The organism is Streptomyces sp. NPDC087270 (assembly GCF_044744625.1).
Taxonomy (GTDB): domain Bacteria; phylum Actinomycetota; class Actinomycetes; order Streptomycetales; family Streptomycetaceae; genus Actinacidiphila.
On sequence record NZ_JBIUYR010000029.1, the window covers coordinates 57,672 to 100,269 of the forward strand.

At 72.2% G+C, this 42,598-nt stretch carries 36 protein-coding genes and 3 pseudogenes (1 of these 39 running past the window's edge); 22 read left to right on the top strand and 17 right to left on the bottom strand.

The window, feature by feature from the left end:
* The 4 genes in view from ACIPAE_RS37390 to ACIPAE_RS37405 are tightly spaced (at most 59 nt apart) and all read right to left on the bottom strand, a layout consistent with a single transcriptional unit that may run on beyond the window.
* Positions 1-928, bottom strand: partial view of a cytochrome P450 gene (locus tag ACIPAE_RS37390; protein WP_329361114.1) — the 5' portion only. 260 nt of this gene lie to the left of the window's left edge; only the first 928 of its 1,188 coding nucleotides appear in the window; the start codon lies at positions 926-928; the stop codon falls past the left edge of the window.
* Between the two features lie 59 nt (positions 929-987).
* Positions 988-1,722: a class I SAM-dependent DNA methyltransferase gene (locus ACIPAE_RS37395; RefSeq protein WP_402451601.1), complete on the bottom strand. Its 735-nt coding sequence runs from the start codon at positions 1,720-1,722 to the stop codon at positions 988-990.
* A gap of 7 nt (positions 1,723-1,729) precedes the next feature.
* Positions 1,730-2,842, bottom strand: coding sequence for a YcaO-like family protein (locus ACIPAE_RS37400; RefSeq protein WP_402451604.1), 1,113 nt, complete (start codon positions 2,840-2,842; stop codon positions 1,730-1,732).
* Complete coding sequence (locus ACIPAE_RS37405) at positions 2,839-3,786, bottom strand: aKG-HExxH-type peptide beta-hydroxylase (protein ID WP_402451607.1); 948 nt, start codon at positions 3,784-3,786, stop codon at positions 2,839-2,841. Before ACIPAE_RS37405 ends, ACIPAE_RS37400 begins: the two co-directional genes overlap by 4 nt.
* Positions 3,787-4,484: 698 nt before the next feature.
* Here ACIPAE_RS37405 and ACIPAE_RS37410 point away from each other — a divergent pair.
* The 5 genes from ACIPAE_RS37410 to ACIPAE_RS37430 all read left to right on the top strand — a co-directional run bounded on the left by ACIPAE_RS37410 (position 4,485) and on the right by ACIPAE_RS37430 (position 9,112).
* Entirely contained in the window at positions 4,485-4,727 is a 243-nt protein-coding gene (locus ACIPAE_RS37410; protein ID WP_329361122.1) for a ferredoxin, read from the top strand.
* 659 nt (positions 4,728-5,386) lie between these two features.
* Positions 5,387-5,530, top strand: coding sequence for a putative leader peptide (locus ACIPAE_RS37415; protein WP_402451611.1), 144 nt, complete (start codon positions 5,387-5,389; stop codon positions 5,528-5,530).
* A gap of 241 nt (positions 5,531-5,771) precedes the next feature.
* Entirely contained in the window at positions 5,772-6,644 is an 873-nt protein-coding gene (locus ACIPAE_RS37420; protein ID WP_329361126.1) for a DUF1684 domain-containing protein, read from the top strand.
* Positions 6,628-7,752 carry an LLM class flavin-dependent oxidoreductase gene (locus ACIPAE_RS37425; RefSeq protein WP_402451613.1) on the top strand — a complete coding sequence of 375 codons (1,125 nt, stop codon included), beginning with the start codon at positions 6,628-6,630 and terminating at the stop codon, positions 7,750-7,752. The genes ACIPAE_RS37420 and ACIPAE_RS37425 overlap by 17 nt, the downstream gene beginning before the upstream one ends.
* Before the next feature lie 10 nt (positions 7,753-7,762).
* Positions 7,763-9,112, top strand: coding sequence for an NtaA/DmoA family FMN-dependent monooxygenase (locus ACIPAE_RS37430; RefSeq protein ID WP_366414619.1), 1,350 nt, complete (start codon positions 7,763-7,765; stop codon positions 9,110-9,112).
* 503 nt (positions 9,113-9,615) lie between these two features.
* Here the strand turns inward: ACIPAE_RS37430 and ACIPAE_RS37435 are convergent.
* Positions 9,616-10,104, bottom strand: coding sequence for a TetR/AcrR family transcriptional regulator (locus tag ACIPAE_RS37435; RefSeq protein ID WP_402451674.1), 489 nt, complete (start codon positions 10,102-10,104; stop codon positions 9,616-9,618).
* 183 nt (positions 10,105-10,287) lie between these two features.
* Between ACIPAE_RS37435 and ACIPAE_RS37440 the strand changes: the two genes are divergently transcribed.
* From ACIPAE_RS37440 to ACIPAE_RS37450, 3 genes and pseudogenes are all read left to right on the top strand, one after another.
* Positions 10,288-11,730 carry an aldehyde dehydrogenase gene (locus ACIPAE_RS37440; protein WP_402451617.1) on the top strand — a complete coding sequence of 481 codons (1,443 nt, stop codon included), beginning with the start codon at positions 10,288-10,290 and terminating at the stop codon, positions 11,728-11,730.
* 131 nt (positions 11,731-11,861) lie between these two features.
* A complete protein-coding gene (locus tag ACIPAE_RS37445; RefSeq protein ID WP_402451619.1) occupies positions 11,862-13,349 on the top strand; it encodes an MDR family MFS transporter in 1,488 nt (495 codons plus the stop codon).
* Between the two features lie 104 nt (positions 13,350-13,453).
* Positions 13,454-14,092: pseudogene (locus ACIPAE_RS37450) on the top strand (RNA polymerase sigma factor); the annotation flags it as partial.
* A gap of 495 nt (positions 14,093-14,587) precedes the next feature.
* On the opposite strand, the gene ACIPAE_RS37455 reads toward ACIPAE_RS37450, so the two are convergent.
* Complete coding sequence (locus tag ACIPAE_RS37455; protein ID WP_402451622.1) at positions 14,588-15,868, bottom strand: alpha/beta hydrolase; 1,281 nt, start codon at positions 15,866-15,868, stop codon at positions 14,588-14,590.
* A gap of 400 nt (positions 15,869-16,268) precedes the next feature.
* On the opposite strand from ACIPAE_RS37455, the gene ACIPAE_RS37460 reads away from it, so the two are divergent.
* The 3 genes from ACIPAE_RS37460 (at position 16,269) to ACIPAE_RS37470 (ending at position 18,575) form a co-directional block, all read left to right on the top strand.
* Positions 16,269-16,874, top strand: a complete 606-nt coding sequence (locus ACIPAE_RS37460; protein ID WP_402451624.1) for a SigE family RNA polymerase sigma factor — start codon at positions 16,269-16,271, stop codon at positions 16,872-16,874.
* Entirely contained in the window at positions 16,871-17,179 is a 309-nt protein-coding gene (locus tag ACIPAE_RS37465) for a hypothetical protein (RefSeq protein WP_402451625.1), read from the top strand. Before ACIPAE_RS37460 ends, ACIPAE_RS37465 begins: the two co-directional genes overlap by 4 nt.
* 307 nt (positions 17,180-17,486) lie before the next feature.
* Positions 17,487-18,575 (top strand): alpha/beta fold hydrolase, encoded by a 1,089-nt coding sequence (locus tag ACIPAE_RS37470; RefSeq protein ID WP_402451627.1) that lies wholly within the window; start codon positions 17,487-17,489, stop codon positions 18,573-18,575.
* A gap of 175 nt (positions 18,576-18,750) precedes the next feature.
* On the opposite strand, the gene ACIPAE_RS37475 is transcribed toward ACIPAE_RS37470, so the two are convergent.
* Positions 18,751-19,395 carry a peptide deformylase gene (locus tag ACIPAE_RS37475; protein WP_366412632.1) on the bottom strand — a complete coding sequence of 215 codons (645 nt, stop codon included), beginning with the start codon at positions 19,393-19,395 and terminating at the stop codon, positions 18,751-18,753.
* A 375-nt stretch (positions 19,396-19,770) separates the two neighbouring features.
* Here ACIPAE_RS37475 and ACIPAE_RS37480 point away from each other — a divergent pair, with 375 nt between their 5' ends.
* Entirely contained in the window at positions 19,771-20,577 is an 807-nt protein-coding gene (locus ACIPAE_RS37480; RefSeq protein WP_402451631.1) for an alpha/beta hydrolase, read from the top strand.
* Between the two features lie 82 nt (positions 20,578-20,659).
* On the opposite strand, the gene ACIPAE_RS37485 is transcribed toward ACIPAE_RS37480, so the two are convergent.
* Positions 20,660-23,404 (bottom strand): AAA family ATPase, encoded by a 2,745-nt coding sequence (locus ACIPAE_RS37485; protein ID WP_402451677.1) that lies wholly within the window; start codon positions 23,402-23,404, stop codon positions 20,660-20,662.
* A gap of 524 nt (positions 23,405-23,928) precedes the next feature.
* Between ACIPAE_RS37485 and ACIPAE_RS37490 the strand changes: the two genes are divergently transcribed.
* Positions 23,929-24,894 (top strand): RNA polymerase sigma factor, encoded by a 966-nt coding sequence (locus tag ACIPAE_RS37490; protein ID WP_402451633.1) that lies wholly within the window; start codon positions 23,929-23,931, stop codon positions 24,892-24,894.
* A 122-nt stretch (positions 24,895-25,016) separates the two neighbouring features.
* A complete protein-coding gene (locus tag ACIPAE_RS37495; RefSeq protein WP_366412635.1) occupies positions 25,017-25,961 on the top strand; it encodes an alpha/beta hydrolase in 945 nt (314 codons plus the stop codon).
* Between the two features lie 554 nt (positions 25,962-26,515).
* Here the strand turns inward: ACIPAE_RS37495 and ACIPAE_RS37500 are convergent.
* Together ACIPAE_RS37500 and ACIPAE_RS37505 are read right to left on the bottom strand one after the other, a co-directional pair.
* The gene (locus ACIPAE_RS37500) at positions 26,516-27,106 is read right to left on the bottom strand and encodes a DUF308 domain-containing protein (RefSeq protein WP_402451635.1); all 591 of its coding nucleotides are present in this window, start codon (positions 27,104-27,106) and stop codon (positions 26,516-26,518) included.
* 44 nt (positions 27,107-27,150) lie between these two features.
* Positions 27,151-28,782: a tannase/feruloyl esterase family alpha/beta hydrolase gene (locus ACIPAE_RS37505; protein WP_402451638.1), complete on the bottom strand. Its 1,632-nt coding sequence runs from the start codon at positions 28,780-28,782 to the stop codon at positions 27,151-27,153.
* A 785-nt stretch (positions 28,783-29,567) separates the two neighbouring features.
* On the opposite strand from ACIPAE_RS37505, the gene ACIPAE_RS37510 reads away from it, so the two are divergent.
* The gene (locus ACIPAE_RS37510) at positions 29,568-30,488 is read left to right on the top strand and encodes a class I SAM-dependent methyltransferase (RefSeq protein ID WP_402451641.1); all 921 of its coding nucleotides are present in this window, start codon (positions 29,568-29,570) and stop codon (positions 30,486-30,488) included.
* Positions 30,489-30,692: 204 nt separating this feature from the next.
* Positions 30,693-30,800 (top strand): annotated as a pseudogene (locus ACIPAE_RS37515) (hypothetical protein); the annotation flags it as partial.
* 7 nt (positions 30,801-30,807) lie between these two features.
* On the opposite strand, the gene ACIPAE_RS37520 reads toward ACIPAE_RS37515, so the two are convergent.
* Positions 30,808-31,137 (bottom strand): GMC oxidoreductase, encoded by a 330-nt coding sequence (locus tag ACIPAE_RS37520; protein ID WP_402451644.1) that lies wholly within the window; start codon positions 31,135-31,137, stop codon positions 30,808-30,810.
* A 266-nt stretch (positions 31,138-31,403) separates the two neighbouring features.
* Here ACIPAE_RS37520 and ACIPAE_RS37525 point away from each other — a divergent pair, with 266 nt between their 5' ends.
* Positions 31,404-31,979, top strand: a complete 576-nt coding sequence (locus ACIPAE_RS37525) for a hypothetical protein (protein WP_366412640.1) — start codon at positions 31,404-31,406, stop codon at positions 31,977-31,979.
* A gap of 1,081 nt (positions 31,980-33,060) precedes the next feature.
* On the opposite strand, the gene ACIPAE_RS37530 is transcribed toward ACIPAE_RS37525, so the two are convergent.
* Together ACIPAE_RS37530 and ACIPAE_RS37535 are read right to left on the bottom strand one after the other, a co-directional pair.
* Positions 33,061-33,486 (bottom strand): Ohr family peroxiredoxin, encoded by a 426-nt coding sequence (locus ACIPAE_RS37530; RefSeq protein WP_402451647.1) that lies wholly within the window; start codon positions 33,484-33,486, stop codon positions 33,061-33,063.
* Between the two features lie 1,384 nt (positions 33,487-34,870).
* On the bottom strand, positions 34,871-35,431 hold the full coding sequence (locus ACIPAE_RS37535) for a CGNR zinc finger domain-containing protein (RefSeq protein ID WP_402451650.1): 561 nt from the start codon (positions 35,429-35,431) through the stop codon (positions 34,871-34,873).
* A 126-nt stretch (positions 35,432-35,557) separates the two neighbouring features.
* Here ACIPAE_RS37535 and ACIPAE_RS37540 point away from each other — a divergent pair, with 126 nt between their 5' ends.
* Entirely contained in the window at positions 35,558-36,025 is a 468-nt protein-coding gene (locus ACIPAE_RS37540; RefSeq protein WP_402451652.1) for a hypothetical protein, read from the top strand.
* A 28-nt stretch (positions 36,026-36,053) separates the two neighbouring features.
* On the opposite strand, the pseudogene ACIPAE_RS37545 reads toward ACIPAE_RS37540, so the two are convergent.
* A pseudogene (locus ACIPAE_RS37545) lies at positions 36,054-36,422 on the bottom strand (hypothetical protein); the annotation flags it as partial.
* A gap of 175 nt (positions 36,423-36,597) precedes the next feature.
* On the opposite strand from ACIPAE_RS37545, the gene ACIPAE_RS37550 reads away from it, so the two are divergent.
* Complete coding sequence (locus ACIPAE_RS37550; protein ID WP_402451654.1) at positions 36,598-36,867, top strand: hypothetical protein; 270 nt, start codon at positions 36,598-36,600, stop codon at positions 36,865-36,867.
* 522 nt (positions 36,868-37,389) lie between these two features.
* On the opposite strand, the gene ACIPAE_RS37555 is transcribed toward ACIPAE_RS37550, so the two are convergent.
* Positions 37,390-38,148, bottom strand: coding sequence for a hypothetical protein (locus ACIPAE_RS37555; RefSeq protein WP_402451657.1), 759 nt, complete (start codon positions 38,146-38,148; stop codon positions 37,390-37,392).
* A 368-nt stretch (positions 38,149-38,516) separates the two neighbouring features.
* Positions 38,517-39,581 carry a 5-methyltetrahydropteroyltriglutamate--homocysteine methyltransferase gene (locus ACIPAE_RS37560; protein WP_402451659.1) on the bottom strand — a complete coding sequence of 355 codons (1,065 nt, stop codon included), beginning with the start codon at positions 39,579-39,581 and terminating at the stop codon, positions 38,517-38,519.
* Positions 39,582-40,192: 611 nt separating this feature from the next.
* Between ACIPAE_RS37560 and ACIPAE_RS37565 the strand changes: the two genes are divergently transcribed.
* The 3 genes from ACIPAE_RS37565 (at position 40,193) to ACIPAE_RS37575 (ending at position 42,106) form a co-directional block, all read left to right on the top strand.
* Positions 40,193-40,528, top strand: coding sequence for a hypothetical protein (locus ACIPAE_RS37565; RefSeq protein WP_402451662.1), 336 nt, complete (start codon positions 40,193-40,195; stop codon positions 40,526-40,528).
* A gap of 358 nt (positions 40,529-40,886) precedes the next feature.
* Entirely contained in the window at positions 40,887-41,420 is a 534-nt protein-coding gene (locus ACIPAE_RS37570) for a GNAT family N-acetyltransferase (protein WP_329361153.1), read from the top strand.
* A gap of 8 nt (positions 41,421-41,428) precedes the next feature.
* Positions 41,429-42,106 carry an amidohydrolase family protein gene (locus ACIPAE_RS37575; RefSeq protein ID WP_402451665.1) on the top strand — a complete coding sequence of 226 codons (678 nt, stop codon included), beginning with the start codon at positions 41,429-41,431 and terminating at the stop codon, positions 42,104-42,106.
* Between the two features lie 138 nt (positions 42,107-42,244).
* Here the strand turns inward: ACIPAE_RS37575 and ACIPAE_RS37580 are convergent.
* A partial coding sequence (locus ACIPAE_RS37580; RefSeq protein ID WP_402451667.1) for an acyl-CoA dehydrogenase family protein occupies positions 42,245-42,598 on the bottom strand: 354 nt, incomplete at its 5' end.

Genomic DNA, 42,598 nt, shown 5'->3' on the forward strand with positions numbered 1-42,598 from the left:
CGATCACCGCTTCGCCCGCCGGGATCTCCACCCCGCTCAGCGACACGGCCTTGGTGGTCACCCGCAGGTTCGCCCCGACGGTGGCCTGTGCGTACCGCAGGAGCTCCTCGACGGCGTCGGCGACCCGGTGCGGTTCGCGGACGAGCAGGTCGTAGCGCTCCGGCCGGTCGAGCAGCAGGTGGATCAGGCCGGCGAGGCGGTCGGCGGTGGTGCCGTAGCCGCCGGCGAGCAGGACCACGCAGAACGAGATCAGCTCGCCCTGGCTCAGCCGGTCGCCCGCGTCCCGGGCGGCGATCAGCGCGCTGAGCAGGTCGTCGCCGGGGTGGGCGCGTTTGGCGGTGACGAGCCGGGCCAGGTAGCCGGTCATGTCGTCGACCGCCGCCGTGACCTCGGCGTCCGGCATCGCGGTGAGGCTACGCAGCGCGTCGTTCCACGCGTCGAGCCGGTCGCCGTCGACACGGGGCGTCCCCAGCAGGTCGCAGATCACGGTCAGCGGCAGCGGCCGGGTGAAGCCCGCGACGGCGTCGGCGGGACACGGCCGTCGTTCCAGGTCCGCCAGCAGTTCCTGGGCCAGCAGCGCGATGGCGCCGCGCATCGCCTCCGCCCGGCGTCCGCCGAGGGCGGGTGCGACGAGCCGGCGCAGCCGGGAGTGGTCGGGCGGGTCGGCGGCAAGGATCGAGTCGGGCAGGGTGGTCGTGCGGGCGTACCGCGGTCCCGTGCCCCGGGTCGCCCGTGCCCGGCTGAAGCACGGCTCGGCCAGCACCCGGCGCACGTCCGCGTGCCGGGTCACCAGCCACGCGGTGTCCCCGCTGGGCATCCGGACCCGGACGACCGGGGCGCTGTGGCGCAGTTCGGCGAACTCGGGCACGGGGTCGAGGCCGTCCCGGTGCGGGAAGGGGAACTCCCTGAGCTGTTCCGGCTGGTCCATCGGGGCCTCCGTCGACGCGTCACAGGGTGGCCGTCCTGGTCGGCGCGCTGGTCGTGGGGTCAGGGGCGTTCGTAGACGGACACGTGGTACGTGCTGTCTGCCGTGAAGGGCACCCGGGTCCAGCCGCCCCAGCGCTCCTTGAGCCGAAGTCCCGCCTGAGCGGCCATCAGGTCCAGCTCCCCGTGTCCCGCGTAGCGGAACGCGACGCGCAACTGCCGGGTGCGTCCGCCTTCGTGGATGACGTAGTACGAGTGGTAGCGCTGCGCCGCGGTGTCGAGCCTGCGGTGGCACAGCACCAGGAGGTCCTCCCCCTCGGCGACGATCTCCGTTCCGGCCGCCGCCAGCGCCTCGGGCACGTGGGCGTCGAGCACGAACAGGCCGCCCGGTGCCAGACGTGCCGCCGCGTTCCGGAAACAGCAGACCTGGGCGGCCTGGTCGGGCAGTTCCGCGAAGGTGCCGCCGGCCAGATAGACCAGGCTGAAGTTGCCGTCGACGGGTACCTCGGCGAAATCGCCGACGGTCACCGGGACACCCTCGCCGCCGGGTTTGGCGCGCAGCCGGCGCAGCATCGCCTCGGACCCTTCGACGCCGTGCACCGCGAGACCGCGTGCCCGCAGCGGCAGGGCGACTCGGCCGGTACCGACGCCGAGTTCGAGGACCGGCCCGCGACCGGCGAGGGCGGCGAGCGCGTCGACGGTCGCCCCGGTGATCCCCGGTTTGCCGAACCAGCGGTCGTAGTCGTCGGGGATGTCGGCGGCGTAGCCGGGGCTCGGCCGCGCGGGGTCGGGGGGCATGGGGCTCCTAGCCGAAGGGGTGGGGGTGCCCGGGGCCTGTGCCGGACGGCAGCGCGCTGGTTCCGGGGGCCAGCACGCGGACCACCCTGACCCCGGCGTCACGGGCGGTCGCCGAGGTGCTGTCGACCAGGGCGACGTCCTGGCCGGTGTGGGCGGCGAGCACATCGAGCGGGTCCGGTGTCCCACCGTGCGCGGGCGGGGCCACGGCGGACAACGGGCCCACGTTCCACAGCCCCAGGCTGTCCTGGCGGTGGAAGGCCCACAGCGCGTGCTGGACGGCGGTCGCCGGCGGTGTCGTCCCGTGCCAGCGTGCCCAGGTCGTGCGGGCCACGGGGGTCCGTATGCTCCAACGGACCATCAGCGCCTCGTAGGCCGCTTTCTCGGCGAGCGACGCGACGGTGTCCGCCGGTCCGCAGCGTGCCCCGAACGCCTGGCCGGTGCCGTCCGGCCGGTGCAGGCACACCACGACGCAGGCCGTGGCGGGCGGAGCGGGGAGAGCGAAGGCCGTCGTGGTCAGTGCCCGGTCCTGGAGGTGGGCGGTGAGTGCCGGCGGGGGGTCGAACGGTATCCGGTGCGGTGGCCGGTCCGTGAGCCGGTACCAGCTGCGCCGCACGAGATCCCGTTCGAGTACCTCCCATGCCGCGTGGCGTATCGCGGCCCGCCGGTCGGGGTGGGCCGCGATACCGGTGGAGCCGGCCGTCCGGGCCGCGTCGCAGCCGGCCGGGGGCCGGTGCTGGAGGAAGGCCGCGCCCGCCGGGACGCACACCTGCGCGCCGTCCGCGGTCCGGCCGCGCACCCACAGCCGACGGGTGTCCGCGCCCGGGTACGGTTCGAGGACGGGTATCCCCTTGCGGCGCAGTTCCGCAACGCTGCCCACCAGTTCGGCGGCGGCCTCGGCCGCGCGCCCGGCCATCACGTTGCCGAGCCGCTCCAGCAGCTCACCTCGCGCGCTGACGGCGACCTGGTCGCGCTCGTGGCCCGCGGCGCTGCCGACGAGGACCGGCGCACCTCCTGCGGCGCTGGTGCTGTCGAACGCGGCGGAGCGGGCCGCCACCCGCGCGAACAGCAGGTCGGGCCGGCGCGGGTAGGGCGCGAACACCTGGGGGGTCCAGGGCGTCACCTGTCCGCTCCGATGAGCGCGCCGCACTCGGCGAGCAGCCGTTTCCCGTCGTCCGTGAGCTGGTCGGCGTGCGCGTTCAGGGTGTCCACGGCCTGGTGGGCTCCGCGCAGGAGCGTTGCGCGCCGGGAGTCGACGGCTGGGTCAGCGCCGGTGAGCCGCAGGTAGAACTCCACGCTGCGGGCCAGCACCACCGTCTGCTGGAACAGGCCGGTGAGCGGGCGGGGGTCGGCCCGCAACGGGGTCTCGACGAGCAGCTCGCCGGCGCGGCCGGTGCCGTCGGCGCCGCGCGGCTGGTCGCCCGGCTCCAGGAACGGGGTTGTCAGGGCGGCGGCGTTGCACCGGGTGTGGGTGCCCTCGTGTACCAGTGCCTCGGCGAACCGCACGTGGCCGGGCAGTCCGGCGGCGCTGTCCGTCAGCCGGGCCCGGTGGATCAGGACGGCGCCGTGGACGGTGAAGTCGGTGAACCCGTTGATCGCCTCGCCGTCGAGCAGCGCGATCTCGGTGACTGTCTCCCGTACCTCGGCGGCGGCTTCCGGCCAGACCCGGGCGAGCAGACCGAGTGCCCGCGCCAGCGAGGCGCGCTCGCGTTCGTCCCACACGGTGAGGACGGCGGTGACCGGCTGTCCGTCGGCGCCCTGCCGCGCCGGGATGGCGCGCAGCGCCCGGGTCACGCTCCGGTCCAGATGGTCCTGCGGGTCGGCAGGGCCGAAGGCGGCAGGCGGCACCCGCTCCAGCCGCGCGGCCAGACGGCTGTGCTGCTCCGGCCTCAACGGGCCCGACCGCAGCGCGTGTTGAGCGAGGTGGGCGACCTCGGCCGCCGCCGGATGGCGCAACGCTTCCGGCGCCGGCGGCGTCAGCTCCGCCCGTTCCAGTACGCGCCGCAGGCGCCGCAGCACCTGGGTCCGCTCGTGGACGGCCTCCTGGGCATCCGGTTCGACGCGCATGCACCCTCTTCCAGGTCCTCGGCAGCGATGTGCGGCGGGCCCGGGAAGGCCCGCCGCGGAGACGCGATGTGCGGACGTACCGTCAGGACTCGTCGCCCGAGGGAATGTCGACCAACAGCGCAAGCTCGGGCAGGTCTTCGTCCGTGAGCTGCTCGATTTCCTCGTTCATGGAGGATTCCTTTCACCTCACCGGCCCTACCGTGCTCGGTCGGGTTCACCGGCCGGATCATCATCAGGGGCGAAACCGGCAATGCCAACAGCCGAGGGGGAAATGCGGCGGATATCAGGACACCGGCGCACCGTCCCGAACGCGCTCGTCGGCGCCGTCGCGGATCGTGTCGAGCGGCCGGTCCACCGGCGGCCCCGGACGGGCCCCGCTCCGGCCACATATTCCGCCTGTGCAGGGGCAAAGAGGACGCGGGAGAGGGGCAGACGCGTCCGGCATCAGCCGCACGAAGCGCCCAGCGGCGGACCGGTCCCGGCCACGAAGCCAGTTCTGACGCAGGCTGAAGATGGCTGATTGCGACGGCCTTTCGCCCGGGAATTATGCCGGGTAGTTTGAGGCGGCGCCCCCTCGCACCGCACCGGCACCATTCCGCCTGCGCGCGCAGAAAATTGCATATGCCTTCGGAAAGAGAATTTCCGGAGGCTCGGGAGGAGCGGCGGGGCAACAGCGCGTGCGGACAGAGAGGAAACGCATGGCGGACGACTGGACGGTCGAGGTCGACAGCCGTCGCTGCATCGGTTCGGGCGTGTGCGCGAGCACCGCTCCCGGCCGGTTCGCACTCGGCAGCACCGGCAGATCACAACCGACCGCCACCAGCGTCGCTCCCGAAGAGCGCGTGCTGGACGCCGCGTTCACCTGCCCGGTGGAGGCCATCTCGGTCATCGACCGGAGTACGGGGCAGAGCCTCTTCCCCGAGGAGCGGAGGATGCCGTGAACCCGGCGCATGCGTGATCCCGGTGTGCGTACGGCTGCCAGGACACGGCCGGCGGGTCGTCCCCGGGCCCGGGTGGCGCAACTCACGGAGATCGACCCGGACTGGAACTGCCCCTGGCCACTGCACTGGCAACGCCATTACCGCGTCCTCGCCGGCCCCGCTGCCGGGCGGCAAGTGCTCGGCGCGGCGCCGGACGTCGGCGGCGACAGCGCGGGGCGCAGGCGGTCGGCTGGAGCGCGATCTGTCGCGCTCCGCCAGCGTGTCCGGGCCGGTCCACGCCAGAACCGCCGGAACGGAACAGCGAACGGGACATCCCGTCCCCGCCCTCACACTCGCCTACCGGCCGTGTTTCTCGCCGACGCGGGAGGAGAGAGCCCCTCTTCCTGAGAACCTCCGGAAAAGGGGGCGGTCGGGGCCGCCAGCGATCGCGAACGGGTCGACATCGCGCCCGCCGATCGGCCTCCCCACCTCCGGGGACGGAGGTGGGTGGGGATTGTGTTCGACCGTACGGCGGAGTTACGGTGCTCGCAGGTCATGAGCGTCAGCAGTGGGAACCCGGCCGGGCTGTCCGGCAACGGCTCCCCACCGTACGGCTTGTGAGGGAGCGTCAGGGGCGCGTGTCCGGCAGGCGCGCGCCGAGAGGACGGGGAGGCGGAGCGGTGCGGGAAACCAGTGCGCGCTCGGTCGCCACGTACTCCCGGCGGCACATCGACCTCCAACGCGTCGCCGGCGCCATGTGTCCGGGCGCACCCGAGGCCATGGCGGGCCCGTATGCCGCCTCCCTGCCCCGCACGGTCGGCTAGCTCCACTCGACCCCGGCCCGCCGCCACCACGGTGAGGACCGGCCAGGAACACGCCCCCGTGCTGTCCGCCGCCCGCAGCGGCCACTGATCCGCCGATCCGTACCGGCACGCCGACACCGAGAGCGCTGTCGCACGCGCAGCACCGACACCTGCCCCGGCACCGCGCCCGGCCACAGCCCGGAACCCGCGAGCACCCCGCACCTCCACCCCGGATGACACACGCCCGGCCCAAGGAGCCGAAATGACCGCACAAGCCGAAGAGACCGACCGCGCGAGCTTCGCCCGGGAGTGGGAGGAGTGGCACGCCGCACACGAGCGGGTGCTCGCCGACCCGCACGGCTTCCTCGCCATCACCAGCCTGCGCTGGCTGGACGCGACCCCCACCCGCTTCCCGGACGCGCCCGGCGCATGGTCGAGCACCCATGACGGCGTGGTGGTGGAACTGGACGACGGCGAGGAACTGACCCTCGACGGCCAAGTGCTGCGCGGCCGCCACGACTTCGGGGTGATCGCCGAGCGCGGCGGCCTGTTCCCCGCCGCCGGGGACGCGGTGATCGAGGTCGCCAAGCGCGGCGGCCACGACATCCTGCGCCCCCGCCACCCCGACAACGCCCTGCTGACCGCCTTCACCGGCACCCCCGCCTACGCCCCCGACCCACGCTGGGCCCGCACCGGCCGCTACCTGCCGTTCGACACCCCGCGCCCGACGACCGTCGGCGCCGTCGTCGAGGGCCTCCAGCACGTCTACGACGCCCCGGGCGAAGTCGAGTTCGCACTGGACGGCACCACCCACCGGCTGACCGCCTTCAACGGCCGGACCCCCGGCAGCCTGCTCGTCCTGTTCACCGACGCCACCTCGGGGGTGACCACGTACGCGGCGAACCGCTCGCTGTCGCTGGCCGCGCCCGACGCCGACGGCACCGTGCTGGTCGACTTCAACCGGGCCGCCAACCTGCCCTGCGCCTACACCGACCTGGCCACCTGCCCGCTGCCGCCGGCCGAGAACCGGCTACCGGTGGCGATCGAGGCCGGCGAGAAGACCCCGACCACCCCGAAGACCACGAACCGGTCCGTCCCGGCTCAGGAGGCCGCACACCGTGACCACCAGCACTGACCCCGCGCACCGCAGCCTGCACCTGGCTCTGGAGACCGACGGCGCCGGCGCCCACCCCGCCGCCGGGCACGAGCTGTCCGACACCTCCCACCCGACCGACCCGCCGGACCGTGGGGTCGGCCCGCGCGGGCTGCGCCGCACCGTCACCGCCGCCGAGACCGCCGGCTTCACGCTCGTCACCTTCGCCGACGAGCCACTGCCACCGGACCGCGGCGGATGGCGCCTGGAGGCCGGCACCCGGGCCGCGTTCGTCGCCACCCTCACCGACCGTATCGGCCTGGCCCCGACGCTGCACACCACCGTCACCGAGCCGTTCCACCTGGCCACCCAGCTCGCCGCCCTGGACCACGCCAGCCGCGGCCGGGCCGCCTGGGTGGTCGGCGCGGCGAACGGGCCCGACGCCCAGGCCACGGTCGGGGCGGTCCCGCTGGACGACCAGGCGCTGCGCCGCGAGATCGCCGACGTCATCGACACCGCCCGGGCGCTGTGGGACTCCTGGGAGGACGACGCCGTCATCAAGGACGTGCCCACCGGCCGCTTCCTGGACTGGCGCAAGGTCCATCACGTCGACTTCGAGGGTGCCCGCTTCACCGTCAAGGGCCCGCTGATCACGCCCCGGCCGCCGCAGGGCCAGGTCGTCGTGCTCGCACCCGCCGGCTCGGGAGCTGACAGCCGGGCGGACATCGCGCTGGTCACGGCACCGGACGCCGAGGGTGTCGCGGCGTCCGCGGCGGCGGCCCGGCAGGCCGGCGCACCCCTGGTGTTCGCCGAGCTGGAGGTGGCACTCGACGCCGCCGTGCCGGCCGCGGAACGGCTCGCCCGGCTGGCGGAGGAGGCGCCCTGGCCACCGGCCGGGCGGCTGCGCCACGTCGGCTCGCCGACCGGACTGACCGGCCTGCTCGGCGAACTGGCCGCCAGCGTCGACGGGGTACGGCTGCATCCCGCGGTGCTCGGCACCGACCTGCCCGTGATCACCGCGCAGGTGCTGCCGGCCCTGGCCGCGGGCGGGCTGCACCGGCCGCCGCGCCCCGGCGCCACCCTGCGCGACACCCTGGGCCTGCCGCGCCCGGCCAACCGGTTCGCCGCCACGGCGACCACGACCTCCTGAGGTGACCCTCGTGCCGGAACCCGAACCCGCCACCGCCACCCCCGACCACGACCCGAACGCGCAGGTACACCTCGGTGTCTTCTTCACCGGCGTGGGCCCGCAACTCATCTGGACCGACCCGGACTCCCCCTCGCACACCGCCATCGAGACATTCGTCGAGGTGGCCAAGCTGCTCGAACGCGGCCTGTTCGACGCCTTCTTCCTCGGCGAGGGACTACGCGTCCGGGAAAACCAGGGCCGGATCTTCGACCTCGACATCGCCGGACGCCCGGACGCCATCACCCAGTTGTCCGCGCTGGCCGGCGCGACCAGCCGGATCGGCCTGGTCGCCACCCAGAACACCACCTACAACTACCCGGCCGACCTCGCCCGGCGGCTGGCCAGCCTCGACCTGCTGTCCGGCGGCCGGGCCGGCTGGAACATCGTCACCACCGACAACGCCTGGACCGGCGCGAACTTCCGGCACGGCGGCTGGCTGGACCACGAGCGCCGCTACGAGCGGGCCACCGGCTTCGTCGAGGCCGCGAAAGCACTGTGGTCCGCGGCGGACAGCGGCCCGGACGAGTCCGGTACGGGCCGGCCCGTGGTCCGGGACACCGACCTGGTCAGGCTCCGGGCACACGCGACCGTGCCGGCCAGTCCGCAGGGCCGGCCGGTGCTCTTCCAGGCCGGTGACTCCGACGGCGGCCGCGAACTGGCCGCCGCCCACGCCGACGTGGTGTTCTCCGCCAACATCGCGTACGAGAAAGCGGTGGCCTACGCCGCCGACCTGCGTGCCCGGCTGCTCCGGCACGGCCGGCCGGCCGACGCGGTGCGCATCCTGCCCGGCGCGCAGGTGGTGGTCGGCGACACCCCGCAGGAGGCGGAGGACAAAGCCCGCTGGCTGCGGGAGGAGCAGGTGTCGCCGCCGCGGGCCATCGCCTTCCTGGAGCAGTACTGGGGCACCGACCTGTCGGCCTGGGACCCGCACGGGCCGCTGCCGGACATCGAGCCCAGCGCGGCGGAACTCGACCCGTCCCGGGGCACCATCGCGATCGAGGCCCGCACCGGGAAACTGGCCCAGATCCAGAAGTGGCGGGACCTGGCGGCCGAACGCGGCCTGTCGATCGTCCAGTTGGTACGGGAGGTATCGGCCCGCCGACCGCCCTTCGTCGGCACCGCCTCGCAGATCGCCGACGAGTGGACACACTACGTGCGCACCCGGGCGGCGGACGGCTTCAACATCGTGCCGCACCTCCTGCCGTCCTCACTGACCGACATCGTGGACAAGGTCGTGCCCGAACTGCAGGAGCGGGGCGCCTACCGCACCGCATACGAAGGCACGACACTGCGCGAGCACCTGGCACTGCCCCCGCTGTAGCGCCACGCCTTCGAAACCCGCGACAGCACACCGGTGAACGGCCCGCGGACACCCCCGGGCCGTTCACCGGCCCGACACAACGGCACGGCGACACAACGGCAGACGCCAGGCCCCGCCAGCACCGGACCCCCCCGCCCCCGCAGCCGGCCGCCCTGCGTTCCTCACCACCCGGACTCCCCCTCGGTCATCCACGCGACCACCCGCCGGACCCGGTTGGCCTGGGCGGCGGCCGGAGTGCCTCACCAGGTCACCGCTCTTGTGGACGCGCTCGTTGCCGCTGTCGGCACCGTCGCGGACGGGGTTGGTGACGAACGGTTCGGCGGTCGGGACGGGCTGGTTCAGGTATCCGGGCGGCGCCCACCCGATGTGCGGTTCCGCCGCACTGGTGCCGGTGCTCGTGCTGGAACCCGGCGCCCGTCATCGGCGGGGCTCCCCGGCGTGGCACCGCAGGGCGCGGGCACGCGGGCGGTTGACGGCCCGGGGCCCGGGCGGGGCCGCTCGTCTCACACCGCGCCGAACCCGTGCACGAGCGTGTCGACCACCGTGTCGGCGGCCTGAGCGGCGCTCAGCTCCGGCAGCCGTTCCGCGGCGAGCAGCATCAGCTGCGGCAGTACCAGACTCGCCCAGCCGCCCGGCAGATCGGAACGCAGCAACCCCTCGTCGACGGCGCGTGCGAGAAACGTGTCGACCTCCTGGACCGACCGGTCGCGCCGACGGCTGACCGCGTCCTCGGCCAGCATCCGGCTGAGGTCGACCGGCCACTTGCGGTTCACGCCGATGATGCCCTCGACGTAGCGGTGCAGCGCCACCGCGACGGGGGCCTCGCGCAGCCTGGCCGCCTCGATCGCCTGCTCGATGGCCTCCAGCCGGGATTCGTAGATCGCCGCGAGCAGTTCCTCGCGGGAGGTGAACCGCCGGTACACGGTACGCCGGTCGACCCCGGCCTCTGCCGCGATCGCGGCGATGCTCGCACCTGGATCGGTGGCGAGCATGCGCGCTCCGGTGGTCAGGACGGCTTCCAGATTGCGTACTGCGTCGGCTCTCACACGGCTCACCTTACGCCCCAACGAGGAATCTGATCCAACTAACGCCTCACTCTTGCGAACCAACAAGATGCAAGTGCTACAGTCGAGTGACAGATAACGAGGGATGCCTTCACCGACTGGAGTACCCCCATGATCATTTACGACCGCCTCTTCATCGCCGGCTCCTGGACCGAGCCGAGCGACCCGGAGCTGCTCGACATCCTGTCCCCGCACGACCGGGCGGTCCTGGGCCGCGCCGCGCAGGCCCAGCCGGCCGACGAGGACCGCGCGGTGGCCGCTGCCCGTACCGCCTTCGACGAGGGCTCCTGGCCCCGGAAGTCGCCGGTCGAGCGCATCGCGATCCTGCGCCGGCTCAACGCGCTGCGCGAGGAGAACGCCGAGAAGATCGCCACTCTGATGTCCGCCGAGAACGGCTCGGCCCGATGGTTCACGCGGGCCGGTCAGGCCGGGCTCACCCGGCAGGCCGACTCGTACCTCAAGGCCGCCGAGGAACTGGGCTGGGAGGAGATCGTGGCGCCCACCGACCCCGCCTCCACCGTGCGCAGCGTGGTGCGCCGCGAGCCGATCGGCGTGGTGGCCGCCGTCATCCCGTGGAACTCGCCGTTCTCCTCGGCGATGGCCAAGATCATCCCCGCGCTGCTGGCCGGCAACACGGTCGTTCTCAAGGTCTCTCCGGAGAACTCGCTGAGCATGGGCTTCCTTGCCGAGCTGCTACAGCAGGCCAAGGTGCCCGAGGGCGTGATCAGCGTGCTGCCGGCCGACCGGGAGACCAGCGAGTACCTGGTCTCGCACCGGGACGTGGACAAGATCGCGTTCACCGGCTCGACCGGGGCCGGCCGCCGGATCGCCTCGATCGCCGGACAGCAGCTCAAGCGGGTCAGCCTGGAGCTGGGCGGCAAGTCCGCCGCCGTCATCCTGCCCGACGCCGACGTGCACAAGGCAGTGCAGGGGCTGAAGTTCGCCTCCCTGCTCAACAACGGCGAGGCGTGCATCGCGCAGACCCGCGTCCTCGCGCCGCGCAGCCGGTACGAGGAGGTCGTCACCGCGCTCAAGGAACTCGTGGAATCGCTCAAGGTCGGCGACCCCGACGACCCCGACACGTTCATCGGCCCGATGGTCCGCCGCGACCAGCAGCAGCGCGTGCGGGACTACATCGAGCTCGGTATCAAGGAAGGCGCCCGCCTGGTCACCGGCGGTCCGCAGATACCGGCCGGCCTGGAGAACGGCTACTACGTGACGCCGACCGTGTTCGCCGACGTCGACAACTCGATGCGGATCGCGCAGGAGGAGATCTTCGGCCCGGTGCTGGTCGTCATCGGCTACGACGACGAGGACGACGCGGTGCGCATCGCCAACGACTCCGAGTTCGGCCTGTCCGGCGGCGTGTGGTCCGCGGACGAGGGGCACGCCCTCACCGTCGCCCGCCGCATCCGCACCGGCACGGTCACCGTCAACGGCGCCTCGATCGGCTACGACGGGCCCTTCGGCGGCTTCAAGGCCAGCGGGATCGGCCGCGAGTACGGCGTCGTCGGCCTGAACCAGTACATCGAGTACAAGACCGTCACCCTGTGACCGCCTCGTGAGGCCGGCCGACCCGGTCCCGCGCCCCCCTGAACTCCCCCACCCGAACCGCCCGGAAGGCACTTCCCATGCCTGGCACAGGACCACGGGAACCACCCCGTGGACCCGGCGTCACCGCCGCCATGAGCGCACTGATCCTGGCCGTGTTCCTCGCCTCCCTCGACTCCACCATCGTCTCCACCGCGCTGCCCCACATCGCCGAGGACCTGCGAGGGTTCGACAACATCGCGTGGGTCAGCGCCGCCTACCTGCTGGCCACCACCGCGGTCACCCCGCTGTGGGGCAAGCTCGGCGACATGTTCGGGCGCAAGCGCCTGTATCTCGCGTCGACCAGCCTGTTCCTCATCGCCTCCGTGGGCTGCGGCCTGGCCCAGGACCTGCCGCAGCTCATCGGTGCCCGGGCACTGCAGGGAGTCGGCGGCGGCGGCATGATCGTGCTGACCTTCGCGCTGGTCGGCGACATCGTCAGTCCCGGTGAACGGGGCCGCTACCAGGGCATGTTCGGGTCGGTGTACGGCGTCGCCGGCATCGTCGGCCCGCTGCTGGGCGGGGTCTTCACCGACCAGCTCTCCTGGCGGTGGGCGTTCCTGATCAATCTGCCGATCGGTGTGGTGACGCTCGCGATCGCCGGCCGGGTGCTGCCGGCCGCGACCAGGAAGACGGCGGCCCGCATCGACTGCCTCGGCGCGCTGCTGATGGCGGCGATCGCCACCGGGGTCGTGCTCGTCACCTCCTTCGGCCGGCGCTGGGGCTGGGGTTCGCCGTCGATCGTCGGCCTGATCCTCGCGACGGTCGTGCTCGCCTCGCTGGTAGTCCCGGTGGAGCGCCGCGCCGCCGCGCCCATCCTGCCGGTGCCGATGCTCACCTCCCGCACCGTGGTCCTCTCCTCGCTGATCGGTTTCGCCGCGAACGCCGCGATGTTCAGCGTCCTGCTCTACCTGCCGACCTACCTGCAGATCGTGCACGGGGTGTCGGCCACCTTGTCCGGCGTGCACATGCTGCCGCTGGTTCTGGGCCTGGTCGTCAGCCAGTCGCTGGCCGGACGCTGGTCCGCGCGGGTCGAACGGCTGCGGCTGATCCTGATCACCGGCATGGCCCTCAATGTCGCCGGGCTGCTCCTGCTGGGCACGCTGGGAACGGGAACCGGCACCGTGGTGCTCAGCCTGTACTTCGTGGTGACCGGTGTCGGCATGGGCATGGTGCCGATGGTGGTGCTGACCGCGGTGCAGAACAACGTGTCCCCGCAGGACATCGGAGCGGCGAGCGCCGTGGTCACCTTCGCCCGGTCGATCGGCGCCGCGTTCGGCGTCTCGATCTTCGGCAGCCTGCTGACAAGCGACTTCGCGCACCGGCTGCACGGCCTGCCGGTGACCGGCGGCCTCGACCCGGCCCGGCCGGACACGATCGCCGTGCTGCCGTCCGGCGTACGGCACGCCGCCCTGGAAGCGTTCGCCCGCGCCACCGGCACCGCCTTCCTGTGGCTGCTGCCGCTGGTCGCCGCCGGCACCCTGCTCACGTTCTTCCTCGCGTCCCACCGGGACACCGAGGACGGCGTGCCCGTAACCGGCGAAACCCTCCAGAGCGGTACGGACGAGGCACCGGTGGCCTGAACGGACGCCGACGGGCCGCACCGCTCACGGCTCCGCCTCCCTGAGCTGTTCCGCGACCGCACCGACCGGGTGCGGGCCCTGGCCATGGTGAAAGGGGAACGACCATGACGAAGAGGCAGCGCTCCCACGATGCGACGGGGGATGCCGGGCGGGCGTGGGACGCGGCGCTGACACGGGCCGCGCAGGGCGGCGACACCGCGGCCCTGGGAGTGCTGCTGGAGCGCCACCGCGCGGGTATGCGGGCGGTGGCGCTCAGCCTGCTGGGCCCCGGACCCGATGCTGACGACGTGATGCAGGACGCGGCTTTGGTCGCCCTGCGCCGGATCGTCGACGTCCAGGACCCCGAGGCCGTGGGCCCCTGGCTGCGGATGGTGGTGCGCAACGGCTGCCGGTCGCTGCTGCGCGCCTCGCGGCGCACTCTGCCGGTCGAGCAGGTGCTGCTGCCGTCCGACGACGCCACGCCCGACCAGGTTCTGGAGCGGCAGGCGCTGTGCGACTGGCTCCGGGATGCCGTCGAGCAGTTGCCGCCCGTGCTGCGGATGCCGGTCGTGCTGCGCTACTTCACCACCGGCGCCACCTCCTACCAGCAGATCGCCGACGCTTGCGCGATACCTGTCGGCACCGTCCGCAGCCGGCTGAGCCGCGCTCGGGCCGAACTCGCGCGGACCCTGGCAGCGACCGCGGCGTCGGCCCACGACGACTCCGCCCGGCGCACCGAGGCCGGTCGGCAGCAGGCGCACGAGGCTCTGGCCGCCACCGAGCGCGGTGACTTCCCGGCGCGGTGGTCGCCGACCGGTGGTCGCCCGAACTGGTGCTGCTGAGCGGTGGAGAGCGCCCCGGCGGGCGCTCGCTCGTGCCGGCGGGCCTCGACTCGACCTGCCCGCGGACGTCCGGCGGCGGCCGCCCGCCCCCCGGAAGCCGGCGCCGCGGCCGGCCGGCCCGATGCCTCGAAAGCCAGGACTGAGGCACGGTCATCATTCAGGCGAGGGGTCCAGCGATGGTTCTGAACAAGCCGGCCGGCGAGCCGGGCAGCGGAACCGGGGCGTGCCGCGGCGACGACGTGCCCGTGGTGGGCGCCGGCCCGGTCGGTCGGATCTCCGCTGCCACACAGATCCGAACGACCGACCCTGGTTCCCGCGATGCGCACGGCCGATCGCGCCCGGGCGCTCACCGAGGTGTTCCCGGCGTTCCCGGGGTTCTCGCGTTGTCGGCACCGCGGTGTGAGGGGCCCGCGGCGGTCAGGAGGGGCCGGCGGTGGTGACGTCCACCTCCGTGATGGCCGCGTCGGGGTGCCGCGCCCCCGTCAGGACCTGGTCCTGACGGGTGTCGCCGAGGAGGTAGCGGTCGAAGAAGGCGCCGAGGTACGTGACGGCGACGCGGCGCTGCTGCGCCTCGGTCAGCTCCCTGGCCGGCGCGGCATCCTCACGGTCGGTGCACTGCCCGGGGTGTCCCTCCACCGGCGTCGCGTCGTCGGAGGCGGCCACCTGACCGCTCTGCGGCGACCACTGCGTGTTGAAGTAGTTGTGGTTCGCCCCGTGGATCGCGAATCGGTAGAAGCCGCCCCGGTCTTCCTTGGCCGCGTCGGCCGCGAACGCGAACGCCTCGCCGCCGACCTGTCCGTCGCAGGTCCCCCGGAGGACGGCGAAGGGGGTCTTGGTGATCGTGTAGGCGGACATGTCCTCCGTCATCACGTTGTAGGCGGGCGCCACCGCCGCCACCGCCCTGACGTCGACGCCCTTGGGCCACTGCCCCCGGTGGCTGTCGGCCGCCAGCCAGGTGACCCCTGCCCCGGCCCGGGAATGCCCCATGATCCCCACGTCGCCCATGTCCACGTGGTGGGCGAAGCCGACGTCCCGCTGCGCTCCGGTGGCCGGGTCGACGAACGCGCCCGCGAGCGCACCCCCGCCCTTGGAGCTGAGCTCCTGCCACAGGCGCAGGTGCTGGTTGACGAGATCCGAACGCGCGGCGGCATTGTCATCGCCCCACACGGAGGAGGCGTTGACGCCGTTGGCGCCGATCGACACCACGACGAACCCCTGGGCGGCCAGGCTGCGGCCCAGGTAGTCGTATCCGGCATCGCTGGGCAGGGCGGGTGTGCCCGCCGCACACGGCCAGGCGAACAGCTTGGCGCTGGCGGCCTCGTACGCGGCGTCGTCCCCACTGCTCTCGGCGGCGGTGCGCGCGGCGTCCGCCGCCCGGTCGGCGCAGGTCTCGTGCCAGCCGTGCAGCATCACGATCAGCGGGTGCTGCCCCCTGCCCAGGTCGGCGGGGTAGTGCACCACCCCGGCCAGCTCGACCGGTTCACCGGTCTGTGGCAGGTGCCAGGCCTCGTTGCCCAGGTCGTAGCGGACCGTCCTGACGGCGCCGGACACATGCGCCGCGCTCAGCCCCGTCGCGTCGTGCGGTGCCGCGGCGCCGGCCGCGGGCGCGTACGTGAAGGCTGCCGCCGCGGCGGACAGCACCGCCGCCGACAGGCCCAGCGCGCGAGCCGAAGTCCGCCTGCGTTGGTGTCGTTTCATCGTTTCTCCCTCAGGTCCGCAGCGGGGTGGAACCTCCCGCTACTCCCTGACAGACGTGCGGGCCCGGCCGAGGTTGCGGGTCACGACGATCGAAGTCCCGCAGGCGGGAGCCGGGCGGGGTGCGCCGCGGCGTCACGCACGCACGCATGCACGGACGCGCGTAAGGATCGCGCGCGGGACTGCAACCTGCCGGTGCCCCAGACGTCCTTCCCAGTGGAGGGCACTCCCTGGAAGCCCTGAACCGCCCGATACGCTACAGATTGACGCCCATGACAGAAATGACCCGCGGGGAAACCGTCCACGCCAGTACTCCGACGTCCCCACGGCGCCGCCGACCGGACGGCAGCCGGCGCCCACGGCGCCAGGACGTCGCCATCCCGCCCGCGGGAACAGGGTGTTGATGGCTGCCGTCCCCGCCTGGGAAGGTGCTTTCCGCCGTACCCCGTGGCGATGGCTGCTGGCCCGGCTCTCCCAGGACCGCGACACGTCGGACCTCAGGAGCCGGCCGTCCGGCACGGCGGCGGAGGAGATCGACGCGCTGTACCGTCACCGCAGGCTCGAACTCGTGCGCCTGGCCGTCCTCCTGGTCGACGACATCCCCACGGCCGAGGACGTCGTCCAGGAAGCCTTCGCGGCCGTGTACCGACGTCACGGCGACACGCTCGACGACCTCGCCGACCCCGAGGCCTACATACGGCGCAGCGTGGTCAACACCTCCCGGGACGTGCTGCGCAGGAGGCGCACCGTGCGCGCCTACATCCCCCCGCGCGTCATGCCCGCACCGCCGCCGGAGGAGGAGGTGCTCCTCAGGGAGGAGCACCAGGAGGTGCTGCGGGCGCTGAGGTTGCTCACCGTGCGCCAGCGGGAGGTCCTCGTCCTCAGGTACTGGTCGAACCTGTCCGAAGCGGATATCGCGGCGACCCTGGGCCTGTCCCAGGGCGCGGTGAAGTCCACGGCGAGCCGAGCGCTCACGGCTCTGGCCGGAAGACTCAAGGAGATGTCGTGACCGCCGTCGAGGACCGCCTTCGCGCCGCACTGCACGCCCGGGCCGACCAGGTCACCGCGCTCCGCCCGACCTTCCGGCCATCGACCCGCACACGGACGGTCGCCCACCCCGGGCTGCGCAAGGCCGCGGTGGTCCTCCTGGCCGCGGCGGTGACGGCCGTCCTCCTCGTGCTGCCACGGCTCCTCTCGCACGGCGCCCCGTCGGCTCCCGCCGACACATCCCCACCGGCCGGCCCGAGCAGCAGCGCGCCGCCTTCACCCGCGTGGCCTCCGCCGGACGAGGCGCCCCGACCTGTCGCACCGTAGAGCAGCCCAAGTCGCAGCCGGGCCCGAGGGTCGCGGGCCCCGTTCGGGCGCCCCGGCCTCGGGCCCGCCCCGTGCGGGCCCGAGGCCCGGCTGCCGCGGACGGTGTCCGCTCCGGCTCGCTCCCGCCGCGCGCGACTCACCGTCAACTGACTGATGTGGGCGGCCGCGCCAGAGGCGACAGTGATGAACCGTCGGCCTCGCGGCGCGGCGGTCGGAGCAGACGGCCGGGCGGAGGCGGACGCTTTGCACAAGGTCGCCTGCTGGGCGGGCCGGCCACCGATACACACGGGACACAGAGGGTTTTCACATGATCGACAGGCGTACCTTCGGCAAGGCCATCGGCGTGGGCACCGGCGCGGCGGCCATGGCCGTGACCGGTCTTGGCACCGCGAATGCCGCCGGCAGCGGTGCGGCCGCCCAGCGCGGCAGCAGCACGAAGGGCACGGGCATCCCCGCCTCCACCGTGCCCCCGGTCGTTCCCGGCACCCACACCGCCTTCCCCGCCGTCAAGCAGGTCAAGGCGGGCCTGCTGGACGTCGGCTACGCGGAACTCGGCCCGTCGCACGGCCCGGTGGTCCTGCTGCTGCACGGCTGGCCCTACGACATCCACAGCTTCGTCGACGTCGCCCCGGCGCTGTCCCGGCTCGGCTACCGGGTGCTCGTCCCCTACCTGCGTGGCCACGGCAGCACCACGTTCCTGTCCCCCCGGACGCCGCGCACCGCGGAGCAGTCCGCGGTGGCGCTGGACATCATCGCGTTCATGGACGCCCTGCGCATCGACCGGGCCGTACTCGCCGGCTTCGACTGGGGTTCGCGCACCGCCGACATCATCTCCGCCCTGTGGCCGGAGCGGGTCAAGGCGCTGGTGTCCACCAGCGGCTACGTCATCACCGACGTCGAGGCGCAGAAGAGCCCGGCGGCGGCGGCCGTCGAGCACAACTGGTGGTACCAGTGGTACTTCTCGACTGACCGCGGCAAGCAGGCCATGGAGAACGCCGACGAGTGCAAGGCCCTGTGCCGCCTGGTGTGGCAGATCGTCTCCCCCAACTGGAACTTCGACGACGCCACCTTCGAGCGCACCGCGCAGGCGTTCACCAACCCCGACTACGCCGCCACCGTGCTGTTCAACTACCGCTGGCGTATCGGGCTGGTGGAGACCGACCCGCGCTACGTCCGCTACGAGAAGCTGCTGGCCGCCGCTCCCAAGATCGGCGTCCCCACCATCACCCTCGACCCGGCGCTGGACCCCTTCACCCCGGCCGGCGACGGCGCGAACTACCGGACGTACTTCACCGGCGCGTACGACCACCGCACGATCCAGAACATCGGCCACAACCTCCCGCAGGAGGCGCCGACCGTGTTCGCCCAGGCCGTCGTCGACGCCGACCACCTCTGACTCCCACCCGCGACAGCCGTCCCCGCGCGCAGCCGCCGGCCGACGTCATCGTGCCGGACCCGTGGGCAGCGCTGCTGGACCGCTGAGACGGAGCCGGTACGACGGCCCCCACCACCGCCCCGACGGGCGACGCCGCCCCACCCGGGGCCGTCGCCCGTCGGGGCGGTCCGTGGCGTCACGGCAGCTCGAAACCCAGCGCCCGGGCGGCCGCCTCGGGGGTGGGCTGCGACCAGTGCTCGGCCACGGCCTCGTTGGTGGACAGCGACCGCGACAGGGCCGAGTCGAGGTAGAGGACGCCGCCGAGGTGGTCGGTCTCGTGCTGCACGATACGTGCCGGCCAGCCGCTGAACACCTCGTCAACGGACCGGCCGTGCTCGTCCTGTGCCCGCAACCGCACGCGCCGGTGCCGGGCCACCACCGCCTGCCACCCGGGCACGCTCAGACAGCCCTCGAAGAACGCGGCTCGGGCGTCGCCCTCGGGTTCGTAGGCGGGATTGACCAGCACCCGGAAGGGCAGCGGGGTGCGTTCGCGCGCCTCCAGCGCCTCCGGCGAGCCCGGCGCCGGATCTTCCACCACCGCGATGCTCAACGGGATGCCGACCTGCGTCGCGGCCAGTCCGACGCCCGGGGCCGCGTGCATCGTCTCGCGCAGCGCGGCCACGAACCGGTCGAGCTGCGCGTCGTCGAGCTGGCCGTCGTACGGCTCGGCGACGCCGCGCAGGACGGCCTCGCCCGCGGCGACGATGGGCAACGGTCCGCCGGCTGCCAGGAGTTCCTCCACCCGGTCGGGCAGGGACATGTGTGTCGCGGAAGCAGTCATGCGGGTCAGCATGCCAGCCGGGCGGGCCCGGGTGTGCCGGGGGCGCGCGGCAGGGCACCGTACGCGCGCGGGCGGACCGTACGAGCGCGTCGCGTGCACAACTGCCCGCGGGCGCGGGCCCGTGCGCAACGGTGCCCGCGTGGCCGGCCGCACACCCCCAGACCTCAGTCATCTGACGTACGAAGTTCCCAGCACCCCTCCCCGACCTGCTCCGCCCCCGGTCGGCGGCGTGTGCGGAGGCCGCCCGGTCCCGCTGCCTTCCGACGCGAACCTTCAGTCATTCGACTCTGGCCGCCGTCGCGCTGCCTGAACGATGCTGAAGCGGTCGCCCCTGTACCGGTGCCGGGTGATCGGCATGCTCGGAGGAACCCAACCGTGGACCGTACTCCCGTCGTCTTCATCCACGGCGCGTGGCTGCACACGCTCGCCTGGGAGTCGTGGGTGGAGCGCTTCGCCGGCCGGGGGTTCCTCGCCTTCGCCCCCGGCTGGCCGGGGGAGCAACCCGAACTCCGGGACGTGCGCCGGGACCCCGAAGAGTTCGGCGACATCGGTCTGGACGCGCTGACGGACCACTACGCCCGGTTCATGCGGTCGTTGGACGTCCCGCCGGTCATCATCGGCCACTCGGTCGGCGGGCTCGTCGCCCAGCACCTCCTCGGTGCCGGCCTGGGCCGAGCCGCGGTGGCGATCGCCCCCGCCCCGGTCGACGACGTCCCGCTGCCCGCCACCCCGGACCGGTGGTGGACCCCTGACGGCGCGGACGGCGACCACCGGCTGGTGTCACTGTCCGCGCGAGGGTTCCACCAGGTCTTCGCCAACACCGCGGGGGCGCGGGAGTCCGACGCACTCTTCGATCGGTACGTGGTGCCGGCCCCGAGGCGGCTTCTCGCCGACCTCGGGTGCGCGGGCACGGCGCGCAGCTCCCGTGCGGTGGTGGACGTCGCCAACGCGCGGCGCGGGCCGCTGCTGCTGATCTCCGGGCAGGAGGACCTGCTGGTGCCCGACGTCGTGACCCGCGCGGCCTACCTACGGTACGGCGACTCCACCGCGCTGACCGACCTGAAGCAGTTCGCGGACCGCGCCCACTCGCTGACCATCGACAGCGGATGGCGCTTCGTCGCCGACTACGTGCTCGGCTGGCTCCACGAACGCGGCATCCGGCCCCGTCCCGCGCAGGGCTGAGCGCACCGTGACCGACGTGGTGGTGGCTGCTGAGCCGGCGGCAGGACACCTGTTCGCGGAAGGACGCTCGCCCTGCCTCGGGTCACACGTTCTGGTCGCTGGGGAACCTGCCCAGCGCGTCGCGCAGCGCGGCACGCGAGGTGATGCCGAGTTTGGGGAACACCCGGTACAGATGAGAGCTGACCGTGCGCGGCGACAGGTGCATGCGCTCGCCGATCTCCTTGTTGGTCAGGCCCCTTGCGGCCAGGTCGGCGATCCGCTGTTCCTGCCATGTCAGTGCCGCCACGGGCGCCGAGGAGGAGGGCCCGGCCGTACCGGTGGCCCGGAGTTCCGCCCGGGCCCGCTCCGCCCAGGGGGGCGCGCCGAGCCGTTCGAAGGTCTCCGCGGCCAGGGTCAGGGAGGGCCGTGCGGCCTTGCGGCCCTGGGTGTGGCGCAGGCGGATGCCGTGGGCGAGGCGGATGCGCGCGTGCTCGAAGGGGAACATCGCGGCGGCCGGATGGGTTTCGGCGCGGTCGTACATGGCGTCGGCCTCGGCGGGGTCCTCGGCGGTCATGGCGAGGGCGCCGTACGTGATCAGGGCGAGGCGGGGGGAGATGTCGGGCAGGTTGGCGTCGCGTGCCGCGAGGGCGTGGGCGCGGGCCCGTTCGGAGCGACCGGTGTGCAGGGCCGCCTCGACGAGGTCGAGGAGGCCACGGGATGCCTGGTGGGCGTACGGGGTGAAGGTGCCGGGGGGTGTGAGGCCGATGGCGTGGAGGTAGGCGGACTCGTAGTCGCCTTCGCTGAGGGCGGCGGCGGTGCCGGTGGCGTCGGCGATCTGGGCGAGGAAGCCGACGCCGCGGGGGCGTGCCCAGGCATCGACCAGGGCCTGCAGTTCCCGGGCGCGTTCGACATCTCCGCGCAGAGCGGCGAGCAGGCCCAGGTACGCCTGCGTGTGGTGGACGAACAGGGAGTGCTGGTGGGTCGTGGTCAGCTCCAGACAGCGCTGCCCGGTGCGCTCGGCCTCGGCCCACTCGCCGACCGCGATCTGGTCGAGCATGATCAGGTTCAGCATGGTCATGGCGTCGGCAACGGCCCCCGTCTCGACCTCGCGGTCCACGGTGCGCTGCAGGTGCGGCCGGTACCGGCTGAGGGTGTCCACGTGGTACGCGGCGACACACAGACGGGTGACGTCCCACGGCTCGAGGCCTTGGGGGTCGGCGAAGGCGCGTTCCACCCGCTCGTGCAGGCCGGCGCCGCGCCGCACCACATCGCCCCAGGCGTCCTCGTAGATGCGGGTGAGCGGGGGCACCAGGTGGCCCACGTCGCCCAGTATCCGGTGAGTCCGCTCCCAGGCGGCTTCGTCGCCGGCGTACTGGTTGACGACCAGCAGCAGGTCGACCAGGCGTGTGAACACCTCGTCCGGCTCCCGCAGCCCGGCGTCGTGCATGCTCTCGACCGCCGCGCAGACCTGGCGCTGCGTGGACCGTACGTCCCCGTCCCCGAAGAGTGCCGCATAGCCGGCCGCGAGTGCCGAGGCCGGCGAGTCGTTCGCGCCGGGGCCGCCACCGGTGCCGGCCAGTTGCTGCGCGTGCTCCAACTGGCCGGAGTGGCCGGCGATGTAGGCCGCGTTTCCCAGCCTCCTGTGCCGTTCCTCGGAGCTCTCGCTGAGTTCCGCGGCCCGGGTCAGCCAGCCCACGGCGGCCAGCGCGCCGCCGCGCAGGGTGGCGGAGTCCGCGGCCGCCTCCAGGGTGGCCGCGACCTGCTCGTCCGGGTCGATCGTCGAGGCCGCCAGGTGGGTGGCCCGGCGTTCCAGGTCCTCGCGGTGCAGGTCCGCGAGCACGGCGTGGGCCGCGCGCCGCTGGTTGGGGGTGGCCATCTGCACGACCGTCGAGCGCACCAGGGGGTGCCGGAAGACGAAGTCCCCGCTGAGCGGGTCGACGTTCAGCAGGCCGCGGGCCGCGGCCTCGTCGGCGTCCCTCATCCGGTAGCGCGTACCGCGGGTGCGGTCGGCGGCCGTGCCCGCGCCGACGCCGTCCAGCGCGCCGCGCAGCAACTCCGCGCGCACGGGCGCGTCGAGGGACTCGATGCGCGCCCCGTACACCTGGTGCAGGCGCTGGGGCAGAGGTATGCCGGTGTAGCCGGATATGTTTCCGCCGGCTCGCTCGGCCCGGGCAGCGGAGACATGCGGCGGCAGTTCCAGCAGCGCCAGCGGGTTCCCCCTGGCCTCGTCCAGGACCAGCCGGCGGACCCGGGGCTCCAGCCCGACGTGGCGGGTGTCCAGGAGTTCCTCGGCGGCCGCCTCCGGCAGCGCCGCCACCGGCAGTTCGGGCAGTGCGGCCGTGTCGAAGCCCGAGGACACGCCGGCGCGCAGGCCGACGAGGAGCTTCACCGCACTGCCGGTCAGCCGGCGTCCCACGAAACCGCACACCTCGGTGCTGGCGGCATCGAGCCACTGGCCGTCGTCGAGCACCAGCACGAGGGGCTCGTGCGACGCGGCGAGGGACAGGAGGTCCAGGACGGCAATGCCGAGCGTCATGACCGACGGCGGCGTGCTCCCGCCCCTGCCGAAGACGACGTCGAAGACCCTCTGCTGGACCTGGTCCAGCTGGTCGATGGAGGGCAGCAGCGGATACAGGAACTGGTGCAGGCCGGCGAACGGCAGCTCCGACTCGGCCTCGACGCCGGCCGCCCGGATCACGCGGTGGCCCTGCTCCGCCGCGAGTTCGGCCGCGTGGTCCAGCAGAGCGCTCTTGCCCACGCCCGCGTCGCCCCGCAGCACGAGGACGCGCCCGCTGGAGGCCGCCGTGAACTCCGACAGCACCTCCCGTTCGGCCGCTCGGCCGAGCATCGCCCCGATCGATCCCACCGCCCCCACTCCCTTCACCCCTGGACACGCCGGACCGGAACGCTGCCGCGCTGGTACGGAACGGAACGCGCAAGGTCCAGGGGTACGTTGCCGTACCTCTTCGCCGCGGCGGTGTCGTCCATTTCCGTCGAGCGCCTCTACGGGCTGGTCGGGGGCGTGTTCTGGAAGCCGCGCCCGCCATGGGCCCTCCTACGTGTTTCCCGGCCCGGGGAGGAGCGGCTGTGCTCGCAACGCGGCGCCGTGCCTTCCACTCCCCCGTGGAGGGCAGACTGGAGGGCGGCGGCATCCGCGCCACCAGTATGACCGACAGGTGACGCCGGTCTCGTGCCCATGTGTCTTCTGCTCCGAGACACGTGTCACACTGGGCGCGGGACGGTGCGGGGCGGTGCGGGACGGCGCCCAGGGCGGTGCGGGACGGTGCGGGCAGCAGGGGTCACCGGGCGCCGCCTTCCGCCCGGACCGGGCGGGTGAGGGTTCAGCAAAGATGTCGCGGTCAGGGACGGGGTATGAACGGAACGCCGCAGGACACCGGGCCGGCGCTGGACGCGGCCTTGACCCGCGCCGCGCAGGCGGGCGACGTGTCGGCCCTGGCCCTCCTGCTGGAACGGCACCGGCCCGGGATGCGGGCCGTGGCGGTCAGCCTGCTGGGGCCGGGCCCGGACGTGGAGGACGTCATGCAGGACGCGGCACTCGTGGCGCTGCGGCGCATCGTGGACGTCCGCGATCCGGAGGCCGTGGGACCGTGGTTGCGGATGGTCGTGCGCAATGGCTGCCGGACCCTGCAGCGGGCGGCCCGAAGGGTCGAGCCGGTCGCGCAGGTGCCGCTGCCGCCGGACCTCGGCACACCCGAACAGGTCCTGCACGACCACGCGTTGCGGGACTGGGTGTGGGAAGCCGTCGAGACGCTGACGCCGACCCTGCGCCTTCCGGTGGTCCTGCGCTACTTCTCCACCGGGATCACCTCCTACCAGCAGATAGCCGGGGCCTGCGCGATTCCGGTCGGCACCGTGCGCAGCCGGCTGAACCAGGCGCGCAGCGCTCTGGCGCGTGCCCTGACCGCCACCGCGGCCGGGGCGCACAGCGACACGCTGCGCCGTACGCAGGCGAGTTGGCAGGAAGCCCGGGACACGCTCGCCGCCGCCGAACGCGGCGAGTTCGGCCGGGTGGTCAAGGACCGCTACTCCCGTGATGTCTCCCTGCTGGCCGGGGGGAGGCGGCTGGGCGGCGCCGAGCTGCTGCTGGCGGGCATGGACCTCGACCTCTCGGCGGGCGTGCACCAGCGCCCCCTGCATGTGGCGGCCGGCCGCTCCCTGGTGGTGTGGGAGATGGAACTCCTCAGCCCGCCGGACGACCCGGACCACTGCCCGCCCGGGGTCGCCTGGATCATGACGGTGGAGGCGGGCCGCTTCGAGCGGGTCTCCCTCCACCACGCGACGCGCCCGCGGACCGGGCCACTGCCCGGCGCGGCCTGAGGCCCGCCCCGCGGGCCCGGCCCCTGGCGACGTGACCCAGATCACACCCCGGCGGTCGAACTCCGCGGTCCCCACTCCGTCATGTCGGTGTCAGTGGCACCTTTCACCGTACGGAGACCGCGATGAGCGACCGTTTTCCCTCCCACCCCGACGACACCCCGGCGTCCGGCACCGGCCCCCTCTCCCCCGGTACCCACGCCTACACGCTGGGCGGGGTGGTCCAGCGCTACCACGTCCACGGCAACGGCCCGGTGTGCGTGGTCCACTCCGGCGGCCCGGGCATCGACTGGGAGTACCTGCGCATGCCCGCCCTTGAGGAGCACCTGACCATGGTGTACGTCGAGCCCGTCGGCACCGCCCGGGACAGCCGGCTGCCCACGCACCCGCACGGGTACACCCGGGAGCGGTACAGCAGCTTCCTTGAGGTGCTGGTCAACCGGCTCGGCGTGCCCGAGGTGCACCTGCTGGGACATTCGCACGGCGCTTTCGTGGCCGCCTACCACGCCATGCACCGCCCCGAACGCGTCGCGGGCGTGGTGCTGTACGAGGGTGCGCCGGTCACGGGTCCGGAGCACGGCGCGGAGGCGGCCCGCATGGTCGAGGCGTTCGCCGCGCGGCACGCCGACCATCCGGGGCTGCCGGGGGTGCTGGCCGCGTTCGCCGCCATGCCCGCCATGTCCACCGACGAGCAGACCACGGCGGTGGCCCGGGGCGTACTGCCCTCCTACTTCGCCGACTACTGGGGCGAGGAGGAACGGCTGGCCCCGTTCCGGAACGCCGTGCGGGCCACGTACATCTCCGGGCTGGACGAGGACCTCGCACCCGATGTGGTCGACGACCGGGTCGCGCTGAAGGGACTGACCGTCCCCGCGCTGGTGGTCGTCGGCCGGCATGACGTGATCTGCGGAGTCCGCTGGGCGCGGGAACTCGATGAACTGATCCCCGACTCGCGCCTGCTGGTGCTGGAGAACAGCGGTCATATGGGGCACCTGGAGGAGCCCGGACGCTTCGCGGAGGGGGTGCGCCGCTTCGTGCTGCGGACCGGTGCGGAGCCGGCGGCACGCTGACTCGGGTCACACGGGCCGCCCCCTTCGACGCGCTCGTACCAGGCGGGTCCGCGGGGGCTTTCCGTGGCGGCAGTCAGGCGGGCAGGCGGGCCAGCCTGCCCGCGAATTCCGTCACAAGCCGTGCCGGGCCGGTGCGTTGGCCGTCAACTGACCGATGTGCCGGGGGCGCCGTGGGGCGGCGGCCCCGGGCGGCCTTCGGGATCGTCGGCGTCGTGCCCGGCGCGGTGGAGGGAGTTCCTGCCTCCACGCCGGCTCCGCGCGGAGGCAGAGGCGGAACGGGCCCCCGGCTTCGCGTGGAGGCAGGGGTGGAACGGCCTGCGTCGTGGGATTTCGGTTCCGCGGGTCGCCCGAACTTCGTCGCGCTCGGTCCGGCCGGCGCGGCGCCCGCGGGTCCTGCTCCCCACGCCGGCTCAGGCAGCACTCCCCACCGCCGCGCCGGCCCGTCCCCGCGCACTCGCCGGTGCCGGGCGGGCGGGCAGCCGGACCGGCGGGGCACGAAGAAGTCCCGGCCCGCGCGGTCGGGCGCGGGCCGGGACGTTTCCGGGGACAGGCGGTCAGGCGGTCTTGACGCGCAACTGGCGGGTCTTCCAGCCGAGCAGGACGGCCTGGGCGACGAAGAACGCGCCGCCGCCCGTGGCGTAGACGGACAGCACGCTCAGCGACGGGTTGTCGCCCGCGGCCTGGATGTTGTAGAAGACGCCGACGACGAAGGACAGGCCGCCGGCGATCAACATCGGCCACTGCTTGCCCAGTTCGGGACTGCGACGCCGCAGCGCGACGGCCACCTGGGCCGCGCCGGAGACGACCGCCCAGGCACCGAACACGTGGAGCACCGGTGCGACGCCGCCGGCCCCGGCGATGCCGACCCCGATGGCGGCGAGTGTGCTCAGCGCTCCGTTGAACGCCGTCACCCGGCGCTCGGACCCGTCGGGCAGGGCACGGTGGTCGATCAGCGAGGACACCGCGTCGATCAACGGGTAGACGACCAGCAGCGTGACCGCCAGGGCGTCGACGTGCTCATGGGCTCCGGCGAACGCCAGGGCCCACACCAGGGCCAGGACGCCGCGGCCGAGGTACAGCCTCAGCAGGGAGGAACGCCCGTCCTCCGCCGCCGGGTCCGGCCGCGTCGATGGCTGAGTGCTCATGATGGCTCGGCCTTTCTCAGGTTTCGGGGCCGTCTTCGGCCGGGTCAGTGCCGGGACGGGGAGACGCAGCGGAAGCTGGAGGCGACGGCCGGGTCCCCGTGGCCGTCGTAGTGGGAGATCCGCGGGAAGCTGCACAGGTCGCGGGTGACGCTCTGACCGGAGGCATTGGTCAAGGTGGCGGGCAGGGTCTGCGGTGCCTTGCCGTGCTCGACCCAGGAGGTCAGCGCGGCGAGGCCGTCGGTCGAGCCGTCGATGCCGTCGAGACCGCAGTGGCTGGTGCCCGGGGCGAGGAAGAGCCGGTAGAAGTCGTCGACCTTCTGGGAGCCGCCCACCGCCCGCACCACCTGCCGACGGTAGTCGACCGTGCCCTGGGTGGGGATGTACTGGTCGGACTCGCCGTGCCAGGTCAGAAGCTTTCCGCCGGCCTTGCGGAACCCCGACAGATCGGGGTCGTCCGTCCCGATGACCTTGTCGTATTCAGCCTCGGACTGCTGGAACAGCTGCGTGAGCCGGCTGTAGGTGATCTTCGAGATGTCGAGGGACGGGTCCTTCGCCACCCAGAGCTTGACCCAGTCGGCAGGCACCTGGAAGGGCGATCCGGCGACGTTGCCGTCGGCGTCCGGCGCGGTGGTGCCCGCCAGACCTGACAGGTCGGCACCGACCGGAACGCCGGACCACAGCTTCTTGCCCGACGGGGTGCGCGGGCCGTCCCAGATCTTGCGGACCACGGTGGCGTCGGCCGCCGTGATGGTCAGTTCCTTGCCGTCGCACTCGACCTTGGCCCCGACCAATTCGCGGGGATCGAAGTCGCAGCGGTTCGGGTCCTCGATCAGGCCGTCCCTGACCCCGTCGAGCGGATCGCAGGCCTTGACGGCGGCGGAGGTGAAGGCGTCGAACTCGCAGGTGGTCGGGTAGGTCTTCTCGTTGTTCATGACCACCTGCGGCCACAGGGTGGCGACCTCGAACTCGTCCCAGTTGACGGCGGGAGCGTCCGCGAGGATGCCGTTGTAGTCGCCGGGGTGGCTCTGGGCCTCCATGTAGCCCTCGCGCCCGCCGGTGGAGCAGCCGGTGAAGTAGGAGTAGGCCGGGCCCTTGCCGTAGATCCCGGCCACGACCTCCTTGCCGACGACCGCGGCCTCGTGCTGGGAGCGGGAGGCGAAGTTCTTCAGCAGCGCGGTGTTGACCTGGCCGTTGCTGTTCAGGGCCCAACTGGTGTCGAGGGCATCCCCGACGCCGGCGTCGGTGCTGACCGCCGCATAGCCGCTCTTGACCGCGTTGCCCAGGCCGACCCCGTTGTCGCCGGCCAGGTAGGCGCTGCCGCCCAGGCCCTGGAAGCGGCCGTTCCAGCCGCTGGCAGGCAGCCAGGTCCGCACCTTGGCGTGGTCGCCGTCGCCCGGGTGGGTGAGGGTGACGGTCACGTCGCAGTAGGCGGGGACGCCGGTGACCGATCCACCCAGGACTCCGGTCCCCTGGATGGTGCCGCCCGCCTCGGCGACCGCCGTCACGGACTCCACCTTGGTGCCCGACGGGGCCTTCACGGACGGCGCCGAGCAGGTGAAGGCGGAGGAGGCGACGGTGGTGGTGGTGTGATGTGGCTCGGCCGCCGCGCTCGGCAGGTACACCACCGCCGCGGCCAGGGGCACGCCGGCCGTGAGGACCGTCAGGAGTCGTTTCATGTGCTTCTCTCCAAGGAATAGGTGTGCACATGGCCGCACGAACACATGTGCACGAGGCAAAGGGAGTGCTGAGTCAACGGGCCGCTGCGGACACACTGCACACATGTGCCATGTGACCTGGGCGTGCGCCCCGGGGTGCCTCGGCTCCCCGAAGTCTTCGACCGCACCGTATCACCGGTCAAGCCGGTGATAAAAGAACGGGCGCGCTTTCGGGTGATCGAAGGGGTAGGGCAGATCCCGGCCCGGTGCCCACTCTGGTCGGCCCCGCCTGCCGCGACAACAGTCAAGTGACTGCCGGCACCGAGGGACCAGAACTGCGCCCGGCGAAGCACGTGTTGGGTCATCCGACGGTCCGCGGGGCGGTGGCGGAGGCCCCTGATTCGAGGGGTTGCCAACATGGGACACGACGGGAGACGGGCGCTCCCGTGGTGTGTCCCGGCACGTGTGACGTGGCCCGAAGGGACCTCGCCGCACCGGACCGGCTCCCCTCGAGAACGCAGTCATGATGCCCATCGCAGGTCGTGGTGGCGGGGAGGTCGCCGTGCGGCAGCAGGGTCGCCGCCACCTTCGCCAAGGCCTGCTTCCACGGAAACACGTGTGTGCCGCACCTACACGTGCGGGCGCCCCGGCAAGCGATCCCCGCCGCCACCTCTTGCCGATCTGTGCAGGTCAGACGACCTCTGGTGGCCTCCACGCTGATTTGATACGTTTCTCGACGTCGGCTGTGGGGCCTGGGGTGCCCGTCGGCCACTTCACCGGCGCCGAAGGCAGGAGAGGGAGAAGACATGACCGACGCCGCCCCGCGGGGCGCCGATGTGAGCGAAGCCGTCGGGCGTACCGCCCTGATGGTCGCGGCCGCGCGGGCCATCGAGGCCGGCCGTACCGACGCGCTGGCCCGGGACGGGTTCGCGGAGCACTTCGTCCGGGCCGCTCCGGCCGCCGCCGGCTGGCCCGTACATCCTGACCAGGTGCCCGAGGGGGACGCCGATCCGCTGTGGGGCCGGCTGGCCCGCTTCTTCGGACTGCGTACCCGGGTGTTCGACGACTTCCTGCTGGCCCAGGCGACGGCCGGTGCCCGTCAGATCGTCATCCTGGGTGCCGGACTCGACTCCCGCGCCTACCGGTTGCCCTGGCCGGCCGGCTGCACGGTCTTCGAGGTCGACCAGGAGGAAGTCATGGCCTTCAAGCAGAGGGTCCTCGACCGGCTGGACGCCACATCAGCGGCCGAACGTGTCCCCCTGGCCGTGGACTTGCGCGGGGACTGGATCGCGGCGCTGTGCGCGGCGGGTTTCGATCCCGCGCGGCCGACCGGCTGGGCGGCCGAGGGGCTGCTGCCGTATCTGCCGCCGGTCGCGGAGCAGAAGCTGATCGGCACCATCGCCGCGCACAGCGCCGCGGGGAGCGCCCTCGGCTACGAGGTGAAGCAGGGCCTGCTGCCGGCCGCGGCCCATGAGTACCCCCTCCACACCGCGGCACGCGAGCGGATCGGCGTCGACCTGTCCGCGCTGTTCAACGCCGAGCCACGACCGGACTCCGCCGCGGAACTTGCCGCCCGCGGATGGTCGACGACCGCGCACACCCCTTTCGAGTTCAGCCGGCGCCACGGCCGCGGCCCCGTACCGGAAGCGGACGACACCCTCGCCGCGAACCGCTGGGTCTTCGCCACCGCACCACCGAGTCCGCGCGGCAACGCGGGACGGCGGTGAACGCACCCCACCTCGTCGCGCTGGTCTTCCACCCCTGACGTCAAGCATCGGGTCCGCGCTGATCCTCCAGCGCTCGGGTGTCGGCCCCGCGAACGACCTGCGTCGAGCCCAGACGGGCCGGTCGTGCAGATCATCTTCATCGGCATCCCTCGCCCCGACCCGATAGCCCCGGGACAGATCGGCTTCACCATCGGGGTCTCCCCGATGCGGCCGGCCAGCCGCGGCTCCCTCAGGATCAGTTCGGCGGACCCGTACGCGCCGCCGGTGATCGATCCCCGCTGCTTCGCCGAGGAGGAGGTCCGGGCGGTGCTGTCCGGGATCACGACGGTCCGCGAGATCGCACGGTCATCGGCGCCGGCCGAGTGGGAGTCGAGGAGGTCGGTCCTGGACCCGCCACCGTGGACGAGTCGATCGCCGACCCGCCGGCACGTCGCGTCTGTCGGCCCAGCAGGTCGGCGGCGCGCTCGGCGATCGCGTAGGTGGTGGCGTCGGTGCTGTTGGAGGGGATGGCGGGGATGACGGAGGCGTCGGCGACGCGCAGTCCGTCGACGCCGTGCACCCGCAGCGCGGAGTCGACGACCGAGACCTCGGGCGGTGACACATGGAGGACACTCGCCGTCGCCACGGCCGGGGACGCGGTCCCCGTCACCGCACCGGGTCTCCGGTCGTGGACACCCTGCTCACCAGGTGTGTCGCCACACCGGTACTGCCGACGGCACCCAGGGAATCGGGGTGTCAGCCGCATCCGTGCTCTGCGCGGCGGAATACACACAATTGCCGCCGTCCCACGTGCGGGGAATGATGGATGTGCGGGAGGAAGCACCTACCGGACACGCGCCGTCGCACGCCCGCGGAGTGGGGCCGCGGAGGTGGGTAGCATGCGCAGCATCAATAACCTCAAGGGAGTGAACGGTTGTGACCAGCCAGTCAACCGCCACGCTCCGGTCGCGGTACGTCGAGCAGGCCGCGTCGGATCTGGAAGAAATCCGTCGACAGCAGCAGGAACTGACCGAGAAGTTCAGGGTGCTTCAGCAGGAGGAGGCCCTGCTCGTCGACATTCTGAGCCTTGCCGAGCGCGCCCCCTCCGAGGAGCCGTCCCCGCTGCCCGAGCAGGCACAGGACGAGCGGACGCTCTCCCCCGCCCGGTCGTCCGCGACCCGCACCGCAAACCCGGGAGCAGGCGGGCGGGCCGCCGGTTCCGGTGCCTCGCGCAGCCGCGTCGCCGGGGCTCCAGCCGGCAAGAAGGCGCGACAGCCGCTGCTCGGTGATCTGCTGATGCAGTTGCTCGATTCCCACGACGAGCCGCGCCTGGCGAAAGAGCTGCGGGAAGAGCTGATGGAGAAACATCCGGACCGGGCGCCGACGCCCCAGGTGGTGCGAAACACGCTGGAATCGCTCGTCGCCAAGGGGCGCATCCGCCGGCACCGGCAGCAACGGTCGGTGAAGTACTCCCTCGTTCCGTCCGCGCGGCCGGCGGCAGCGAAGAGCTGATCAGGCCGGTGCCGGACCCCGGATCGGCTGGCGATCCGTGCGGAGCCGTACCCGCGCCCGGTGCGGGCGTGGTACCCGCGGGTGTGCAGCCTGCGGGGCTCCCCAGGTGCGACCGCGTGAGCGGAGAACACGTGCCGATGCACACACGTGTCACCACAGTCGCCTCGCTCCCTCACGCCTCAGTTCCTGCCCTGGGCCGCCGGCCCCGATGACCCGTCGCACGGTGGTGGCTCACCCATGTGGCGAGTCGCCGCGGTTCCTCCCGGGAGGTGGGTTCTCCCCGCGGTGCCAGCGCGATGACAACGGTGTGGGCCGGCCTCAAGCTGCACGGCCCGTGCCGAGGTAGGGTCCGCAGGCCGACGCCGACGAAGCGGACCAGGACGCGCGGCGTCCTCGTCGGTGCCCTGTCTGCCCCGCCTGCGGCACGCCCGCAGCACGCCCGCAGCACGCCCGCAGCACGCGACGGGAGGAGGCCCTGCCCCGGACACGAAGGGCAGGGCCGTGTCGGAAAGCTCCAGCCATGGCTCTTCCGACGGTCGGACGGAGAAGGGATGTCCCCGTCCGGTCAGGTCCGGCTCGCCACGCGGGCGGACCGGTCCTGGTGCCGTCCGGCCGGGAGTGGATAACCGGACGGCGCCTTCCCCGCGGCCCGATGCCGGGATCACGGGAGTCTGCGACCTTCACATGTGGGCAGGCGGCCCTGAGTTCACGGCGGGAGCGGTGAGGAAGTCGATGGGGTGCCACGGGCAGTGCGGCCCGCGAAGGAAGCTGTCCGCGGTCGGACCGTAACCCGACATCATCGCCGTCTCGGCCCAGGACCGGACCAGCTCCGGAGCCGGCCATCCGCCGGAAGCGCGGTCGCCCCGAGTGAGGACCGGACCGAGGCGGCGGGAGGACAGCCGTCTCCACGGCCGGTCACGGGCTCCGGCCCGGAGAGCGTCCCGGCCGGTCCACTCCCCCGGTGCCGTTACCGGTGTCGGTGCCTGGGCGGGCACGGCTTCCCGCGGGACGGGATCACGGCGCGGGGTGGGACGGCGCGCAGGTGACGCGCCGGGTGGCCACGCGGAGCCCTGGGCGGCCATCAGACAGCGAGGGCGTTGATCGTGACGGGGATGTTGTTGCGGGTCGCCTTGGAGTACGGGCAGGTCTGCTCGGCCGCCGCGGCGAGCTCCTCCGCGGTGCTCTGGTCGACGCCGCCGAGGACGGGGCCAAGGACGGCGGAGAGGCTGAACTCGCCGTCGTCACCGTCGGTGAGGGTGATCTCGGCGGTGATGGCGGTGCTGGTCAGCCGGATCTTCCGCTGGGCCGCCACCCGACGCAGCGCACCGAGGAAGCAGGCCCCCCAGCCCGCCGCGAACAGCTGCTCGGGATTGGTGGCGCCGCCGGCTCCACCGAGTTCCTTGGGGAAGGCCAGGGTCGTGTCGATCAGCCCGTCGTCGGAGCGAACCGTGCCGCCGTTGCGACCCTCGCCCGTGACGTTGACGCGGGCGGTGTAGGTGACGGTCATGATCTTTCCCCATCCCGTGATGTGTGTGTGAGTTGTCCGTGCGGGCAGAAGCCGACCATCGCGGCCGACCAGCGCCTTTCATCGTCTGCTCAAGCGGTGATCTCACTGTGCCATTCCGATTCGTCACCGGTCAAGACGGTGACGCATGCCAGGTAGGCGCGATCCTTCCAGGCGCCCGCGTCGGTGTGCACCGCCGGCCCGGTCGGGACCCTGCACGTCGCCGGGGAGCGGGGAGCCGGGGAGCCGGGGAGACATCGTTCTTTCCGTCTCTCCGGCCGCGCACGGGCGGCATCGGCATCGGCGTCGGCATCGCAGGTGCGGGGGGGACGCGCCGAGGCGTTCTCAGCGTCGGGCGAACATGTGGAGAAAGCGCCGGCCGGTGCGGGCGTCACAATGCAACGGCACCGGGAGAAGGGCGAGTTGCCCGGGTCCCGGATGGGCGGCGGAGAAGGGTGTCTCTGTTCGATCGGAGATATGTGCGGGCTGGTGAGCCCGGTTCCGGGTAGGGCCTCCCGGGCAGCTCTAGGGTGATTCCACGGTCATCCATCACTCGTCGTCAAGACAGTGACGATGGCTTCACGGCTGCGTCCGTTCACACGTCCGATGGCCGATGCCAGCACGACACGTGAACCACCCGCACATGTGCCACGGCGTTGTTCAGGTACGGGACGCCGTCCGCGGCAGCTCGATGCCCCGGAGCAGGCCGACCGCCTCCCGCAGGGAGAGGGCGCCCGGGGCCCGCAGCGGCAGGGCGAGCAACGCCGACCGTTTCGGGGGCCCAGTGCGGGTTCGTGGTTCGCCGAGCCCGTACCGTGCCGAGGATCGAGCAGCGCACTATGGCCTTCGCCTCGCCGTGGACCTGGGCCGTGTTGTGGACGTCGCGCCGTCCGCCCGAAGGGCGGGGCCCGTTGCGCCTGGTGCTCCCCCACCGGCTTCGGCGTGGGAGGTGCCCCCGGACCGCACGGCGGAGGGTCGTCCTCGTAGGGAGCCTCCTCGGACCAAGCCCGACAACGAAGCGAGCGTGCCTGCCAGAAGCCACGGGACGGGGGCACCTCCCCCGCCGAAGGCAGGGGGGAGGGACTTCCGCAACACCCGGCGGACGTCTCCCGGCGGGTCGGGGCCGGGTCCGCCGGGGACCGCCGTCACAAGACGGTGGGTTCGCGCTGCCGGGGGCCGCCGGCAGCGCCGTGGTGCGGCCTGGTCCGGCCAGGTGCCTCACCCGGCGCCCGTGGATACCGTCTGTGCGGGGCGGCCGCTGGGTGGATGTCCCGATCGCCGAGGCGTTCCGTCGTGCCGCAGCGGCACCGTGGAGCGTCGCGACGGGACCCGTAAGCCCCTCACGCGCGATCGGCGGCCGACCACGGGAACAGGGTTCCGTGCGCCGTCAGGCGCCGGCGGGCTGCACGCTCTTCTTGCGCGCGCGGTACGCGGCGGCCTTGATCTTGTTCCCGCAGGACTCCATCCCGCACCACTGCCGGCGCATCCCCCGGGAGCGGTCGATGTAGATCCGGGTGCACTCCGGATTGCCGCACTCCTTCAGGAGGGGAACATCCGGCCCGCTGAGAAGCTCGACGGCCTGCCGCGCCACCGTGGACAGCGCTTCCTCCGGTGTGGCCACGGTGCGGCGCCCCTCCGCCGTGAGCTGCGGCACCGCCGACGGCTTGCGGGCGGTGGCGTTGAGCAGGTCCAGCGCCCCGGGGTCGTACTCCTCGCCGGAGCAGCGGGCGGTGACCAGGCTGTAGACGGCCTCCCGCACCGCCACCGCCTGGTCGACGTCCCTTCGCTGGCTCGGGGCGACGGCGTCGACGATGCCGGACTCCAGGTACCAGGCGTCCAGCCGGTCCGGTGCGGCGAACATCTCGAAGCGCGTGGACCGCCGCGCTCGGAGGGTCGCCGCGAAGTCCAGCGCCGGATGCTCGCAGACGAAGACATGCGTAAGGTTCATATCACGATTTTGACAGGTGACAGATAGGGCGGCAAGGGGCCGCACCCCGGGTGGTGGGCGACGCGTCACCGGCCCGTCGCAGGGCGGTGCCAGGCGAGCGGGACGACGCATCGAGGGCCGCTGGTCGTGGGCTACGACCTGGCCCGCGAGGCGTTCACCCACCCCGCGCTGCTGGAGTGTCCACGGACCGCCGCGCAGGCCCTGGAGGCTGCGAGCTTCGTCGATCGCAACCCCGAAGTCGCCCAAAGTCGGGCGGAGTTCCTGCGCTGCGTCACACCTCCGTGGAGCCGGCCACGCACCGGTACGCGGCCGAGGACCTGGAACCGGGCGGAGTCCGCATCCCCGGGGCGCCTTCGTGTCCGTGGTGCTCGTCTCGGCCGTGACGCGGGTCTGCCCGGTGACGCCGACCCCGCCGGGCTGGACATCACTCAGCCCTCCGCGCGGCACCTGTCCTTCGGCCACGGCATCCATCACTGCCTGGGTGCTCCGCCGGCCCAACCGGAGGCCGCCACCCTGAACGTCCCACTGGATCGCGTCGGGCCCATGGAACTCGCCATTCCTGCCGCGTCGTTGTCCTGGTTCCAGCCGGCATGATGCGAGGCGGGCCGTCGCCGCCCGTGCGCTATGCCCGCGGCTGAGCGGGCGGGCGGCGGTGGGAGCGCGGTACGGGTGGGGGTGCGGGACCGCCGTCCGCCACGTCGAATTCGTCGAGCTCGTCCAACTCGTCCAACTCGTCCAACTCGTCGACCCAGCGGGGATGGTGCCGCTTCTCCCAACTGCGGCTGACGAAGCCCGTGCGCATGCCCGGGCCGGTCTCCGGGTCCTGGTAGGCCTTGCGGACATGGCCGGCCGGCACCCCCACGATCGCCAAGGCCAGGAAGTCGTGGACGAAGATCGCACTGGTGCGGGAGACCGAGGGCAGCAGCCGCATGAACCACACGAGCGGGCCGGTGAACATCATCACCAGCACCGCGCCTGCGATCCAGCCCGCGACCGCCTCGGCCCTTACTCAGGGCTGCACTCTTCCGGACTCTCCCGTGCACTCGGCCCCGCGCCGCCACTCGGAAAGAATAGTCACCACCTTGACCGGTGACGAGGCTCGTGGCACGCTGGACGCACCGACGCGGTGGGGCACTGCCCAGCCGCCGGCTGGACGGAGGGTGAACATGAAGAGTGTCAGCATCACCGTGAGGGGCGCGTCAGAACTCGAAGCGACGGCATCGACCGCCTCGACTCCGGCCATCCCGGTCGCGGTCGCGCCGGATACCGCCGCCGCGGCCCGCAAGGCCCGGTTCGGGCACCTCCCCGAGCACGTGCGCTACGAGGACCTGGTGGTCGGCCAGCCTGTAACACCCGGTGACCCGGCCCGCGACGCGTACAACGCGGAGTCGGCGTGGTGCTCGTACAACTGCCTCGCCTTGGACCTCGGGCTCTGACGGTCCCGTCGAAGGCATGACCGTGCCCGGCCCGCGACCCTCGCGGGCCGGGCACGGTGGCATCCGGGAGCTTCGAATATCGCCGGGCCTGGGCGGCCGGATGCGTGGGCGCGGCGCGCCCCACTCCACGGCCGCCTCGCACCCCGGCGTCCTCCGCCGCGGCCCCGATACGCTCCCGCTCCTCTCAAGACACCGCCTCACGCGGCGGCGGACATTTCCCCGGCTGAGCACGTGCGGACACATGTGACCGCCAATGGACACACCTGGTATCAATCGTCTGGCCCTCCACGCCTTGGATGAAGCCGCTCACCACGGTGCCGAACTCGGCGTCCTTCGCGACCTTTACCTTCGTAGCTTCGCCGCGGAGCAAGGGCGGCCGGCGACGTAGCCGGCTTGGCGCCCTGACGCCTGCCACGCTCCTGACGCACAGCCAAGCAGCAAGACCACCATCTACAGCTGGAGTACTGGGGCCCAGCACCGCTCTGGACCAGCCCTGGAATTCGAGGGCCCTGCTGGTGGTCATCAGAGAGCGTCCTTGGTGTGGCCTCGGGCGAAGTCCCATGGGGCAGGTGCATTGGCGGCCGCGTACTCGTCTGCGATGCCGAAGACGCTCCCGCATCCTGGGCATTCCGCCTGGCCGAACAGATGCGTCAGGCCCCAGGCGAGCCGTTGCCGGCCATCCCGTACAGCCCATTCGTGCAACATCCTGCCGGTGCCGGTCAGCTCGTGCGGGGCGGCTGGCCGGAGGGGGATCTGGTGGACATCCCCCAGATTCCAGTCCCGGATCGAGGAGTAGCAGCCGTAGTCGCCGACCGCGATCGTCACCGGTGCGTCGCAGTGCGGGCACGCGGCAGTGACGAAGGAATCGGTGAAGTCGTCCAGGGCCTCGAACCACAAGGTCTGGCCGTCGAACGCGAGCGTGGCCCGCAGCAGCCCCAGGTAGATCTTCCCGTCCAGGCCAGACCGCAGCCGGGCGGCGGCCATGGTGCGAAGCTCGGCCAAGGCCGCCGCGCAGCGGGCGACTTCTTCGTCGGCGCCATGGGGTTGAAGGAGGCCACCCGCTATCGCTCCGGCCAGATCGAGCGCCCAGTCCTCGGTCTTCGCGATGTCCGCGAGCTTCGGCAGTGCGGCGATGCTTGCCGGGGTGATCGTCCCCTGGTGGCACAAGCGCCCCCAAAGCCGGTCGATGGCCTCCTGGTCACGACCGATGGCTCGGTCCAGCAGCCCGGGTATCGCGTGTGCCGGGCCGTAGGCGTCGTGGAGTGTGGACCAGTCGATCATCCGGTGATTCAAACACGCTGCGGAGCGACCTCTGGGGGCGGTGAGTCGTGAGGGAGATCACCTACGCCACCGCAGAGCTCGGGCACCCGTGCCTCCCTCGCCGATCGGTTGACTGGTTCCCTGCGGACGACCACGCCGACGTGTCCGTGCACAGCGATCTGTATTCGCTCATCCCGATGAGTGGCCGTGTCGTCGCGAGGCAGCAAGCGGCCTGTCAGTCAAAGCCACACGTACGGCATGAGCGCTTTCAGCCACACCCAGGCCCCTGGGTCTCCCGATCTTACGAAGGACCGGAATCCACCCACCAACAAGGTGAGGAGCGCTTCACCTGGCGACGCTCGCCGAGTGAAGCGCTCCGTCGGACATGACTACAGGCCAAGGGCCTCGGCGGCGAGCTCGGTGCCCCGCAGGCGGGCGTCGATCTTGGCGAAGGCCAGGTCCCGGGAGGTGGAGGTGTCGTCGGCGAAGGGGGCGAAGCCGGCGTCGTCGCAGGTGCCCAGCTGGTCCACCGGGATGTGCCGGGCGGCCTCCAGGACGCGGTCGCGTACTTCCTCGGGGGTCTCGACCCTCGGGTCGATCGGGTCGATGACGCCGACGAACACCCTGATCCCGGGACGCAGTTGGTCGGCGATCATCCGCAGGACGCGCTCGCGGTCGGGCTCGCCGGCCAGTTGGAGGTAGAAGTTGCCGACCGTGAGCCGGAACAGTCTGGGCAGCAGCCCGGCGTAGTCGACGTCGAGGCTGTGGGTGGAGTCGTCGTCGGCGCCGGGGTCGGTGTGTACCCCGAGGCGCGCCCGTTCGTCTTCGGTGAACCGGCCCAGGACCTTGTTGTTGAGGGCGACGAAGTCGTCCAGGACACCGCCGGAGGGGTCGAGCTTCAGCGACAGCCGGCCTTCCGTGAAGTCCAACTGCACGCGGTGCGCGCCCGCGTCGAGGCATCCGCGGATCTCGGCCTCGGCCTCGTCCGCGAGGTCACCCAGGAACGCCTCGCGGGAGTACCCGTCGATGCCGTCGGGCGGGTAGAGCAGGCTCAGGGCCGAGGGGGCGACCACAGACTGCTTGACGGGGAGGCCGGTACGGGCGCGGGCGGCACGCAGGTAGGTCTCGGCCCGGACCTGGTAGCGGAACGGTCCGCCGGTCAGGACGGGCAGCTGCCGGGTGTGCCCGTCGGCGAAGGGGATGGTGACGCCGTCGGTCCCAAGGCCCGCGAGGCCGGTGAGGGGGTACGTGAGGGAACTGGGCTTGCCCTGGTCCCCGTCGACCAGGACCTGGCTGCCCAGCTTGTCCAGCCGGTCGAGAGTGTCGGCGACAGCTTCGCCTTGGACGCCCGCCAGCTCCGCGTCGCTCAGGCGCCCCGCGGCGTGTTCGGCGCGCGCCAACTGCAGGGCGGGTGAACGGGGAAGGCTGCCGATCGGCTCCGAAGGAATGCTCATGATCCACACCCTAGAAGTCACCGGTATGCCCCGGATCGGGAGCGAAATCCGCCCGACGGCGGTCGCTCCGCGAATCCCGGGGCGTTCGGCGGAGCCTCGTCACCGCTCATGAACCAAGAGGTTCACCCGATCGGGCTTCTGACAGAGAGTCGCGGGTTGACTTCTTGTGGTCGGACAGCCGGATTCCACCCGGCGCGCCCGGGGAAGCCGCCGGCACCAGCACAGCGACAGCCCGTGGACGCTTCCTCCTCACTGCCCGCCGGCACGGCCAGGGCGCTGTCGTCGTTCCCGACGGCGGCCTCCAACGCGGCCAGGGCCCGTAGGTGCTCATCGTCGGTCAGCTCAATGTCGTCCACGGCCTCGGACCGTACGCGCCACCCGCCGGCCACCACGGCTGGTACGACCCAAACCACCCGCCCGGGCCGCCGGCGGGCCTCGTGGACTTCGCACCGGGCGGGAGAGCCGCGGCGTCAGGCAGGTGTGCCCGTAGGACTTGGTGGTGACCACCATCGGGACGGACCCAGAGGACCAAGCTGCGGCAGGCTGGATCATCGCCGACGAGATCATGCGGGCGCGCACCGACGTGGACGACCTCGCCTACCGGCTCTGGCGTGACAGTGCCCTGGGCCCTGGGCGGCACCCCGCTGGTCGGCCCCGATCGCGAGCACGTCCTGCTGTACGCAGCCCCGGTGTTCGAGGCCAACAACCTCACCGGCGTCACCGGCTACGTAGGCGTGTGGCTGTGGTATCTCTCCACCCGCGATCTTCCCCCCGGGCCGGGCCTCAGCGTGGAGATCCTGGACCCGCCCTCGTCGACGGTGACCGACAGCGGGCCGGACGGGCTGGTGATCCACCGGGTGCCCGGCAGTGAGCTGGGGTTCGTCTTCTGGTTGTGGGAGATGAAGGAGTTCACCGCGGAGAAGACGAAGCCGAGCGAGGGACTGTAAATCGTTCGGTGCAACTCCCGATCATTTGACGGACCCGTACAGGGCAGAGGGTGCGGGCAGGAAGATCGGGGGGCTGGCTTCGTTGATGTCCAGGGACAGCGTTTGTCGACCGTTTCCGAAGGCAGTTAGTGATCAACGAGCTCGGAGATGTCGAGGAGAAATCACGGCACTGCCGCGTTCGCGGAGCGGGATGTCGGCGTACAGGTCAGTGCCCTACCGGGTACAACCGAACGCGCACAGGTCCAAGACGACGCACAGGGATGGATTCGGTTGTCCCGTATATCGGGCGTCCACGATCGGCAGGACCGACCGCGCCCCGTGGCACGACGGCGCGTGCGCCCGTGAGATGGTTGCCGTCATGACAGTTGGCGCGCCGGGCGGCGAGGTTGTACTCGAGACGAGTCGCCTGCTGCTCAGACCTTGGCGGGTAGCCGAGGCTGTCGTCCAGCGTGAACTGTGGACCGAACGTGATCCACGAGTGCCGCCGCACCGTCGAGTCGACGCTGACGGACACCCCACCGTCGCGGAGCTCGAGGATTCGATCCGCACCAACGAGGTCTGGTCGACCGGGTTGCTGGCAGTCGAACGGAAAGCCTCTCGTGACGTCATCGGCTACTGCGGGCTGGTCGACAGCGGGCGAGAGCCGGCAGGGGAACCGGAACTGGCCTTCGAGCTGCTACGCCGAGTTTGGCGTCAGGGATACGCGACCGAGGCCTCGTTGGCGGTTGTGGAATGGGCGCGATCGTCTGGGTACGAACGTCTGTGGGCCACGGTCTGGGACTGGAATACCGCTTCTCGCCGAGTGCTGGCCAAGATCGGGTTCACCGAGACCGATCGGAAGGAAGTGGACGCGGTGCACGGGACCACCTTGTTCACCACGAGACGGCTCTGACAGGGTTCATGCTGACCCGCATCAAGGGCGCCCTGGAGAAGGCCGGCAGCGGACCCGACGCCCTGGCCCACATCTTCGAGAACATCTTCGATGAGCGGCGCCCGCTGTGGCAGCTGATGTGGTCGGGTGTCTTCGACCGGTTCCCCGCGCTGCGCGTGGTGTTCGTCGAGATCCGCAGCTACTGGATTCCGCCGACGCTGGACGCGCTGACCCGCAAGAACGAGGAGGCCGGCGGCATCCTCAAGCTCACGCCCTGGGAGTACTGGGAGCGCAACTGCGCGGTGACGCCCACCTTCATGCGGCTCACCGACCTCGACGTGCGCGAGAACGTCGGGATGGACAAGGTGATGTTCGGCAGCGACTACCCGCACGCCGAGGGCACCTGGCCCAACACCGAGGACTTCCTGCGCCTGGTGCTCGACGACATCCCGGAGGCCGACGCGCGCGCCATCCTCGGGAGCAACGCGATCGACTTCTACCACCTCGACCGCGCGTACCTGGAGGGCCTCGGCGCGAAGTACGGCCCGAAGCCGGCGGAGATCCTGGGTCAGGCGCACACCGTGGACCCGGGCGTGGCCGAGCACCTCAACAACCGCAACGGTCTCAACAAGAAGGTCTCCTACGAGGATCAGAGGACCGAGGACGCCGTCGTGGAGGATGTCGTCAAGGCACTCGCCCAGCGGTAACCCCGTCGTCCGGATGCCGGTCCGGCGACGATGAGTACGGTGTGGGACAGGAGGGCTGGTGGCCGCGTGACGGCCACCAGCCCTCCCCCCGTGTCACCGGCCTTCCGTACGGCCCGGCCGTACGTGGTCGACGGGTGCCTACCGCGTGCCGGGCAGGTTGCGGGCCATCACGATGCGTTGGACCTGGTTGGTGCCCTCGTAGATCTGGGTGATCTTGGCGTCGCGCATCATGCGTTCGACGGGGTAGTCGCGGGTGTAGCCGTAGCCGCCGAGCAGTTGGACGGCGTCGGTGGTGATCTCCATGGCGGCGTCGGAGGCGTAGCACTTGGCGGCGGCGCCGAAGAAGGTCAGGTCGGGGTCGGAGCGTTCGGACTTGGCGGCGGCGGCGTAGGTGAGCTGGCGGGCGGCTTCCAGTTTCATGGCCATGTCGGCGAGCATGAACTGGATGCCCTGGAACTCGGCGATGGCCTTGCCGAACTGCTTGCGTTCCTG

Bases quoted from the DNA above. Each gene is read 5' to 3' on its own strand.
- ACIPAE_RS37395 (WP_402451601.1), bottom strand. From the start codon at position 1,722: ATGCCCCCCGACCCCGCGCGGCCGAGCCCCGGCTACGCCGCCGACATC.
- ACIPAE_RS37405 (WP_402451607.1), bottom strand. From the start codon at position 3,786: ATGCGCGTCGAACCGGATGCCCAGGAGGCCGTCCACGAGCGGACCCAG.
- ACIPAE_RS37410 (WP_329361122.1), top strand. From the start codon at position 4,485: ATGGCGGACGACTGGACGGTCGAGGTCGACAGCCGTCGCTGCATCGGT.
- ACIPAE_RS37420 (WP_329361126.1), top strand. From the start codon at position 5,772: ATGACCGCACAAGCCGAAGAGACCGACCGCGCGAGCTTCGCCCGGGAG.
- ACIPAE_RS37435 (WP_402451674.1), bottom strand. From the start codon at position 10,104: ATGCTCGCCACCGATCCAGGTGCGAGCATCGCCGCGATCGCGGCAGAG.
- ACIPAE_RS37440 (WP_402451617.1), top strand. From the start codon at position 10,288: ATGATCATTTACGACCGCCTCTTCATCGCCGGCTCCTGGACCGAGCCG.
- ACIPAE_RS37445 (WP_402451619.1), top strand. From the start codon at position 11,862: ATGAGCGCACTGATCCTGGCCGTGTTCCTCGCCTCCCTCGACTCCACC.
- ACIPAE_RS37455 (WP_402451622.1), bottom strand. From the start codon at position 15,868: ATGAAACGACACCAACGCAGGCGGACTTCGGCTCGCGCGCTGGGCCTG.
- ACIPAE_RS37460 (WP_402451624.1), top strand. From the start codon at position 16,269: ATGGCTGCCGTCCCCGCCTGGGAAGGTGCTTTCCGCCGTACCCCGTGG.
- ACIPAE_RS37470 (WP_402451627.1), top strand. From the start codon at position 17,487: ATGATCGACAGGCGTACCTTCGGCAAGGCCATCGGCGTGGGCACCGGC.
- ACIPAE_RS37475 (WP_366412632.1), bottom strand. From the start codon at position 19,395: ATGACTGCTTCCGCGACACACATGTCCCTGCCCGACCGGGTGGAGGAA.
- ACIPAE_RS37485 (WP_402451677.1), bottom strand. From the start codon at position 23,404: ATGCTCGGCCGAGCGGCCGAACGGGAGGTGCTGTCGGAGTTCACGGCG.
- ACIPAE_RS37490 (WP_402451633.1), top strand. From the start codon at position 23,929: ATGAACGGAACGCCGCAGGACACCGGGCCGGCGCTGGACGCGGCCTTG.
- ACIPAE_RS37495 (WP_366412635.1), top strand. From the start codon at position 25,017: ATGAGCGACCGTTTTCCCTCCCACCCCGACGACACCCCGGCGTCCGGC.
- ACIPAE_RS37500 (WP_402451635.1), bottom strand. From the start codon at position 27,106: ATGAGCACTCAGCCATCGACGCGGCCGGACCCGGCGGCGGAGGACGGG.
- ACIPAE_RS37505 (WP_402451638.1), bottom strand. From the start codon at position 28,782: ATGAAACGACTCCTGACGGTCCTCACGGCCGGCGTGCCCCTGGCCGCG.
- ACIPAE_RS37510 (WP_402451641.1), top strand. From the start codon at position 29,568: ATGACCGACGCCGCCCCGCGGGGCGCCGATGTGAGCGAAGCCGTCGGG.
- ACIPAE_RS37530 (WP_402451647.1), bottom strand. From the start codon at position 33,486: ATGACCGTCACCTACACCGCCCGCGTCAACGTCACGGGCGAGGGTCGC.
- ACIPAE_RS37535 (WP_402451650.1), bottom strand. From the start codon at position 35,431: ATGAACCTTACGCATGTCTTCGTCTGCGAGCATCCGGCGCTGGACTTC.
- ACIPAE_RS37550 (WP_402451654.1), top strand. From the start codon at position 36,598: ATGAAGAGTGTCAGCATCACCGTGAGGGGCGCGTCAGAACTCGAAGCG.
- ACIPAE_RS37555 (WP_402451657.1), bottom strand. From the start codon at position 38,148: ATGATCGACTGGTCCACACTCCACGACGCCTACGGCCCGGCACACGCG.
- ACIPAE_RS37560 (WP_402451659.1), bottom strand. From the start codon at position 39,581: ATGAGCATTCCTTCGGAGCCGATCGGCAGCCTTCCCCGTTCACCCGCC.
- ACIPAE_RS37570 (WP_329361153.1), top strand. From the start codon at position 40,887: ATGACAGTTGGCGCGCCGGGCGGCGAGGTTGTACTCGAGACGAGTCGC.
- ACIPAE_RS37575 (WP_402451665.1), top strand. From the start codon at position 41,429: ATGCTGACCCGCATCAAGGGCGCCCTGGAGAAGGCCGGCAGCGGACCC.